Origin of the sequence: Laedolimicola intestinihominis, from assembly GCF_040096155.1 — a bacterium.
Classification (GTDB): Bacteria; Bacillota; Clostridia; order Lachnospirales; family Lachnospiraceae; genus Laedolimicola; species Laedolimicola intestinihominis.
Map to the genome: position 1 here is coordinate 1 of NZ_JBBMFE010000019.1, position 57,671 is coordinate 57,671.

Here is a 57,671-nt window from a genome sequence, read left to right on the forward strand (position 1 = left end):
CCCCCCGCCCCCCCCCCCCCCCCTCTTTTTCTGATATCGACAATTACTCCTCGCCGTCCCAGCAGTAGGTGCAGAGCTTACTCTTGTCCAGGCCGGTGGCTTCGATGAGGTCGTCCAGGCGGTTGAAGCGTAGGGTGGTGAAGTTAAGCTGACGACGGATTTCTTCCTGCATGGATTCGTAGCGGGCCGATTCGGGGTCGGCGTATTCCTTCAGGATCTCGTCGGTAACATGGCCGTTTTCCAGCTTTTCGATGACCCGGCGGGAGATCAGCTCCATTTCCGAGGTGGAGCGGGAGAAGTTCAGGTATTTGCAGCCGTACAGGATAGGCGGACATGCAGGTCGGATATGGACTTCTTTGGCTCCGCTGTGGTACAGGAATTCGGTGGTCTCACCCAGCTGGGTGCCGCGGACAATGGAGTCGTCGATGAGCAGCAGGCTCTTGCCTTCGATCAGGTCGTGGACCGGGATCAGCTTCATTTTCGCTATCAGGTTCCGTTTGCTCTGGATCGTGGGCATGAAGGAGCGGGGCCAGGTGGGTGTGTATTTGATAAAGGGACGGGAAAACGGGATTCCTGAGGCGTTAGAGTATCCGATGGCGGCTGCCAGACCGCTGTCGGGGACGCCTGCGACGGTGTCAGGCTTGACGTTGTCCCGTTTAGCCATCAGTTCACCGCTGCGGTAGCGCATTTTTTCGACGCTCAGGCCTTCGTAGGTGCTGGATGGGTAGCCGTAATAGACCCACAGGAAGGTGCAGATCTTCATGTCCTTTCCGGGGGTAATCAGGGTCTTGTAGCCCTCCGGGGTGATGATATCTACTTCGCCGGATCCCAGGACATGTTCGGTATCGTAGCCCAGATTCAGATAGGCAAAATCTTCGAAGGAGACACAGTAGGCCTCCTCTTTCTTTCCGATGACCAGGGGTGTCCGTCCCAGGCGGTCACGGGCCGCGTAGATGCCCTTCGGGGTCAGAATCAGAAAGCTTAAAGAGCCGTCGATCTGTTCTTGGGCATAGCGGATGCCGTCGATCAGATTCAGCTTCTGGTTGATGAGGGCTGCCACCAGTTCAGTGGGGTTGATGTCGCCGCCGCTCATTTCCAGAAAATGTGCATTTCCACGATCAAAGATCTGTTTGGTCAGCTCTTTTGCGTTATTGATGCGGCCTACGGTGGTGATAGCGAAGGTGCCGTGGTGGGAGCGTACCAGCAGCGGCTGGGGCTCGTAGTCGGAGATGCAGCCTACGCCTAAGTTTCCTTTCATTTCCTGCATATCCCGATCGAACTTGGTTCGAAACGGAGTGTTTTCGATGTTGTGGATGGCGCGGTCGAAGCCATTTTCACCATAGACGGCCATACCGCCCCGGCGTGTTCCCAGATGGGAATGGTAGTCGGTTCCGAAAAACAGGTCAAACAAACAGTCGCTTTTGGATGCGACGCCAAATAATCCTCCCATAATTTCTCCCTTTTTCTTCTTTATAATATAGTAAAAAATGATGTGCCAACATGTATAACGGTAGCACAGATTGGCGCATAAGTCCAGAAGTTAGATGAAAAATGGCATATTTATCATTATATGAACGAAAAGCTTGTTTTTACACATTTTTTTCAAATTTTGCATTGATGAAAATACAATTTTGTAGTATACTAAGCACGATCCTAAAAATATCATGTAAAGTGAGGAGATAATCATGGCATTAGTTACAACAACAGAGATGTTTAAGAAAGCCTATGAAGGCGGCTACGCTATCGGTGCTTTCAACGTAAACAACATGGAGATCGTTCAGGCTATCACAGAGGCAGCTGGAGAGCTGAAGTCCCCGGTTATTCTGCAGGTTTCCGCAGGCGCAAGAAAGTATGCAAACGCTACTTATCTGAGAAAGCTTGTTGAGGCAGCAGTTATCGAGAATCCGGATATTCCGATCGCTCTGCATCTGGATCACGGCGCAGATTTCGATATCTGCAAGTCCTGTGTAGACGGTGGATTTACTTCCGTTATGATCGATGCATCCAAGTATCCGTTCCAGGAGAACATCGAGATCACAAAGAAGGTTGTTGAGTATGCACATGCTCACGGCGTAGTAGTAGAGGCAGAGCTTGGTAAGCTTGCCGGTATCGAGGATGATGTAAAGGTTTCTGCTGAGGATTCTTCTTATACACAGCCGGAAGAGGTTGAGGAGTTCGTTGACAAGACTGGTGTTGACTCTCTGGCAATCGCTATCGGTACAAGCCACGGCGCATTCAAGTTCAAGCCGGGCACAAAGCCGCAGCTTCGTTTCGATATCCTGCATGAGATCGAGAAGAAGATCCCGGGATTCCCGATCGTTCTTCACGGCGCTTCCAGCGTACCGCAGGAGTATGTAAAGATCATCAACGAGAACGGCGGAGCTCTGAAGGATGCTATCGGTGTTCCGGAGGATCAGCTGCGTGAGGCTGCCAGATCTGCAGTCTGCAAGATTAACATCGACTCTGACCTTCGTCTGGGCCTGACAGCAGGTATCCGCGAGGTTATGAACGCTCATCCGGATTACTTCGATCCGAGACAGTACCTGACCGTAGCTCGTCAGAACGTAAAGGATGTTGTTGCTCACAAGATTCAGGACGTACTGGGAAGCGCAGGAAAGGCTTAGGTCTTACTGACGAAATCGAATATTTCAGAGGACCGCAGAGAGATCTGCGGTCTTCTTTGTTTATGCGGGCAACGAGTCAAATTCGCGAAACGTATTTTGTCTCATTTAGGAGGAAACATGTATCAGCGTATCAGGAAGGGCTTAAAGCTGATTGGAAAAGATATTCATGCCCTGCTTCCGGCGATTGCGGCACTGGCGGTATATTGGACGGTGACGCATCTTTTGTTTGACCGGTTTTGTCCCATGCAGATTCTGCTTGGGCTGCCGTGCCCGGGCTGCGGGATGACCCGGGCGCTGGGACTGGTTCTGACGGGACATTTGGCTGCGGCGTGGAAAATGCAGCCGCCGGTGTACGGATGGATGGTGGCGGGAGTCGTGTTTGGTGTACAGCGTTACCTGGTGAATCGTGAGAAATTCGAACCGGGGGAGGAAATCCGGGATTGCATAAAAAGTGGAAAATCGAAAGCAGATGTGGAAAATCGAAGAAATAAACAGGCAAAAATGTGGACATGGGTTCTGATTGTTCTGCTGCTCTGGGAGATTGGTCTGTATCTGTGGCGTATGATATATGGTTTCCCGGTGAGTGTGGAAGATCCGGGGTGGACCCTGTATGAGGTGGTGCATGCCATATTTGCTTAGGAAACAGTTGGAAAAAGGTTAAGGTTTTATGAAATCTGTTGCCGGAACTGCCGGAAAATGATACACTGAGGAAGAAACAGACAGGGCGGCGAGACTCGTTGAAGCCACAGAGAAGAGGGAGATACGTTATGGACGACATGTACAACAACGACACTGTAAATAAGAATGTAAATCAGACAACGGAGAATGCTTACCGACAGTCCGCTTCAGATCCATATCAGAAATCGGTGCAGGAGCAATTACAGTATCAGTACCGGGAGCCGGAAACCGATCTGGAAGAACCGATCAGCATGGGCGAATGGTTGGTTACGATGCTGTTGATGCTGATTCCCTGTGTGAATATTGTATTAATGTTTGTGTGGGCCTTCAGCAGCAAGGAAAAGAAGAGTAAGTCCAATTATTTTAAGGCGGCGCTGATCTTTGCGGCGATTGTCCTTGTGCTTTATATCATTTTGATTGCTATCTTTGGTGTAGCGATTACATCGATGATCAACTCCAATTATGCTTATTAAAAGGGGGAGGCAGCCAGCGCCCGGAGCGATACTCGTATCCGGAGATAAGGCTGTTTAAGAGCCAGCCCAGGGGAATGGCGTACCAGACAAAGGCAGCGCCAAAGCGTGGGGCAAGGAGAGCAGCGAATAGAACCCGGAAGGTCAGGTTTGCCAGATTTGCCAGTGTAAACATACCCATATCGGCGGCTCCGCGTAAGACTCCGTCGGTACACATTTTCAGACCGATGAGGGCGAAAAAGAAGTTGATGAAATGCAGGTATTGTACGCCGGTTTCCAGAGCAAGATTTGTTCCGCCGGGGCCGAGAAATGAGGCAATCAGCGGACGGGCGGACAACAGAAGAAAGATACAGAGGAGTACGGCAAAGCCACCGGCGAGCGCGAGAGCGGCACGGTAGCCCTGACGTACTCTTTTTATATAGTGGAGAGAAGTCTCAGCGTCTGCCTCAGGGAAGCTGAGATTTTTTTGGGCGGTATCATGAGCCTGGGAAAGCGGCTCTGTGCTGACAATAGCTTTTCCGGCGGCTCCCAGGTTCTGGGAAGTATAAGCGGACATGGCCTGCCCCAGAGCCGACATGGGAACGATGCAGAAGCTCTCCAACCGGGAAGCTGCCGCGTAGCCGGCAAGCACCTGGGATCCGAATGGATTGATGACAGCCTGGACCAGCATGGCGCCGATGGAGACAGTAGCCTGCTGGAAGATAGAAGGAAGGGTGATGCGGGTGATGGCGGCGAGTTCGGTAAGGCTGAACAGGGTGATGGAAAGGGCAGAGTGATGCTCTATGCCGTCGGACATCGGATGTACAGGAATTTCAGAGTCCGGGCTTTGGCGTAAGGGAGATTCCGCTATGGATTTATCGCAAGAATCCGTAAGGGGCTCTGGAGCGGTACATTTATTTAGCGTTCGACGAAACAGAAGGAAAGAAAGAACCGCTGATACCGTCTGGGCAGCCAGCGTCGCCCAGGCGGCTCCTTCGATGCCGAGCTCCAGCCCGCAGACCAGACACAGATCCAGCCCAATGTTTAGTGCGGAAGAAAAAATCAACAGATACAGCGGCACCCGGGAGCGTCCCAGGGCGTTGAACATAGCGGAAAGCATATTGTACAGGAAGAGAAAGGGCAAGCCCAGAAAATAGATCATCAGATAAGCAGAAGCCATCGGCAGCACATTTCCCGGCGTATGCAAAGCACGAAGAATGGCACTGCAGAACAAAAGACCGAAAGCGGAAAGCAGCAGGCTTAAGACCAGAAAGGTCATGAGCGCCGTGCGGATGCAGAGTCGAAGCCGCAGGTATTCCCGCGCGCCAAAATATCGCCCGGTTAATACACCTGCACCCACGCCACCCCCGATGGCGATACAGATAAACACATTGGTCAGGGCATAGGACGCGCCGATGGCGGCGAGCGCGTCTTCCCCCACGAAGCGCCCAACGATCATGGAGTCAGCCATGGTATAAAACTGTTGAAACAGATTGCCCACCATCATGGGAAGGGCGAAGAGCCATAGGGCTTTTAAGGGTTTTTCACGCAGCAAGTATTCTTTTTCCATAAACACAGCTCCTTTTTCTGGAATATGATAAAAGAAACCAAGTAAATCTGGTGGAAATATGGTTTCTGTTCTGACACAGATTTTTTTACTGGCGGCGGCCCTGTCAGCCGATATCTTTGCCGTCGGTTTCACATACGGAGCAGGTGGAATTCGGCTGTCTCCTGCAGCGGCGTTCCTGCTGACGGGTATTCCAGCTGTGATTCTGACTCTGTCCATGGGGCTTGGCGGCGCGGCAGGAAGTTATTTTCCGGGGATCGCAGGGCGGATGTTCGGGGCCGTGATACTGGCAGGCCTCGGCGTCTGGAGCCTGCTAGATCGCTCAGACCATGAAGAAGTGGCAAAAGCGGATAAAAATCAGGACCGTTTTGTGACCTGTCCGGAGGCTCTGACTTTAAGCGTGGCGCTGTCGCTGGACAGTCTGGCAGGCGGCGTGGGCGCAGGCAGGGAAGAAGTATTCTATCTGGCCGCAGCTTTTCTTTTCGGCATTGTTACGGGTTTGACAGCGTTGCTGCTGGGAGAACATGCCGGGAAATGTGTGAGTGGGCGCTTACCATTTCGTCCAAGCCAGGTGGGGGGAGGGCTGCTGCTGGTGTTGGCGGTATTAAAATTATTGTGTTAAAATCAGCAGCTCATGGGCCAGCAGCGGCGCGGCCGACAGTAAAATTAGCCTTGCCCATTCCCCGGGAGCCAGCCTACAGGTACCGAAGGCCGTCACAAAATACGGAAATTCCGTCACAAGAACCTGCAGTCCGATTCCGATAGCGAAAGCGGCCAGCATCAGTTTATTTTCCAGATGATTCATACGGAACAGGCTGGTCTCCACATCCCGCATGCCCACTGCATGGAAGAGCTGTGAGATACCAAGCACTGTAAATGCATAGGTCTGGCAGCGGGCCAAAAGCTGCGGCTCGACCAGAAGCAGACGCAGGTTCGTTAAAGTAAGCGGCAACCCTACGCCACGCAGCAGAGCCACGGGCAGGCAGAGAAAGGCCGCCGTACTGATAAACGCAATCAGAAAACCGTAGAGCAGTGTGCAGGAAAGTCCGCCTGAAGCGAACAGATTCTCATTCTTCGGGCGAGGTGGCTGGCGCATGAAATGCGCCGGATTCTCTGGATCCACACCGAGGGCCAGCGCAGGCAGACTGTCGGTAATCAGGTTAATCCAGAGAATGTGGCTGGGCTTCAGCGGCGAACTGAAATTCATCAGAATCGCCGCCAGCATGGTCATGATTTCCCCGAAATTCGAGGAGAGCAGGAACAGCACGGCCTTTTTAATATTGGCGTAGATGCCGCGACCTTCGGCGATGGCTTTGGCGATGGTAGCGAAATTGTCATCCGTCAGGATAAGATCGGCGGCATTTTTCGCCACATCGGTGCCGGTGATTCCCATGGCCACGCCCACATCAGCGGTCTTCAGGGAGGGCGCGTCATTAACGCCGTCGCCGGTCATGGCCACGATGTGGCCGGAAGATTTCAGCGCTCGGACAATGCGCACCTTATGTTCAGGAGATACCTGGGCAAAGACGGAACAGCGTTCCGCTTCCTGCGCAAAGTCCGGGTCGGACAGTCTGTCGATCTGCGCGCCACTCAGACAGTCTGAGGGCTTCGCCGCAATACCGAGCTCCCGTGCAATCACAAAGGCCGTATCAGGCCGGTCCCCGGTAATCATGACCGTCCGCACGCCTGCTTTCCGAAAATCCCGTACAGCCTGTACAGCTTCCGGGCGGATGGGGTCCATCATTCCGGCGAGACCCAGAAAGGTCAGACTCTTTTCCTGGGGCTGGCGGTCATTGGTTCGCATTGCGATGGCCAGCAGGCGGAGTGCCTGGTTGGAGAGCGTGTGCAGAGCTGTTTCAATGGTGCGGCGCATGGATGGCTCCAGGGGCATGACACGGTCGTCCGACAAAATTGTGTCACACCGCTTCAGAATCTCGTCAGGAGAGCCCTTCGTATAGGAAATGGAGCCGTTGCCATGTCGGTGTAGTGTGGTCATCATTTTCCGCTCGGAATCAAAGGCGATTTCCCCGATGCGGGGCTGCTCCCGTTCCAAATCAGGGCGGGACAGATCAAAGCGGGCGGCCAGATCCAGCAGTGCCAGCTCGGTGGGATCGCCCAGACGGGAATCTGATTCCAGGACAGCGTCGTTGCAGAGGGTCAGTCCGGTGAGAAAAAGCTTGTCGTGATCCGGACGTAGTCCGGCGGCTTCTCGGATTTGCCCGTCGGTCCAGCAGGTGGTGACGGTCATGCGATTCTGGGTCAGGGTACCGGTTTTGTCAGAGCAGACCACGCTGACGCAGCCAAGGGTTTCCACACTGGGAAGACGTTTCACGATAGTATTGACTCGAACCATGCGGGAGACGCTTAAGGCCAGCACCAGCGTGACAACGGCGGGCAGTCCTTCGGGAACCGCGGCTACAGCCAGAGAAATGGCCGTAATCAGCATTTCCGGGATATCCCGGCGCTGAAGGACAGCGACGACGAACAGCAGGGCGCAGAGGGTCACAGAGACAATGCTTAAGATCCGTCCCAGATCGGCCAGGCGGTGCTGGAGCGGCGTGGTTTCTGAGTGCTCATTTTCAATAAGGCGGGCGATACGCCCCATCTGTGTATCCATGCCGACGGCCGTGACGACGCCTTCGCCCCGTCCATAGGTGACATTGGTTGACATAAATGCCTGATTGTGCCGTCCCAGATCCTTCTCTACCGGAACAGATTCGCCGGTCAGGGCGGACTCCTCGATTTTCAGGCTGGAGACGGAGGTTAGCGTGAGGTCGGCGGGAACCTGTCGTCCGGCGTCCAGGCAGACGATATCACCGGGAATCAGATCACGGGCCGGAATTTCCACGAGCCTGCCATTTTCCCGAATGAGGGCGGTGGGGCTGGTCATCTGCTTCAGGGCGTCCAGAGCCTTCTGGGCTTTGCCCTCCTGCACAACGCCGACAAACGCATTTACCAGAATGACGGTCAGGATAATGGCGGCGTCGCTGGCCTCTCCCAGCAGGATGGAAATGGCCGCGGCTACAAACAGCACAAAAATCAGTGGGTCGTTCAACTGCTCTAAAAAGGTTTCGAGGGACGTTTTGCGATGAACATCCAGTAGAATATTTTGTCCGCGCGCAGGAGCAGCGGGGGTGTCAGCGTATTTCATAGGGCGTGGATCCTTTCCTGTTTGTCTTAGGATATGAAAAAAAGGACAAAGGTATACCAGATTTCGGGCTTGCCAAGGGTGGTGGGATCGCCTATAATGTAAATGAAATAGTTCAGGCATACTGCTGTGCAGCAGCGGAGAGCTCTGCATATGTGCGCGAAATTACACGAAAGCGTGATTTCTGTGCAGCGCGAAGCGTGTTACCGCGAACGAAGTGAGCAGTAACGATTTTGCGAATGGCGCGACTGAACGTACGCAATAAGAAAACAGGAGGATATACGGATTGAATAGAGAAATGGTTATAGTTCTCGACTTCGGCGGTCAGTACAATCAGCTGGTGGCACGCCGCGTCAGAGAATGTAATGTATACTGCGAAATCTACTCTTACAAGACCGATATCGAGAAGATCAAAGCCATGAATCCCAAGGGAATTATCCTGACGGGAGGACCGAACAGCTGTTACGAGCCGGATTCACCGACCTACACGGACGAGCTGTTCAAGCTTGGTATTCCGGTGCTGGGTCTGTGCTATGGCGCGCAGCTCATGAGCCATGTGCTCGGGGGCAAGGTGGAGCGCGCGGATGTGAGAGAGTATGGTAAGACTGAAGTGCTCATCGACAAGACTGCGTCCAAGGTGTTTGAGGGCGTAAGTCCGAAGACTATCTGCTGGATGAGCCACTTTGACTATATTTCTAAGGTGGCACCCGGCTTTGAAATCACAGCCCACACTGCAGACTGCCCGGTGGCAGCCGCTGAGAATGAAGCTGAGAAGCTTTATGCTATCCAGTTCCACCCAGAGGTACTGCATACTGCCGAGGGTACGAAGATGATTAATAACTTCGTAAAGAAGGTATGCCAGTGCGCAGGCGACTGGAAGATGGATGCTTTTGTTGAAAACACGATTAAAGATATTCGTGCGAAGGTAGGAGACGGTCGCGTACTATTGGCTCTGTCCGGCGGCGTGGATTCCTCTGTGGCAGCAGGACTTCTGTCCAGAGCCATCGGTAAGCAGCTGACCTGTGTCTTCGTAGATCACGGCCTTCTTCGTAAGGACGAGGGCGACGAGGTAGAAAATATCTTTGGACCCAACGGTCAGTTTGACCTGAATTTCATCCGTGTGAATGCTCAGCAGCGTTACTATGACAAGCTGGCAGGCGTGACCGAGCCGGAAGCAAAGCGTAAGATTATCGGTGAGGAATTCATCCGTATTTTTGAGGAAGAGGCGAAGAAAATCGGTGCTGTGGATTTCTTGGCACAGGGAACCATTTACCCGGATGTAGTTGAGAGCGGTCTCGGCGGAGAATCCGCAGTGATTAAGTCCCACCATAACGTGGGCGGCCTTCCGGATTTCGTTGATTTCAAGGAAATCATAGAGCCCTTACGAGACCTGTTCAAGGACGAGGTCCGCAAAGCCGGCCTGGAGCTTGGCCTTCCGGAGAGCCTGGTATTCCGTCAGCCCTTCCCGGGTCCGGGCCTCGGCATCCGTATCATTGGCGAGGTCAACGCCGAGAAGGTACGCATTGTCCAGGACGCTGACTTTATCTACCGGGATGAGGTAGATAAGGCGGCTGCGGCTTACAAGAAGGAACATGGAGAGAACCCGAAGTGGCTGCCGAATCAGTACTTCGCAGCCCTGACCAATATGCGTTCTGTAGGCGTCATGGGTGACGAGAGAACCTATGACTACGCAGTGGCCTTAAGAGCGGTGAACACCATCGACTTTATGACTGCTGAGGCAGCGGAGATTCCGTTTGCAGTGCTGCAGAGCGTTATGAGTAGAATTATCAATGAGGTGCGTGGAGTGAATCGAGTATTTTATGATTTGACTAGTAAGCCGCCTGGAACGATCGAATTTGAATAAGAGCCACAAGTCTTGGAATCCGCTAAACAAGCGGATTCCGAGACTTTTTCTTTTGCTCTGCTACTAATTTGCTACTAATAGCAACTACTCTTTTTTCTATCGTCTTCATATGGTTATTATTAACTTTAATAGCAAGAAACCCTGATGACTGCTGGATTTCTTCTATATGATCTTTCTTTGTGGCATCTGGATGATTTTCCCTGATGCGGTATTTGGTGGTACTAACGCAGGTCCAAACTGAGGTCGGATTGTTACATCTGAGCCGTTGTCCTGAGCATGAGATACTTCACAGGTGATACCTATTGCTTCAAGCAGAGGGTTATCAGATGGTGGTTCAGGTGTTGGCGAATCTGTTGCCTGCAATGATTCCAGACTATGCACAAGCTCCTGCTGTTTATGTGGAAACAGATGAGAGTATGTGTTAAGTGTTGTGGATACTTTCTCGTGTCCGAGCCTGTCTGCTAACATCAGCGCATCACAGCCCTGATTAATAAGTAAGCTGGCGTGCGAATGCCTGATATCGTGGATTCGTATCTTCTTTACATCTGTGTTTTTGCAACCTCTTATCATCTCGTGTGAGAGATATGATTTTGTTACCGGGAACAGCCTTTCATCTGCGTCAAGCATATACCTTGACTGGATATAGTCTGATAGCTCCTGGCAGAGAAAATCCGGAATCGGAATCTTTCGCTTACTTTTTCTTGTCTTAGGTGATGTAAATACATCTTTTCCTTCTATCCGCTGATATGTTCTGTTGATGGATATTGTCTTGTTATCAAGGTCAATATCAGCAGGTGATAGAGCAAGCAGTTCACCTTCTCGCATACCAGTCCAGTACAGGACTTCAAAGCATATATACGATAGCGACTTGTCTTTTACACCCTCACGGAAAGCAATATATTCATCGTAAGTCCAGTAATCCATTTCCTCAGCCTTTGCTTTTCCAATGGTGCCTGCCTTGCCGCAGGGATTGGTGTTAAGGTCATAGAAACGCTTGGCGTAATTGATGATGCTGTTAAGCTCCGTGTTAATCTTTTTCAGATAGGTCTGGGAGTAATTATTCGGCGAACTCATAAGCTTCGCCTGCCATCTTCGTACATCAGAGGCTTTGATTTCATTTATCGGCTTGCTACCGAAGAATGGAAGAATATGCGTCTGTAGTACCGCCTTTTTTGTCAGAAGAGTTGACTGCTTAAGTCTTGCAGCCATATCCTCCATATAAATTTCATAAAGGTTTTGAAATGTCATGTCAGGATTGGCAGACTGCTTTTCCAGAAAATCCCTTTCAAATCCTAAGGCTTCCTTTTTGGTGGCAAAGCCTCTTTTCCACTTCTGTTTTTTGATTCCCTGCCAGTTCGTATAATAGAACTTGGCGAACCATTTACCAGTTTTTTCATCTTTGTAAGCTGGCATGAATATCATCTCCTTTTTGTAAAATTGTTGTGCAATCATCAAAAGGCTATGATATAATCTACTTGTTCAGGGTGATTATAAAGCCTTCGGGTCAATCACTTACATAGCTTCGGTTATTCCTTTTGCGAGAAGGAGTGTGCCGGAGCTTTTTCTTTACTAAAGGTGTAAGCCTGCAATTATTCAGTTTTTGAATCGGCTTCATTATCCAGTCTGGAATCCTTATAATATGCCAACATATCTGATTTCCATGAATCAAACTTTTCTTTTGAAATTTTTCCTGTCTGAAGCATATTCTTCTTTTCTATCCAGTTTTCCATAAAGAGACAGAAGTCTGCATCATATTTTCCATTGCCTTTGCCATTAACCTTGATCCCGGCAGTCCATTCAGGACTTTCAGGAGGTTTGGTGTTGGTCAGCTCAAATGAAAAATCAGTAAGTTCAGTTATGGCAAAGAGAGCATTGATTACATCTGACATAGTGTGGAATTCATATGCCGGATATTCAGCGGTAGTATTATCTTTTGGAGTATTAGTATCTTTTGCAAATAAAAGCTCCTGCCATGGAACATTTAATTCATTAGCAATCTGTTTTAAAACATCTATCTTTAACAGTATTTCACCAGATTCATATTTCTGGATAGTACGTTCTGATTTTCCCAGACGCTGTGCAAACTCCTTTTGCGTGATCTTTTGTGCTCTGCGCTGCTTCTGTATTGCCTTTCCGATTTCTTCTGAAGAGGACATAGTAAGTTTAATGGAATCAGAGTAAGCCATTCTGTTCACCTTCCTTTATATGAAATAGTCCGTTGTAAAGATACGTATTAGGTTGATATTAAATGAAATACGTATCAGTAAGTGACTTGTTTATGATTGTACGATTACTTTATCATAAACAAAAACGAATTGCAAGTGCGTAATTATAAAAAGTTCTATTGACAAATTTTGAAAAGGATATTAAAATAAACACGAATTAAAAATACGGATTAAATGAAGAACAGGATAGCTGTTTTGTAAAACACGTATTTAAAACAACGATTTATGAAAGGAGGAGCTGCATGAAGGGTATAAAGGAAGCATTCATAGATGCAGGTGAGATAAGCCAGATGCTTGGTATCGGGATGACGAAGGCATATGCAATTATAAAGGAATATAATGCAGAGCTTGAGGCAAAAGGTTATTTCACCATGCGGGGTAAATGTCCAAGGAAGTACTTTGAACAGAAAATCTATGGTTACGAAGATTATTACAATCTGGATTATGAGCCACAGCGTAAACGAAGCAAGGTTGCAGAAGAAATGGATTATGAAGCGGCAGTTGGGGATTCTGTGATAAGTGAACAGGATGAAGTGGATATACCGCCTGAAACAAATGAATTGTCGGAAGATGGTGCTGAGATAGCAGAAAATGTGATGTTGGATGCAGATGTAATGGTGAAAGAGACAACTGAATAGGTGAATCCAGCGAGTGGGGGCAAAAAGCGCCCCCAAAACGTGCAAATGGGGGCAGAAAGCGCCCCCAAAACCACAAAGTGGGGGCAGAAAGCGCCCCCGCACAAATCAGAGCCGAAAAAGTGTGGAGGCAAAAAGTGCCGTCAAAATGCAAAAGTGGGGGCAAAAAGCGCCACCACTCAGATAAGCGAGAAAAAAGTCATGGTGGCGGAAAGTGCCATCAAAATGGAAAAGCGGTGGCGGAAAATGCCACCAAATAAGCAAAGTGATGGCAAAAAGTGCCACCACTTTTAAATCAGGTGGAACTTCAACCACCATATCAGTAATTGTGGTGGTACATTAACCACCACATATCATATACAGGGTGCAGGTGCTCCTGCCAAGACGAAAAATTATGTAAACGCTGATGCGTTTATATTTTTTCGGGAAAAGGTCCGACCTTTTCCGCATCTTGCAAAACCTATAAGCAGAACTTTTAGAAAGGATGAAAAAAGCAATGGTACAGATAAAAAGAGATTGGTTTGATACAGAATTTGGAAATTACGAAAGGGGAAAAACGTATGGCAGATGGAAAGAGAAGATACAAGTCTGACAGGAAAGATTATAAGATATCGGTGAAGCTGTCAGAGAAAGATATGGATATTCTGAAAGCGGCACTTAAGCGAACAGGAATGACAGCAAGTGCCTATATAAGAGAATTAATTCGGACAGGAGGCAACATTGATACAAGTTATCCTGAGGACAGGGCAAGAGCAATCCGTATCATAGCAGGTATTGCAAATAATATTAATCAGGCGGTAAAGCTTGGCAATTCACAGGGAAGATTGTATTACAGCGATATTGATAAATTGCAGAACAGTCTGGATGATATAAAGAAAACATTCGGGGAGGTGCTGGAAGTATGGCGATTACAAAGATCTTAAATATACAGGAGTCAGAGGGCAGAAATCCAGCATCGCACCTGAAGAATGCTTTGGAATATATCCAGAATCCGGATAAGACAGAAGAATGTATACTGGTGGGCGGTATTAACTGCCTGCCAGATACAGCATTTGAGCAGATGGAAGAGACAAAGAATATATTTCATAAGACAGGTAAAAGACAAGGCTATCATGTGATTATATCGTTTTCGCCGGAAGAAAAAGTAACTGCAGAACAGGCAATGTACGTCCTGGAACACTTTGCGAAGGATGTGCTTGGCGATGATTATGAAGCTGTGTATGCAGTCCATACTGACAGGGAACACATGCATGGGCATCTGATCTGGAACAGTGTCAGCATGACAACTGGCAAGAAATACAATTCACCGAAAGGCAACTGGAAGAATCATCTTCAGCCTATTACAAATAAATATTGTGATGAACTTGGGCTTTCCATTATGCCGGCAGAGTACAGCAGGAATCCAAAAAATATCAGCAGGGACAAGTGGGAAAAGGAAATGTCCATGAAAGAGATAATTCTAAGGGATGCCAAGATGTGTGCATATGCAGCCGGGAATGTGGAGCATTTTAAATATCTGATGAAAAGACTTGGATATGTATTTAAGAAAGACGCATGGATGGAGGTGCAGGCACCGGGATTTCGGTATTATCATAAACTGGCAAAGCTGGACGAAATGTTTGCAGAGGATAGGCTTAGACATCATGTAGATATGCCTTGGATGGCAAAGCCTTACTTTTATTCGTCGGATATAAGAGGATTGCATAGGGCGAAACTATCACCATACCAGAAACGATTTTATGCAAAGCTATATAGGCTGAGAATTGTAGAGCAGAAACGATTTGTGGTTGGTGGAGCAAAGTATACGGAAGAATTGAAAAGGTTTCATCAGTTACAGGACGAATATCTGTTACTTGTGAATAATGACATCAAAGATATTGTGGAGCTTGTGAATTTCAGAAATAAGCAGGAAGAAAAGATCCAGCAGATTGAGGACAGACAGCATGAGATATACAGAGAAAGCTCTAGTCGGAAACGCAGTATAAAGAATGAAGAGCAGTACCGGGAATATCAGATATGGCATGTGGAAGTGCAGGAAGAACTGGACGAACTGAAGCAGGAGAAAAGAGAAATTAAGAGGCAGATACAGCTTGCTGATGACATTATAAAAGAAGATTTGTATACGGCTTATTATGCGGTGTCGGGGAAAGAGGAGATTGTTGCTGACAGGGATGTTGAGATACCGGGGATGGAAGAGGATATGTTAGTTGAGAGAACAGCGGGAGCAGTTGTTGAGTCGGAGAGAAATGTTGTTGTAATGAATCAGCCTGCTAATAGCCATAATGATGGAAATGGACAAGAGGAGCAAATTAATGTTGCCGGTAAACAACAGATAGATTTAGAAGGAACAGAAATGTCAAAGGTTCACAATCTGTCTGATGAGAATGTGACAAGAATGGACGAAGGTATAACTGATGTAACAGGTAAAAGCAAATTGGTGGAACATGAAGAAAAAGAGTCTGTGGACGAAGTTGGATGGATTGTCAGGAGAATATCAGATTTTGGTGGTTTTGAGAATGTCAGTGATTCTGTTAAGGCATATGTATTCGGATTTGATATTGCTGATATTAGTGGAAGCATAAGGTTGTTTTCGGATGTAATGAAAAGGCTGGAGATAAAGCTGGCTGGAGACGAGCTTTATGAGGAGTTCCAGAGGATTTATGATGAGAGTGTCGGTAGAGATGCTGGCAAAGATAAGGCGGAAGATAAGATGTGGAATAGGGGCAGAGGAAGATGATTCCTCTGCATATCCCCGATTCACTTTACGTACCTAAATTATATATTGCAAATCAGGAAACAATCGCAAGAAGTTGCGATTATTATTGATGATGTAGTGATTCTGTGATATCATATAAAATGTGGTATATGAAAGCGGAGGTCAAAATGAAAGTATGAGGGTTTATCGTTTGGCTATAGAGATTGCAGAGCAAGAAAACGCAGAGATGTTGATTGTGCAGTTGGCTGCTTTATTACACGATGTAGATGATGTTAAGCTTTCACCGGAAACACACGAGCCAAAGAAAAATGCAGTTGGATTTATGAACAATAATGTCGTGGATGATAAAGTTATAGCTTCTGTGTGCAAGATTATAGATGAGGTTTCTTTTGCAGGAACGGATTCAGTTGTACCAAGCACATTAGAAGGAAAATGTGTACAGGATGCGGACAGACTTAATGCTATAGGAGCTATTGGAATTGCAAGGGCATTTGCATATGGCGGTAGTAAAGGAAGAAGAATACATGATCCGGATATAAAACCTATGACTAATATGAATAAGGCGGATTATAATCAGAACCATAATTCTACAAGTATTAATCACTTTTATGAAAAACTCCTGCTGCTTAAAAATATGATGAATACTGAAACTGCAAAGAAAATGGCTATGCATAGACAAGCTGTTATGGAGGACTTTCTTGAAGAGTTTATGGCAGAATGGGAAGGAGAAAAGTGATATGTTGGAAGTAAAATTTTATGATACAGTAGATGATTCACTATTGAAATTTGCAGTAATTATTTCACAGAGCAATGGCAAATGGGTATTTTGCAAACATAAAGAACGAGATACCTATGAGGCTCCGGGAGGTCATCGTGAAGTTGGAGAAGATATTTTGGAAACTGCTAAGAGAGAACTGCAGGAAGAAACAGGTGCCATACAGTTTGATATTAAGCCAATATGCGTTTATTCCGTCAAGGGTAAGAATAGTGTAGATGAGACCGGTGAGGAAACATTTGGATTATTATGTTTTGCAAAAATAACGGAATTTTCAGGCCAGCTGGAAAGTGAGATAGAGAAGGTTGAGCTTATGGATGAGTTGCCCCAAAACTGGACGTATCCGTTGATTCAGCCTAAATTGATTGAAAAGTATCTGCAGATAGAAAAGCAGTCTTACAGTCGGATACAGCTGGTAGCGAAACAGACTATAGAATACATTAAAAAAATTATCAAGCCGGGAATGAATTTACTTGAGATCCGAAAGTTTTGTGAGGAAAAACTGTTAAAGTTGGGTGCAGATTCGTTCTGGTATTGGGATGTTGGTGCATTTGTATTTGCAGGAGATGAAACAACTGTTTCTGTATCTGGTAAGCAGTATGTAACTTCGAATAGAGTTATAGGAAACAACGATATAATAACCATTGATTTAAGTCCGCAGATGGGGAATATCTGGGGAGATTATGCGAGAACTATTATTGTGGGAAATGGTAAGGTTGTAGAGGATATAGGGCTGATTGAAAATCCGGAATGGAAAAGCGGTCTGCAGATGGAAGAAAAATTACATATAGAATTATTGCGTTTTGCCACGAAGGAAACAACCTTTGAGGAATTGTACTATCATATGAATAGGTACATCGTAGAAAATGGATTTGTGAATCTTGATTTTATGGGCAATCTGGGGCATTCCATTGTAAAAACCAAAGGTGATAGAGTTTACATTGAAAAAGGTAATATGACCAAACTTGCTGATGTAAAATATTTTACATTTGAACCGCACATAGCATTTCCGGATTCAAAGTATGGATATAAGAAAGAGAATATTTATTACTTTGACGAAAACGGGTTGATGGAACTTTAAGATATAGATTGGATGAAAAAATGATTAGAGAAGCAAACAAAAATGATTTAGATGAAATATTACAGCTTTATCTGTATCTTCATGAAAAAAGTATACCGGAAGATTCACAACATTTAAGAAGCACATGGGACAATATTATAAATGATGCCAATCATCATCTTATTGTTTGTGAGATTGATGGCAAGATCGTGGCATCCTGCGTATGTGTGATTATTCCCAATCTCACAAGAAATGTTCGCCCATATGCATTTGTTGAAAATGTGGTAACACATGGGGAGTATCGAAAGAAAGGTTATGCTACAGATTGTCTAAATTTTGCTAAGAAAATTGCAGAAGAGAATAATTGCTACAAGATGATGTTGCTTACAGGTTCAAAGGAAGAAAGTACATTGAATTTCTATCGAAATGCCGGTTATAACAGTTCTGACAAGACTGCATTTATACAGTGGATTGATATGTAAAATAAGGAGCAAGATTATGATATATGAATTAGCAAAACCAGAAGATTTACAGGCTGTGTACAATGTGGTGCAGCATACAATAAAAACAATATATCCGAAGTATTATCCAATGGAAGTAGTAGATTTTTTCAGCGAACATCACCGTGAGGATGCTATAGAAAAGGATATTAAAAATGGTTATGTAAGTGTGCTAAAAATAGATGGAACAATCGTAGCAACAGGTTGTTTTGTGGATGATCACATTACAAGAGTTTATGTCCTTCCGGAACACCAGAAAAAGGGATATGGCACTTTTATTATGAAAAATATTGAAGAACAGATTGGCGAAAAATTTGATAAGGCATATCTGGATGCGTCACTTCCGGCGGCAGCCCTTTATGAAAAGCTCGGATTTGTGACTGTAATGCATGAGCGTTATCCTGTAGAAAATGGAGTGATACTTGCGTATGAGGTTATGGAAAAGGAACTTCATAAAATCTCGACAGATATAAATTATGATGGAAGAAAATTTATTCCCAAAATGAATTCTGAAAACGGTGAGGTTGGTGAACAGACCAACTTTACATATCATCAGAATGGAAATCTATTGTGGGCTGAATATAGCGGTGGAGATATATTAAAAGGTTCGTTGATTGGATCGGTTTTATGTAATGGGGAACTTGATTTTGTGTATCACCACATGAATCAGAATATGCAAATAAAGACAGGTAAGTGCCATAGTGTGCCAACTGTACAAGAAAACGAGAAAATAGAACTTTCTGAACAATGGCAATGGACAAGTGGAGATTATTCAAAAGGAGAGTCTTTGCTGGTAGAGGTGTAGGATGGTAGAAAGATTTGAATGTAAAAGAGCAACAATGGAAGATATAGATGAATTGGTAAGAACAAGAATAATTGTCCTTCGTGCAGCAAATAAGTTGTCAGATGATGAGGATATGTCTGTTGTTGAGGAAGAATCATATGCCTATTATAGGCGTGCGTTGGAAAGCGGTGAGCATATTGCATATTTGGTGTATGATAACGGAAAGTTTATCGGAGCTGGTGGATTGAGTTTTTATCAGGTTATGCAGACCTACCATAATCCAACAGGTAAAAAGGCTTATATTATGAATATGTATACAGCATCGGAATATCGGAGACAGGGGATTGCATTTCATACATTGGATTTACTGGTAAATGATGCGAGGGAACAGGGCGTGTCGCAGATAGCCTTAGAGGCAACAGATATGGGGCGGCCATTGTATGAAAAATATGGATTTGTAAAAATGGAAGATGAAATGGAGCTGGTATGATGCATAAAGTAACAGACTTACAACCTTGGGAATGTCTCATGAAGAGAATTGTATGGAAACGATTAGGAGAAATTCGAGATAAGAAGATACTTGATTTTGGAAGTGGTATAGGTGTAACCGCAAACTATCTGGCAGAGCATAACGATGTAACAGCCATTGAACCGGATGGAGATAGCATAAAAGAGCGATGGATAGACAACCAATATACACAAATTGTTGGTAGTACCGATGAATTGCATAAATTTGATAATGAGACCTTTGATATGATTATCTGTCACAATGTCTTGGAGTACGCCGAAGATAGAGAGGATATTGTTAAAGAGTTTGCAAGGATTTTAAAACCTAATGGCAAGATTTCTATTGTGAAACATAATCGTGCAGGTCGGGTTATGCAGATGGTTGTACTTTTGAATGATTTTGAACATGCCCATAGTCTGTTAGATGGTAATGACGGAATGGCTTCAAAGTACGGAGCAATTCGTTACTATGAGGATGCAGATATTGAAAAATGGTGTCCGGAACTTGCAATTACGAAGACACTGGGAATGAGAACTTTCTGGGATATGCAACAAAATCAGGAAATACATAAGGATGTTGACTGGCAGGATAAAATGGTGGAAATCGAGATGCGAGTATCGGATATGGATGGATATAAAGACATCGCATTTTTTCATCATTTGATTATTGAGAAGAGATAGGAGACACGGTATGACAAGAGTGTATTTCGTGCGTCACGCACAGCCGGAACATGATTGGAAAGAAGACAGAACAAGACCTTTGACGGAAGAAGGCAAGAAAGATTCTGCAATTGTACTAGAATTTTTGAAGGACAAGAAAATAGATGCGTTTTATTGTAGTCCATACAAACGCAGCATGGATACCATTGCAGATGCGGCAGCTTTTTTCGGAAAAGAAATTATAACAGATGAGAGATTAAGGGAGCGTGAAAAAGGTCCTGATGGCAACAACCACGGAATGTTCCAGAAACGTTGGGCTGACCATGATTATCATGAAGAGGGTGGAGAATCCATTGCTATGGTTCAAAATCGTAACATAGAGGCGCTAAACGAGATTTTATCAGATAATACGGATAAAGATATTGTTTTAGGAACCCATGGTACTGCCCTTAGTACTATATTGAATTTTTATGATAACAGCTTTGGATGTGAAGATTTTCTAAGAATTATCGACTGGATGCCATATATTATTGAACTGGATTTTGAAGGTGATAAGTTGGTTGGTAAGCATGAACATTGCTATGTGGAGAAGGAATTCAAGGACAATCAGCGTGCGGATAAGAAGTAGTGAGGAATAGATGAATACACGATATTATATGGTCATTATCAAGGGTGAAATAAAGACATCCGAAATAATGTCATGTGGTTACAATAGAAATACTCAAAAATGGGATGTAAAATTCAATACTGGAAAAATATACTCTTATGCATATTTGAATGTGGAAAAATTGACTGAGCCAGATGTTTTAAATCCTGATATGTATCGTATTAGCAGAGAAGGACGCGAGTTTTTTGATGTTAAAGCAATATATGTGTTTAGAAGCAGATATGAGTCTTATTGGCATATTTGTTTTGGCAATGGGAGTGAAAGAGATTATCATCGCAGTGAGTTAAATATTGTGGAATCATGTCTTACTCAGAGTCAGTCATCAAATGTATTTGAATATATAAAGCAAATTGCCGGTCTGAGTAATATTAGGAATGAAGAAACTGGTGAAAAATTATTGTCTACGAGGTTTGACAAGATTTCTTTTGTGGGTAGTGATGTAGCTTTAGCAAAGTATTTGAATCCATCATCATTGCAAGGAAAAAGAATAGGACGGGAATACATTCCGATTTTCCCATTTGGATGCAATAACAGTCAGTATAAGGCTGTAAAAAATGCCATGGAGAATCAGATTAGTGTTATACAGGGACCTCCAGGAACGGGAAAGACACAAACGATATTGAATATTATTGCCAATATATTAATGCAAGGGAAAACGGTACAGATAGTATCCAATAATAATTCGGCAACAGAAAATGTGTATGAAAAATTATCATCACCCAAGTACAATTTGGGTTTTGTTGCTGCGACATTAGGAAGTTCTAAAAATAAGAAATCATTTGTTGAGCATCAGGACGCCGCTTATCCAGATTTTTCGTCATGGAAAACGCAAGAAGATCCAAGTGTTTTGCAAAAGGGAATAGCTGACCAATCCAGTCAGTTAAAAAGCGTTTTTGATAAGCAGGAAAAACTGGCGTGTTTAAGGCAGGAACTTTCACAGTTGGTTACTGAACAGGAATATTTCAATCAATATGTTAAAGAATCAGATGTTCATACAGATAGTATTAAGTTCAAGAAAAAGCTATCTTCAAAGCAATGGATGGTATTGTGGCAGGATTGCCAGTTGATTTCAGAAGAAAAAACGGCAATAGGATTTTGGTTTAAGATAAAAGCCTTATTTAAATATGGAGTAACCGATTGGGGCATTTATAAGCAGGATATTTCAAAGATAATTACAACCTTTCAGGCAATGTATTATCGTGCAAAGCAAGCGGAGTTGTCTGCAGAAATTGCAGATATTGAAAAGTATTTAAATAGTGTTAATAAAAATTTGCTTGAGGATTTATGCAATCAGTCAATGGTTGTCCTAAAAGATAAACTGGCAAGGAAATATGAAGGTAACAGTAGTAGGAAAACTTTTAGTGAAGATAATCTGTGGAAGGAACCATATGATGTACTGGTTGAGTATCCGGTTATATTAAGTACAACATTTTCATCAAGAAACAGCCTGAATTCAGATGTGGTGTATGATTACCTTATCATGGATGAAGCGTCACAGGTAGATATTGCAACTGGTGCGTTGGCATTGTCATGTGCAAGGAATGTTGTTATTGTGGGTGATACCAAGCAACTTCCTAATGTTGTTAAAGATGATACAAAGGCTAAAGCAAAAGCTATATTTGACAGTTTTCATATTAGTGAGGGATATCAGTATACAAATAGTTTTCTGCAATCCATTTTGGATGTTATGCCAAATGTAACACAAACATTGTTACGGGAGCATTATAGGTGTCACCCTAAAATAATAAATTTCTATAATCAGAAATTTTATCGTGGGGAATTGATTATTATGACAACGGATAAGGGTGAAGAAGATGTTTTGTCGGTAGTAAAGACGGTAGCGGGAAATCATGAGCGTAACCATTATAGCCAGCGCCAGATAGATGTTATTAAAAATGAGATTATACCCAAATATGTTTCAAATCCGGAAGAAACGGGAATTATTGCACCATACAAAAATCAGGTAGAAGCATTAAGCAAGGAGATTACAGATATTGATGCGGCTACGGTGCATAAGTTCCAGGGTAAGGAAAAAGAGAATATTATTATATCTACTGTGGATGATGAGATATCTGATTTTGCAGATGATCCGTATTTAATCAATGTTGCTGTATCAAGAGCGAAAAAGAAATTGATGCTGGTTGTAACTGGAAATGAGCAATCAAAAGAGCGCAATATAACAGATTTGATTGATTATATTCAGTATAATAATTTTGAGGTTACTGAAAGCAAGATTTATTCGATTTTTGATTACCTTTACAAGCAGTATACTGAGGAAAGAAGGGTATATTTGCAGAAGCACAAAAAAGTATCAGAATATGATTCGGAAAACCTGATGTATTCATTGATAGAGGACATTATCTCCGCTAACAAGTATTCAAGCTTGGATGTTGTTTGTCATTTTCCGTTGAATATGTTGATTAAGAATCCAGAACTATTAAATGAGCAGGAATGTCAGTATGCAATGAATCCAGCAACACATTTAGATTTTCTGATTTATAATAGAATTGGTAAAAAGCCTGTGTTGGCGATTGAGGTTGACGGATATGAATACCATAAAGAGGATACTGTTCAGGCTTCAAGAGATTTGTTGAAAAATCATATTATGGAGTTGTATGAAATTCCATTACTGAGATTTATGACTAATGGTAGTGGCGAGAAAGAAAAGATTATCGAGATGTTGGATAAGTTGGTTGGGTAACGAAAGGAAAGATCCGTATGGAGATTATAAGAAGGGACGAGTTACAGGAACTTTTAGATGTTGTCAGGATGAAACCATATGGCAAATTCTTGATAACAGGTGCGGCAGGAAGTGGTAAAACTTTTTTGTTAAATATAATTGGAAAGATATTAGAGGAAAAAGGAAGGGAAATCTGGTATGAAACGATGGATTTTTCACGGATGGGAAATAAAAGATGGAAACATCCATCTGATTTTACAGATGTTGTTTGTTTAGTGGATGGTTTGGACGAAACATATAGATATAAACAACAAATGGTAGAGCACATTAAAAATGCTAGAGGGTGTTATATATGCACTGCTAGAGAAAATAAATTTGATATAAATTTTGATTATGAAATAAGGTTAAAGCCATTAACAGATAAACAGATATTATTGTTTATTAGTGATTATCTTGGTGCCCGTATCTCGAGTGACAGTATTGTAGAAAGTATTTTTAAAGAACTTGATAAGCAAAATTTAACGCCTAGAACGATAGCTGAAAAGCTTCATACAAAACTAAAGGGCGAGGGGCTTAACGAATATTTTCTTGATTTTGAAAAGGATATACATCAAATATATACATATAAAGGTGGTGTATCTCTACAACATCCAGAGATAGTTGTTCCAGAACGAAAAATTATTAGAGTACCAGACGAATTAAAAAATGATATAAAGGTAGTAACGCATTCACTTGTGGATAAAGTTGCATTAAGACCAGAAATACTTCAAGAAATTACTCCTAGACAGTTTGAGGAACTGGTTTGTGAATTATTTGAAAGAAAAGGATATAATGTGCAACTTACGAAACAGACAAGAGATGGTGGTAAGGATTTGATTGTTCTTAATAATTCAATGTTAGGCGATTTGGTGATTTATGCTGAATGTAAAAAGAAAGCGCCTAAGCATCCTGTGAATGTTGGACTTGTTAGACAACTATATGGAACTGTTGAAGCGGACAGGGTTACAGCAGGAATAATGGTAACGAACTCATATTTCTCAAAGGATGCTCGTAGATTTCAACAGACGATAAAAAGTAGAATGAATTTAATAGACTATTCAGAGTTAATGAAACAGATAATGGATTGCAGGTAGGAAAATGATAACTATTGAAGTTGAATGGAGACAGTGTTATGGCAGTATCATACAATAAATTATGGAAACTATTAGTTGATAAAAAAATGAGTAAATCAGATTTGCGTAAGAAGGCAGAAATCGCTCCTAACACAATGACAAAGCTCCGCCGTGATGAAGAGGTAAGCCTTACAATTCTTAGCAAAATCTGCAAAACCTTACATGTAGATTTTGGGGATATTGTGGAGTATGTGCCGGATGCAGAAATATGGGATTTGTATAATGAGAACAGAGAGCTTCTGGGAAAAGATCATGTCAGGGGCGAACAGTTACCGATAGATGGCTACCATTTGGTGGTGCATGTATGGATTCGAAATTCTAAGGGAGAGTACCTTATCTCGCAGCGTTCCGCAAACAGGCCGACATACCCTTTGATGTGGGAATGTGTAGGCGGTTCGGTTGTAAAAGGTGAGGATAGTTTATTAGGAGCGATCCGGGAGGCAAAGGAAGAGGTTGGCGTTGATTTAATGCCGGAAAATGGACAGGTTCTTTTTACAAAGACACGAAAAATCATTGAGGGAAAAATCTTTAATGATATTATGGACGTTTGGCTGTTTGAATATGATGGAGAAGTTGATTTGGGCAATGCCACAACGGATGAAGTTGCACAGGTTGCTTGGATGAATCGGGAGCAAATTAAGGAACTGTTTGAACATAATATATTTGTGGAGACACTGGAATACTTCTTTATGGAAGTGGACAAGTAGTAATGAATTGTTTGTCAAAAGTGTTGGTTCATGTAAGAGACTGTTGGAAAAGCTTGTAGTAAAGCGGAGAGGAGAAATTTTAGCAAGTAGTTTGTTAAGAGAAGAATGGAAATGTTATTGATTGAGCCTATAAGCGCAATTACATCTTGGGAAGATTATGAATATCAAGGACATGTAGCTTTGTATATTGCGTTAAAAAGTATATTGGATTTATTGCAAAACGGTAAAAGTATTTCAGGTTATGATTTACAAATTGAAGGTGAAGAAGATTTTTCTATAAGAAAAGATTCTAAATACATTTCATTGCATCAAGTCAAGGCAGGTGCAATAAGACTGGAACAAAATGATAAATTTTCATTCGTAATTGAAATTCTTCAAAATGAAGCGGAATATGGGTATTTTCATATAGCAAATGGAAAAAGAATCCCGGTAGATTTTGTTTCATCAACATTGACATATACTAGTATGCTGAAGAATCAATTAAAGAAAAAAGTAATAGAAAAAAAGGATATTGCGGATACAGATAAAGAAGATGATTATATTGTTCTGGACAAAGTGTCAGGAAATCATAAAAAGGCGGATGTGTATAGTTTAATAAAGTATGTATCTAAAAATTCAAAGGATATAGCTAAGATACAGTCAGTAATTATAGAGATTGATAATGCATTAGATACATACAAAACTATCATAGAGAAGAAAATAGAAGAGTTAAAAAAGGATAATCCGTTATTATGTGATGATGAAGCGTTCTTGTGTGCATATGATGAAAAATACGATAATGTAAAAGAGATTCGCTTAAAAGCATATGGGGTGATAGTTGAAATATTAACGATAAAATGTCCGGAGTATACGTTTGTTGATGTTGATTATGCAGCATTGGTCTATGATCAGCTGTTACTGTACATGAAAAATAGAATTACGGACTTTTATATTGAAAACAGCAAGATTGGAAAATGTATATTGACATTTAGTGAGATGGTAGAGCAGATAATAGTAGATTATCACGAAAGAATAGATACTGTTGCATATCAATATTTTCAGGTGTTAAGAAGCATTCGAGATGCGTATGCAGAGTATCCAAATGAGCCATGGAATCATTGTACTGAAAGCAATTGTAAAGATTGTAATGGTTCTGATGCTTGCAATTTGTTTAAGCAAATTAGCATCTTGAATGAAAAAACGGAAATTGATAAAAATCAGATTATTCATAATTTAATATTAAAAACACCTGTAGTAGGCAAAAACAATAATTTGCCACAAGATAGTTTGGTTTCGCATTTATTTCTTAATCTTTTGGATGAAATCAAAACGTTAGGGCTTGAAAAAAATAATGCATATCAGACAGTAAAAGATGGTAATAAGACATATAGGTTAACATTGGATAGCAGTTATGACATAAATGAATTCCAAAAGAATTTGAGAAAAGAATTGGGAAAAGAATCAGATAGGTCATTACTATACGAATGTGATGTTTTAATTACAGATCGATTATCTGAAGAATCTCTATTTTTTAATGGCGGGGACATAAGTGTGTTAACAGAAAAAGAATTAAAAGAGATAAGTGGAATGACTTCTTCTACAATTGACAAGATGAAGAAAGATTGTAACAGACCTAAAGTTATTAGACTTATAGATAGAAATAAGGCATTAGGAGAATTGAAGTAATGAATGAGATAATGAATAAATTGTTTGAACAATATAATTTTGCTAAAACATGGGAAGAAGATAACAGAATGTTTTATGTTAATACTGATAAAAATGTTGTCAGCTATTTTATCTTGAATTTTATTGACTGTACTAACATTTCAGATAAAGAGGAACTCATAAGAGCAGAATTGGACAAATTAGAGGAAGAATATATTGATGCAGAAAGTGATAAAAAAGGAATAAAGTACTCAATAATTAATTCTTTTAAAACTGTGCAAGAAATATCACAGATTGATAAGAATACATCAGCCATATACCTTGTTAATTTTTCGGAAAAAAATATGTTGACCAAGTACAGAAATTTGATTTATTCAATTGAAGAGTCACCGAATTATTTTAAAAGATATATTTTACCATATACAGAAAAGCAGGTAGTTGGATTAAAAAATGTCTTATCTGATTATAGTGACAAAAATATTGTTGAGATACTTTCAGAGTTGGCGGATGTTGAGGAAAATTACTATTCGCTTATGAATGGTACAAATTATAATAGCGTCTATGAGCTTGTAATTAGACTGTTTTCAAAGATTCCATTTTTACAGTACAAATTCAAGGCAACTTCGGATGATATTTCTTTGGAAAAGATGGTTAAGGATGCATTAGCTAATGATTTGGTAAAATATGATGAAGCAATTAAAGCAAATAAGATTGAAATAGAAGATTTGATAGAACTAGAGGAGATTGCTATCACAGAAAAGGAAATTGATGTGATCTTAAACAAACTAATGGAGGAGGCGTAGTAATGCAGTATAAAATTGTAAATTTACGTGTGAAAAATTTCAAGTGCTTTGATAATGCGCAATTTTATGAATTTCGTATTGAATATGAAAAAAATCCAATTATTTTGTCTGGACCCAATGGTTTTGGAAAAACTACATTTTTTGATGCGATAGAGTTGATATTTTCAAAGAATATTACACGTCTTGATAAAGGAATAGAGAAGAAAACCACAAATTTGGGCAAGAATATTTTGCTTAATAAAGCAAATGAGGATGGATATGTTGTTTTGACTTTGAGAAATGAACAAAGTGACTTCCTTACTATATTTGCAAAAATATTAAACAATAATCATAAATTAGAGGTTGAAGATTCAATTTATTATGGCGAAATTAGGGGTTTATTTCCACTGAGGAACTAGATAGTTTTCTTTGTAGTTATGATGATTGGAAAGATTCTGTAGATAATGAGAACTTAATAAAATATAGAGCTAAAAATTTTAATGTATATTATTATGTTTCGCAGGCCGAGTCTGTACACTTTTTGAAAAGAACAATTTCTGATAGAAAAAATGCTATGAATGTTTTGTTAAATACAGGTTTTATAGATGACAGAAAAAGAGTAGTAGTAGATCTTATTGGGAGTAGAAATGGGACCAGTGGTCATCTTATTAATGATGAGATTATGACACTGGATAATGAATTGAAAAAGAAGGCGGCAATTCTAAAAGCATTATCGAAGAGTAACATGCAGGATGAGGTTGAAAAGATAGAGTATGTAGATTTAGGTTTGTATAATAAAGATTCGAATTTATATTTTTGGGATAGCTTAAGTATTGCGGAGTTAGATAATTCTGAAATTAAGAGGGGAATAAATATATTAGAGAGTATAATTTCATTTTGGGAGAATAAAAAGGATTATGGAAATTATCGTTGGAATGAAGATATATCAAAAGTGCTGAAAGGAAATTCGATACAAGATTATATAGATTATAGAGAATATGTAATTAATAATTTGGTGTCAATGCAAAATGTAGAACAGCAGTTGGAAAAGTGGGATTCCACAATACAAATTTATAATTGTACTTTGTTATTTAGACAGGAAACTCCTGAGGAGACTAGCTATAAAGAAGAGGATATTATTGCGTTAAAAAAATTAATTCCGAAATTGGAGAAATATGATTTTTCATTAATTAAAAGTATTACAGGTGAAATTCTTAGTTTGAGAAGTACTTTTTCTGCAAATCAAAAAGTAATAGACAAATTAACAAACGCTCGAAATGCTTTGAAAAATGCAAAAAATGAATATGACGAACAAGGAGCGGCATGTCCATATTGTAATACAAAATTTGCTAATACAACTTTATTAAATGATGGCTTTGAGGAAGTAGAGAAATTGTTGCAAATTGAAAGTGGGAGTATAGGGGAACGGATAGCACTGAAAAGAAAAGAATTGGAAAGTGCGGTTGAAAAAGTAAAGGAGATAGTACATCCATATGTGGATGGACTAGATGAAAGTGTTATTGACTTGCTAATACAGAGAAAAACGTCTTTAAAAGGGTTTATCAGTGATTCGGGAAGGGTAGCTAATGTTGAGAAAGTGGTAAAATATCTTGCTACTGCAGACTATGTGTCTGAAACAGAAGGCGACAATTTGATAATAGATATACAAAGAGTGTTATCTGGGTTAATCAGGAATATAGAGAATCAAGAATTTGATAATCTCTATATTAAGCACAAATATGAAAAGGTAGAGGAACTTTATGGCGAAGATATAAAGAATATGATGGAGCAGATGACAGTAGAAACTCTAAAGAAGAAATTTAAATATTTAGAAAAGGTTGTCTGGGAAAAGGAAAATACTGAAATTTATGTAATTAAGGGGGAAATGAAAGACTTAATTGTTAGAAAAGAAAAGATAACAAGGATTCGTCAACAGTTGAATGAATTGAGCAAGGTGTATGACAAATCAGTAGAAGAGTATAAGAATATTACTTTGAAACAATTGAGAGTACCATTGTTGATATATACAGGGAAAATTCTACAAGACTATCAAAATGGTTTGGGGGTATTTGTAAGTAAAGATGAAATGAGGTTTGTCTCGAATGGAGATGCCAAGCACGACATATTAAATACATTTAGTTCGGGACAACTTTCAGGATTTGTTTTGTCGTTCCTTTTTGCGATGAATAAACAGTACATAAAAGCGTCTTCTGATGATATTGGATTTATTCTTATTGATGATCCGGTACAAACTATGGATGATATAAATATTTCTTCATTAATTGAAGTGCTTCGAAATGATTTTTCTGATAAGCAAATAATATTGTCAACGCATGAAATGGATAAAGAAAACTATATTTTGTACAAATTTTATAAATATAATAGGATTGGACAATCTTTTAATGTAAAAGAAGAAATTTATGGGTAAATACAATACTATGCACAAGCGTAATATTATGTGAAAAATGGAGGCGATAGAATGACAAGTGATTTTATGAAAGAATTGCTTTCAAAAGATGAAAAAATAACAGTAGAGTACAAAACCTGTCAGTATGGCATTCAGGAAGATGTGTATGAAACGGTGTGTTCTTTTTCTAACAGATATGGTGGGTATATCATCATGGGTGTGGAAGATGACGGGACGCCAATAGGCATTAATCCGAATATGGTTAAGGATATGAAAAAGAATTTTGTGAATCAGCTAAATAACCCGGATAAGATGTCACCAACATTATATCTTTCAATAGAGGATATTGTATATGAAGGGATGACGCTGTTATGGGTGTATGTTCCGCCAACATCTACTGTAGAAAAGTGTGCAAACAGGATCTATGACAGAAATGAAGATGGGGATATGGATATTACGGACTCTCCGATTCAGCTACAGAATATGTATAACAGAAAAAGCAACACATATGCGGAGCACAAGATATTCCCATATGTTACAATGGAAGATCTACGCATGGATTTGATGGATAAAGTAAGAAATCTTGCAAAGAGCAAAAATCCGGATCATCCTTGGTTGAAAATGTCGGATGAGGAAATATTGAAGAGTGCTGGCTTATGTGAAAAAGATTTTTCATCAGGTATTCAAGGATATAATCTTGCAGGTGTGTTATTGTTTGGCAAAGATGATGTGATAAGGTCTTGTTGTCCTGGATATATTACCGATGCATTATATAGGGTTGAGAATCTAGATAGATATGATGATAGATTGCAGGTAACAACTAATTTAATAGAGGCATATGATCTTTTAATGGAATTTGTTGCAAAGCATACATCAGATAAATTTTGCTTAATCAACAATATTAGCACGAGTATTAGAGGTATTATTTCAAGAGAGGTTATTGGTAATATACTTGTGCATAGGGATTATTCAAGTGCATATCCAGCAAAGGTGATTATCGAAAAAGATTGGATGAGAACAGAAAATTGGTGCATTCCTAGACGCCATGGAAATATTATGAGTGATGAGTTTACTCCATATCCAAAGAATCCTTTAATTCAGCAATTTTTTGCTAATATTGGTAGAACAGATACTATTGGTTCGGGAGTAAGAAATCTTTATAAGTATACACCAATGTATTCAGATGGCGGTAAACCAGAGCTGATTGAAGATGATGTATTTAGAATTAATATACCATTAGACAGAATTGCGGCAGATGAAGCAACAGAACAGAAAACATTATCTGAAAGAGAACAGAAAATTTATAATATGATTTGCGAGAATCTACATTTGTCAGTTGAACAGGTAATGGCAGAATTGGATATATCAAGATCAACAGTGTTTAGAGATTATGCGAAAATTAAGAAAGTAACAGGTGCTGCTTACGATAAAAAGAGTTCAACATGGACATTGTAATGAGACAGTCTCAAGTTAGTCTCAACAAAGTCTCATAAATTTTGACACTTTATGAGACTGAAGAAAAATCTAAAAATGTGATAAAATCGGGACTTTTAACGTGTTGGAAAAACTTAGTCTCAAGTCAGTCTCAACTTAGTCTCATTTTTAAGGTAAGGTTATGAGACTGAGTTGAGACTAAAAATGATTAATGAATTTATATGATTTATCGATTGGAGAAGATAAAATGAATCAATTTCTATCTATAGCATTAAAAACACATTTTGAAAGTCTGAAGGTTAGTGGTAAGGGAGAAAATTATTGGCAATGTTATCAAGCTTTTTTAAATTACTGTGATATATATGGAGATTGTGATCTTAAGGATTTGTTTAATAACAAATTATTAAGGCAGGATATAGTGCGCGCATGTGTGTTATATTATAATTCTAGTGCAAAGGCACATAGAAAAGAGGCAGTTAATAGATTTTTGTCTGCAATCGATTTGTTCTATAAAAACTATATAAAAAAGATGGGTGGGATAGAATGTAGTGCACTTGAAGGTGGATGTAGGAACAATGAAATGATTGAAGATATTGAAAAATGTCGCAATACAAAATTAAAGCAAGAAATATATTGTCCGATAGATGATAAGATTGAAATTGAGATAATAAAAATTTGCAATAATCTAAAAAAAAGTGATTTTTATAAATTTGGGCAAAAGATATTATGCAACCTTCTCTTAAAATATGGATTTAAACTAAACTTATTAGTAAACTTAAAAAAGGCTGATGTAAATGACATTGGTGGAATTATTACAATTAGAAATAAAGATAGTGTAATCAATCTAAGTGTGGATAAGTCAATGGTATCTGATATTAGACAATATAATATGGTACATAGATATCCTAATAGAGAATATTTCTTTTTGAATACAAAGGGAAAGAAGATTACCTCCAGTTCGGCACTGGCTACGATACAAGAAAAATTAGAAGAAGTTAATAACATAAATACAACAACACTTGCATTAAAGGGTGTTTCAAAACTTATTCAGAAAGGACTAACTTTAAGTGAGATAAAGTATCTTACGGGGTTTGAAACTAAGAAGATAGAGGATGTTTCTAGGTGGTTGATGAATCAGGAGGATGTAGAAAGTGTTATAAATAATAAGCTTAATTTAATTGATATATAATGGAATGCGAAATTATAGACAAAGGAAATAATAAGTAATGAGAATTAGAAATTCTTTTGAGAGATTATCGGATTGGCAGGAAAATTATATAGAATGTCTCAGTAGAGCATGTGTAATTTTGGAAGTAGGATTAAAGTCTGCATCAGAGAATTCAGGGAGTTTATTATAGTAATGCCGAATCTGAACTATGATATTCCTCAAGATTTTGAAGAAAATGAGATAAGGTCCGAATTTGCAAGAACAAGAATGCAGATTATTTCGATACAAATAAAGAAATAAATAGTTCTATTGCAGCAAAATTATTGAAAGTGGAAATAAAAAAGTCGGAAAAGGATAAAAGATGAAAGTAAAATTAGAAGACATAATCGAGGCAATGGAATTTGCCAATATGGAAACAGAATATTATTATGATACCCACAATGAAAAAGTTCTGATGTTGTTTGATGGAATGGTAGATGGTGAAGACAATCCGGAACTCTTCGAAGATATTAAAGAGGGATTTGTCGAGGATTATATACCGTTACCGGGACAATACGATATCAATGAGTATCGAATAATGGAAGAGTTTATATACGAGCTTCCGGCGGGAAAGAATCAGGATGTATTGGCAAGGACAATTCAGGGAAGAGGTGCTTTTAGAAGATTTAAGGATAAATTGTATGACTTGAATCTGGAAAAACAGTGGTACCAATATCGTGAAGAAGCCTATGAAAAAATAGCAAGGCAATGGTCTGAAAGACATAAGATTGATATTGTTGAATGAAAGAAAGAGGTGCTGCTATGATACCCACAGAAGATATTATGCCAATAGTGAAAAATACAATCGCTGCATCAATTAAATGTAACACCCATCGCGGATACATTGGTTGGAGCAGCTGCGATAATATTTGTATGGATATGCATGACTGTCTTGATATGTGTGCTGAGACTTTAGAAATGCGTGCTTATTTGGTTGCACTTGAGGCGACTACATACATTTTGATAGCCGGTGTTAAGTTAGCATCTCATGCAGATAGTAGTTCGGGAATGCTTACGGATGTTATCATGTGTACATACGAACTGATAGATCAATGCACAAAAGAAATCAAAAAACAGGACAAACAAATGAGGGATCAAGCACTTGCATTGATTATAAAAGAGGCAAAAAAGAGTGTTTTTGATGGTTGGACTGATTGGCGTTATGATTTGCTGAAATGTGGGATTTGCCTATGCGACGAAAAGAGTGCAAAGAAGCTTGAAAAGGTTTTGGATACCCTTTTGGAAATTTCACGGGAGGATTATTACCCGGAATATACGAAAAAAGAAGATTTGATTGTAAGATACCTTTTACATAGACATTTATATGGCAAAAAGAATACACAGAAGGAACTATATCAGAATATTGCAATAAATGAACTCCGTATTATTGCTATCAAGGATGCTATGGAAGACAAGAACTATGATGAAGCAGAGAAACTTTGTTTAGAGAAAGCAAACGAAGAAGAGACATGGCATTATCGTAGCAGTAATCCGGAAGATTGGAATAATATGCTATATGACATATATAAGACAGCAAACAGTACGGAAAAGCAAATCACACAGGCAAAAAAACTGCTATTAATGGGAAATGAGAAGTTCTGGGATGTTTTGAAACAGATTTATAAAAAGTGTGGTGCGTGGAATGAAAATTACGAGAGCCTATTGGATGAATTAAAGGATAGCAAGCGAACTGTTTGCTATCGTAGTGTTCTTATTTCTGAAAATGAAAAGAAGAGATTGCTTGATGATGTAATGGAGAATCCGTATGATTTGTTTTATTATGGGGAATATTTGGTGAAGGAATATCCGGAACAGGTATATAAGTTGTGTTATAAGAAAATAAGTGAGAGTTGTGCTCAGGCAAAGGATAGACGTGAATATAAGAAGATAACGAAGAATATTGCACAGCTTATAAAATGGAAGGGTAATGATACTGCCAAGTTGTTAATTGAGGAATTGAAGCAGAGATATCCAAGAAAAACAGCATTGTTGGATGAATTGGAGAAGGTGGAGAAGAAATTGTAATTCAAATAAAATACTGGAATTTTAACATAGTCTCACCAGTCTCAAAATATTCTTGAGACTGGTGAGACGTAGATGAGACTAACCCCAATAAAATGCTCTTTTAATTTTGGGAAAATCAATTAAATTCATTCATAGCATTCACATATTCCTGTAATCCATTAGGTTTGCAAGCCAATTCAGCATAAAGCAGAGGGCTTTCCTGTGCCAGCCGATATAGATATGCAATATCATCCGGTGTATCAAGCAAGACAGATGAATTACATTTTTTGCAACTGATAGTAAGAGGCGTGCCCGTATATGTATTATTGAGGGCATTAACAATAACGGAATTTGTATCAGGTTCATACATACCAAACAGGTAACAAGGCTTATTTTGTTTCATGGTGTTCTCCTTCCCACAGATACTTAGCACCATCAAGCAGATCAATGATGGCTGTAAGCATATTGTTATAATCGGTCTGTAGTTCCTTGATTTCATTGCTTGTAGGGAGATTGTTTAAAGTTTGGTGCTCACGGCATTCAGTAAATGTTTTCTGCATTTCGAGCAGTTGCAGATACAGAGCATTAACAGTCTGCACAAGAGGATATATAGTTTCTTTCTTGCCGACAACGCAGATGCGGTTATAGATGCAGGAACGGACAAAGTAATCTTTTTTCATCATGCCACTGGCAAGGATGCGGGTTTCGATTTGTTTGCGTTCAGCATCGCTGATTCTAAAACTTATAGTTGGATGTTTATGTTGATTGCTCATAGAAAAGCTCCTTTCATAGTGGGTGTGGCAGCAGGCACAGTTAATCACCAGCAAGCCACATTTGATTATTCGTTTTTAGTAGTAAAAGTAGATTATATCTGCCATGGATTTCGTAGATGCAATATTGAATAATTGCAACTAATTTGCTACTAAAGTTTTTGAAAACGATATGAAAAGAGTAACATTAGATGAAACAGATGAGGTGAAATGCCGCATAAAATCAGCATTTTTGATTTGATGATACTTCCTTGGGGAAGAGTTTGAATAACGGACATTTGAGCCATAAATCCTTATTTTATAGGGATTGTGGCTCTTTTATTTTGCTTCGTGATGCTAGTGTGATGTTGAAAAATGACACCATTATTTTCTCTACGCATATTATACTGGATTGAAAATTGTCGTGATGTGTGATAAAATGACAGCCATGGAACCCACGACAGGGGGTGGTAGCCTCCCGAGCCAATGGACCGGTTTTCCGGAATACATAGGAAGGGAGGTGGCGCCGATGACAGCTTATGAGATCATTTCGATTTTCATTGGGATATTAGCTCTGCTGATGTCCTTTGGCAGCTTAGTTATTGCGTTGTTTGCCTTTCTCGACAAGAAAAACAAGCGAAAATAAAAATGCCTACTCTGTCGCAACCAGAGTAGGCGTCTCTATTTAGAGAAACAAGCTAGCTCGGGAAACTCCACCTTTTGGAGTGGGGCTCCTGAGAGGCATCTGTTCCAGCAGGTGCCTTTCTTTATGCTTAATATATCACAATCAGCGGGTAATTTCAACTTCATTTTACTGGTTCCGGAACTGATTCAGCCGGTCTGCAATTTTCAGAGCGGAGAACCCAAGCTCTATGAGCATACTTGCGTGGGAATGCCTAAGTCATGAAAGTTAAATTAGTTATTTTATTTCATTTTTTTAGCGCATTATTGAAATTAATACTGTGATGTCACTTTTATTGTTTTTAGTTATCTGCTATAATTGAAATAAATAAAATAGATACTGAGGGATAAAAATGCATCCATATACAGGAGATTACACCGAACAAAGAAAAAATGGAAAGTTGAATTTTATATACTATACTTTCACACCGCGTCCATTGAAAGGTAATACATTTTTCAAAATAGATGATGAACTGATGGCGCTTTTGATTGAGACATATCACACTCTTGGATTATTAGAAGGGTTGCTTCAGTATGCACCAAATAAAAACTCATTTTGTGAATTGATGCTCTTAAAGGAATGCACTTATTCCAAAATGATAGATTATTATGGTGCATTAGATTTTAGAAATATATTAGTTAAAAGAGAGGCTGGAAAGGGTAATATAGAGTCTATAAAAAATTTAATGTCAGCTTATAAATCAGCCGCAGATATGCAGTTTGCAGCTCAGGAATATAGCAAAATATGTAGCATCGCTTTATATGGTGATAAAGCAGAACAACAAATAAGTATACGCAACACCCAAACATTTTTACAACGCGCAATATCAAACTTAAAAACCTATAACCCAACAGCTCCAGAAGATGTTTTGCCATCATTGGCCGATATTTCTGCTTACCTCTATGACAGTGAGGATGATCCTTTGATTCAAGCTGCGTTAGTACACTATCAATTTGAAATGATACATCCATTTGAGAAATATAATGGAATTGTTGGACGTATTCTAATATTCATGGTACTGAAAAAAATTGCAGGCAAAGCGTTATCTGGGCTGTGTCTATCTGAGCACCTATTCTTTAATAAAAACGAGTATTTTGATATACTCAGTTCAACGCAATACAGCGGCGGTTACGTGCGTTGGATCAAGTATTTCATACGGATTATCAATGAAGCAACTCAAACTAGTGTAGATCTGCTCAAAAAATACGAAGAAACAATTAAACTAGATGAGGAAAAGTTAAGAGCCAAAGTACCGAAAACAAAAAGTGTTTGGAGTGTGTATGAATACCTTAAAGTATCTCCTGTTACCAGTATTCCTATTACAGCAGAGCATTTAAACTTATCATATAATTCAGTTTCTAAGGCATTTGCTACATTGAAAAAATATAATATAATTATGCAAAGAAACAATAGCACGAGAAATCGAATATGGGAATATACTTGTCTTGATTTTATATTTACTTTACCAAGTATCAATCAAGTAACATGTAACTAGTTGGAAAAATAATGTGGAGGCAGAAATATGAGTGAATTACTAAATGGCATATTCGAATGCCTTGATATAAATAGCGGTACTGGTTTGGCTACAGAAGACAATTTGCAGAGCATGACTTCCTTTCAAAGACTATTTTATACACAAGTTCATGAAAAGATAGGAATTGACGCTGTATATTTTCTTCGCGATGTAAACGGAATTGCTAAAGTTCCGCTTATCTATTTTTCCGTTATTCAAAAATATGATGCGAAACAAGTCGCAGAGTTACATCGTCTTTCTTGGAATCTCGGAGAGGCTCCGTTGTTATTCGTGGTGACTCCAGATGAAATTTTGATTTATAACAACTATGAAACACCGCAAGTCATTGAGAATGGAAATCTTGATCCTACTGCAGGGATAATTGAAACGTTAAGTTTAACAGATGGATTGGTTTCACAGCAACTTGCCTTAAAGAAGTATCATCGTTCCTTGCTTGAAAGTGGCGAATACTGGCGTCAAAGCATGACGAGGTTTAATGCTCAAAATCGAGTTGATGCCACACTAATATCAAATTTGAGAATAATGCGCAGAACATTGATCAATCAAATCAGTAAAAGATGCGATAAGAGCAAAGAAATAATTACGGGTGTAGTTCACGCTTTGCTCAGCCGGTCGATTTTTATTAAATATCTGGAAGAACGAAAAGATTCAAACGGAGAAACCGTATTTCCACAAGATTTTTATTGCAATTTTATGGAGTTAGCGAAATGGTATACTGATGTGCTGAACAGTAAAGAAGCAACTTATAACTTATTTTTAACACTTAAAGACAAATTTGATGGTGATACGCTGCAAGTCTCAGAAATTGAAACAGAGATCATTACTCAAGATGATTTGGATGAGCTTCGCACATTTATTTTAGGTAACAGCGAATTGGAGAGCAGACAACTTACCTTATGGCCGCTTTATAGTTTTGACATTATCCCCATTCAGTTAATCAGTAGTATCTACGAGTTATTTTTTCATTTGTCAGACGAAGAGGATGAGAAAGGAACATATTATACACCTCTCCATCTTGTCAACTTGGTCATGGATGAAGTGTATCCTTGGGAAGGCGAATATAAAGATATATCATTTTTTGATCCATCATGCGGTTCGGGCATTTTTTTAGTTGAAGCATATAGAAGACTGGTTTGTAGATGGATGTCACAAAACGCTGTTCAAGCAATCACCTGTGATCGACTAAATCTTCTCTTGAAAAATAGTATTTTTGGTGTAGATATTAATGAAGAGGCAATTCGAGTCGCCTCGTTTAGCCTTAGTTTAGCAATGTGTGACTTCCTAGACCCACGAAGCATCTGGGATAAGCTTTCATTTCCTTCTCTATTAGGTAAGAACTTGATTTCAAGTGATTTTTTCGATGAGGATAAGTCTTTTAATAAAGAAAGATATGATGTCATTGTTGGTAATCCACCTTGGCAGAGTAACATTACCGAAAAAACGAAAGAGTACTTGAAGAAAGTAAATCGTGTTATAGGTGATAAGCAAATTGCACAGGCATTTTCTATCAAGTGTTCAGAGTTGTGCAAACAAAACGGAATTATCTGTCTCCTTATGCCTAGTAAGGGATTGCTTTTTAATAGGTCTGATAAAAGTAGGATGTATAGAGCAAATCTTTTTTCGGATAACAATGTTCTAGCGATTATAAATTTATCAGTATATAGAAAATTTTTATTTGATCACGCTAGTGGACCCGCTGCTGCCATTATCTATACTCCCAAAAGGGAAGAGCTCAAGCAACCAATAATTTATTGTACACCAAAGCCAATTTATACAATTGAAGATACCAGGAAGTTTTCTATTGATCCTACCGATATATGTAGAATTCCGCATGACATTATTGATGACGATAGAATCTGGAAAATTGCAATGTGGGGAGCACCTAGAGATCTTGAATTAATAGGAAAAATGCAAAGTACTTTTGCACCTATGGCATCATTTATTGAAGAAAATCACATGACAACTGCTGAAGGGTTCAAAAGAGGAAATCGGAAACATCAATGTTATGACTTCACAGGTCTTCCATTGATAGAAGCAAAATCCTTTAAACCATATTATGTTTCATCCGACGAACTTCCGATAGTTGATTTCCATGACTTTGAGTGCGTTGTCAAAAATGCTAGAGAGATTTTTGCTGCTCCACATTTGATAATTAAACAGAGCCATAAAAATGGAACATTTCTTTCAGAAGTGTTGGATTATGATGCTGTGTTTAACCATAGCCTTTTGGGAATTCACGGTGAAATTGAACAGCTTAAGTACTTGAGCGTGATAATAGGTTCAAGAGTATTTTCGTATTATCATATACTTACAAATAGAAAGTGGCTAGTAGAACGGGACGAGTTAGAGGCCGGGGACATTTGGCAGACGCCAATCCCCAAACCCAACGATGCTGAACTCACAGAAGCTTGTAACATCTTTGATAAATTAGTAAACTCACCAAAAGAGAATTACCTGTTGGAACAGTTTGCACGAAATATGTATCGTTTAAAGGAATATGAGTGCTACCAAATAGATGATGTTATTGACTATGTTTACGACTATTTTAAAAATAAAAATCGTTCAGTATCTTTTTTCAGACCGAGCATTGATAACTACAAACTATATTACGCTTCTCTAAAAGGGATACTGACTAGGACATTTGGAACTGGCATGGGCTTTTCTGGCGACCTATATTTTGGCAATGCTCCACTATCTGTTCTTGTGTTAAATGTTGAGCATTCCACCACAAAGGATCTAAATGTTATAACCAACAATGATCAGCTTAATGAAATACTCCTAAACTTGGACCGTTCATTGGTCGATAATCAACAAATGGTTTTCGTGAGAAGAAACCTCCGTATTTATCAGAGAGAAAAGATTTTCATTGTTAAACCAGCGCAACGCAAATATTGGACATATTCTGCTGCCTGCAGAGATGCAGATGAAATATTCGAAGATATTTCCAAAGCATGGAGGTGATTTTATGAGCAGTATAAGAAATATAACAGCATCTTCAGCTGTGCCGGACGATTTGGCAAAGCGACTTGGTCCTGCTGGTATCAACGAAATATTATTGACTCTATGGCAGGGGTATCATGACATGATTGCCGATACAAGCATTACCATCACTGAAAACACTGAAGAAGATGATATTACACAGGAATGGTATGGGAAAATATCGCTACGATGGACCAGTGAAAATAGAGCTACTATTCTACGAATAAACAGCATTGGCCCAGTACATCAATATCAAGATCCTACATTAAAGAAGAAGCGTGGATATAAGCCCACCATTGATTTTTGTTTTCGTGATTGGGATACTTCAAACAGTTATTTTGGCGCAGAATGCAAGAATCTATATAATCATAAGAAAGATAAAATCAAAAGATATGTTGAGACAGGAGTTAAAAATTATATCTCAGGACGGTATGGTTCACAGTCATCAGAATCTTCAATTATTGGGTATGTGTTAAGTGGCAAGATTCCAGAAATTGTAAACGAACTTGTTTCTGAAATTGCAAAAGTTACGCCAGTAAGCAATTTGTCCCGCGAGTTACGCTATATGGAACCGCAGTACTCTTCACAGCATATGCGGAATCTTGATAATCAGGAAATAACCATACATCATTTGTTTTTTGATTTTTCTCATTAAAATATATGTGTTTTGTTTGAAGAATAATGTTTCTGCCTATTATGTTCTACTCGTATAGATAGTGAGTAAAAAGTAGCGATTTCAAGCTATCAAATCTATGTTGGTAGCTTGGATTTCTGCTTTTCAGAATTATATTTTTTGTCTTGGGCTTGACATACGGGTGCCGCAGATCATGCACTCTTGTCAGATCCGAATAACAGACAGAAAACCTCGGATGCCCATTTTATAAGGGTTTTCGAGGTTTCTTTATGTCTGTTGGATCTATTTCTTTTGACGGAGTATTTTTTATGCGTTAATACCGAAAAACTTCTCCATATCCTCTTCCACAGTGCCAATTCCTGCAATGCCGAAGTTCTCGATCAAGACCTTTGCAACATTCGGGCTGAGAAATGCCGGAAGTGTAGGGCCAAGGTGGATATTCTTCACACCAAGATATAAAAGAGCCAGAAGAACGATAACTGCTTTTTGCTCGTACCATGCGATATTATAGATAATTGGCAGATCGTTAATATCGTCAAGCCCAAAGACCTCTTTGAGTTTCAAGGCGATTACAGCAAGGGAATAGGAATCATTGCATTGACCTGCATCCAGAACACGTGGGATGCCATTGATATCGCCTAAAGGCAACTTGTTATATTTATATTTTGCACAACCGGCAGTAAGAATGACAGTGTCCTTCGGCAGAGCCTTAGCAAATTCTGTATAGTAGTCGCGGCTCTTTGCTCGACCATCACAGCCCGCCATAACCACAAACTTTTTGATAGCACCGCTTTTTACAGCTTCTACAACTTTATCTGCCAAAGCCAGAACCTGTGCATGGGCAAATCCGCCGATGATTTCACCGGTTTCGATTTCACTCGGAGCGACACATTTTTTTGCATGCTCAATAATCGCAGAAAAATTTTTTTGTTCGCCAATTTCTCCCGGAATATGTGTACATCCCGGATATCCCACAGCGCCGGTAGTGTAAAGCCTGTTTTTGTAACTATCCTTAGGAGGAACAATGCAGTTGGTTGTCATTAGAATAGGACCGTTAAAGGATTCAAATTCTTCTTTTTGTTTCCACCAAGCATTCCCATAATTACCAACAAAGTTAGGATATTTTTTGAAAGCGGGATAATAATGAGCTGGCAACATCTCGGAATGCGTATACACATCCACTCCAGTTCCCTGTGTCTGTTCTAACAGCATTTCCAAATCGCGCAGGTCGTGGCCGGATACCAGAATGCCGGGGTTCTTTCTGACACCGATATTTACCTTTGTAATTTCGGGGGTTCCATAGCTGTCTGTGTTAGCCTTATCCAGCATTGCCATACCGGATACTCCGTATTTTCCTGTTTCCATTGTTAGAGCAATCAGATCTTCTACACTAAGGCTATCATTCAGCGTGGCAGCCAGTGCTTTCTGAAGAAATGCGTCAACTTCATCGTTGTCCTTCAACAACACATTTGCGTGCTTCGAGTAAGCGGAAAGTCCCTTCAAACCGTAGGTGATTAACTCGCGCAGAGAGCGAATATCCTCGTTTTCGGTAGAAAGAACACCGACAGTTCTGGCTTTTTCTTCCCAGTTTTCAGCTCCGTTCCATTTTGCGGCTTCAGGCAGAACAGTCAGATTGGTAACTTGCTTTAGCAGAACTTCCTTTTCGGTCAGTGTAGCACGGATTCTTGATTCAATGCTCTCTTTATCAAAATTTGCGTTGGTAATGGTAGTGAACAGATTCAGAGTAATCAAGTGATTGATTTTTGCAGAGACCTGTTTACCTTCCTGACGCAATGCAGTCGTAATAGCCGAAATTCCTTTTGTAACATAGACCAACAGATCCTGCATGGCCGCTACATCAGGTTTCTTTCCGCATACGCCGGACATGGTGCAGCCCTTGCACCCGGCGGTTTCCTGACACTGATAGCAAAACATTTTTTGTTCCATAATATGCCTCCTAAAAACTATTAAAATTTGAAATAATGTGGTTTCTTCTCAATCAAAAAAGCATATAGACGCGTTTGAATTAATCTTCCCAGGCGATTGCAGACACAGGACACGAGTTGATGGCCTCCTGTACAGCACCTTGATTTTTCAGCGTTTTCTGGTTGATACGCTTCAGCCTTTCCCTGCTCGTTCATACGGAAAACCTCGGCGCAGATCCACAGCAAAGCCCACAGCCAATGCAGAGATCCTTATCTATTTTTGTTGCTTTCATAAAATCACCTTCCTTTGTCAATTTTGCGTTTGATTAAAATACAACTACTAAAAGCATCTTGAACGCTTCCTGCCCATATACCGCATGGGGATGACCTGCTGGCATGACAATAGATTCTCCTTCGTGCAGCAGATATTCAACGCCATCAATCGTGATTTTTCCGATACCATCCAAGCAGGTGACGAAGGCGTCCCCACCCGATTCATGGGTGCTGATCTCTTCGCCCTTTGCGAATGAGAACAGGGTAATACTTACTGCCTGGTTTTGTGTCAAAGTTTTGCTGACAATCTGCCCCTCCTGATAAGAAATTTGTTCTCTCAGCGCCAGTACTTCTGATTGAGCAATGTTTTTCATTTTTTTACTCATAGTATCTCTCCTTTTATTCCAAAATTTTACCACCCAACGAAATCGTAACAATCTGCCAAGAAATGAATTTTCCGCTTGCCTGCAACGCTTTTTTGGTAGCTAATTCCAGTCCGCCGCAGCAGGGAACTTCCATGCGTACAACCGTCACACTTTGAATGTTGTTGTTTTGAATGATCTGCATCAGCTTTTCGCTGTAGTCTATGCTGTCAAGCTTTGGACAGCCGATAATCGTAATTTTCCCACGCATGAAATCCTCGTGCATTCTGGCATAGGCGTATGCACTGCAATCCGCTGCAATTAACAATTTTGCACCGTCAAAATATGGTGCATTAGTCGGTACCAGTTTGATTTGGCATGGCCATTGTCCCAACTGTGATTCTGTTTGTACCCGGGCAGAAGGAGTTGTTTCTTGTGAATGTTGAATACGCTGCATTCGACTGCCGGGGCAGCCTGTATGGGGAACAACGGCATGATTGCTTTTCGCTTTTTTCCTCATATTTTCCTGCACAGCTTTTTCATCATAGGCGGCAGCTTCTCTCTCCACAAAGGAAATTGCACCTGTCGGGCAGGTTGGCAGACAATCTCCCAAACCATCACAATAATCATCTCGCAGAAGTGTTGCTTTGCCGTTTACCATGCCGATTGCACCCTCGTGACAAGCTTCGGCACACGCACCACATCCGTTACATTTTTCTTCATCTATTTGGATAATTCTTCGAATCATTTTATACCATCCTTTCTCTTGTCTTTCTGGGCATAATATATTATAATTAAAAATAAAAATCTGTTGTTATAACAACGAAAGGGTAAAAAATATGAAATTATCCGATATGCAGTTATTCCGTGGGTTAGAAGAAGATGACATCTTCTCGCTTTTAAGCTGTTTGAATAGTGTAAAACGCAATTATAAAAAAGGAGAAGTAATTCTTTCAGAAGGGAGTATTATAGAGAATATCGGCATTGTACTGTCAGGCATGGCAATGATATCTTGTAACGATATTTGGGGGAATACCAGCATTTTAGGAAGTGTTGCACCTGGTTCTGTATTTGCTGAGGTATATGCCTGTATTCCGGGACAGCCGATGCTGGTTACAGTGTCTGCCGTGGAAGATACCTCTGTGTTGTTTATGAATGTGGGACGTGTTCTGACTACCTGCACAAACGCTTGCCCTTTTCATACAAACCTTGCACGAAATCTACTGACTGTCTGTGCTCATAAAAGTCTGCAACTTTCACAAAGGATTTTGCACACCAGTTCCAAATCCATACGAGGCCGATTGATGTCTTATTTTTCAGAATGCGCAAAACATGCCGGAAGCAATTCTTTTCTGATTCCATATAACCGCCAGCAATTAGCAGATTACTTGAATGTTGACCGCAGTACTATGTGCAACGAGCTTTCTAAAATGCAGAAAGATGGCATGATTGAATACAAAAAAAATCGTATTTTGCTCAAAGATTGAGATTTAAGGAATGGTATGAATTTGAATAGGGATTGATTTTTTAAGCAAAATCGCTTATGATTTGAAATAGAATATAGTGCTATTATCCACAGTTACAGAGCAAGTGTTATCAACACCGATAACAAAATGATAACATTAGCCTGTATAGGCAGGATAATATGGATAAATCAAATAATCAAAAGAACTGTAAACACGACAGAGAATAATCTCTAAACAAAATTGATTAGTAATTGCCGAGTTTGAGTAAAAAGGTAAATCCCTACAAAGCTTGTATTTATGGGCTTTGTAGGGATTTTTTAGATGGTAATGGGTACGATTTGGGTACAAAATATTTATTTACGTTTAGATACAGTAGTTTTATTGCCTAATTTTGAAATCGCATTTGCACATATTTCTGTTAAAGGCTCTCCGATTGCTGCTTTATAGTTAAAACCTAATAATTGCATTGTTTTTAGTGTGTCAACACTAATTAATTCTTTGATTTGTTCATAGCTTTCAACTTGAGATTTGACCTTCGCAATTTCATCTTCTCCCTTTGGAAGGGCATTTGCGATTTGTATAGATTTAATAATTTCAAGTATATTTGAAACGGTATTATGTAAGTGTTGAATATCTTCGTCACTAATAACAACTTTTTCAAGTTCTGACTTGTAAGACTGTGCAATACGTATTGCTTCGTCACGTTCCAAAAGTAGTTCGCTCACAATTTCGTCATAAGTATTACGAACTTTATCAGTATTCTTTTCATCTCTGATAGCTTTGATTTTTGTTGAGACTGCGGTGGCAGTTCCCTTTACTGCTAATTCTGCAAGAGATGCTCCTAAAGCGACTAATTCAGTAGTGTATATAGTATCCATATGTGTATCCTCCTTTTAATCATGTTTGTGCGCATTATATAAAAACATAAATTCATCTGCAAATTTTTTAACAAAATCTTTATCCAGTGCAGTAGCTAATGTTTCATTGTTACTCATTGCATTTCTACTCCAATTGTATGAGTCATGGGAACCAATAAGAGCACAGGTGAAAAAGTTGTCAGAGGGAAAAATGCTCCAGCCGAAAGGAACGTGGATGGTTGACGATGATAAAGGCATTTTCACCTGTGTGGATGGATTGCGTCCGGTCATTATGCTGATTGAATCAATCAAACCGGAAACGGATATTCAAAGATAAGGAGAAGGCCAGATGGAACAGTATAAGCAGATTGCAGAAAAAATAAAAGAGGCAGACGGTATCTTGATTGGAGCCAGCAATGGACTGTCTATTGCCGAAGGTTATAATATTTTTGCCAATGATGAGAAGTTTCGTAGCCATTTCGCAGACTTTCAGAGAAAGTATGGAATCCGTAGCCTGATTCAAGGGAGCTTTGGCAGATTTGAAACGGAAAACGAGATGTGGAGCTATTACAGCCGCATGGCGTATTACTATATGTATCATACACAATCCAGCCTTCTAATGCAGACCTTATATATGCTGGTAAAGGAGAAACCGCATTTTGTGGTGACTTCTAACACGGACGACCATTTTGCGGTGGCAGGATTTGATCGGAAATCTATTTTTGAGATTGAGGGCAACATGAAGGATATGCAGTGCGCCAGAGGATGCCACGCTCAGGTGTATTCTAACCGTGAGGTTGTATTTACAATGAGGGAGCATGAGCAGGGAATGGAAATTCCGGCTGAATATCTGCCGAGATGCCCAATCTGCGGCGGAACCATGCAGATTCATGTGCCGGTGAACCAAGCGTTTGTACGAGGCAAAGATTGGCAGGCACAGAGTGAATGTTACATGGATTTTATCGACAGTTTCCACAACAAATTCAGGAGAAATCAATTGGGGTTGACGGCGATTTATCATTGATTTTACCAGAGATTTTAGCAAAAATAAATAAGGATTCAAAGTTATGAATCAGAGAGGCTGTGGATGAGCATACACAAGGAATGGATTTGTAGATATGTTCAAGTATTACCTAGGGAGAGTGGAATTCACAATTTCATTTTTTATTACCGACGCAGTGCTGGCGGCAACCTTGAAAGATTTGTTTGAAGATGGTATTATTGATCGGAAATCTTACGATGAAATTCCGCCCCCGGTGAAATTATTCCTGACGGAGAAAGGAAAATCCGTCGTGCCCATCCTGCGGGGCATCTGTGAGTGGTCAGATATTTTTTATAAAGAAGACAGCGAAAACACCATGACACAGTACCAGAAGTGCGATCATCGCAGATGAGATTTCATAGAAATTGATATTTGTAAAGGAGACAAAAATATGCCGGAATTAAGCCAACGGGTTGGAAACTTTACGGATTCTGTTATCCGCAGAATGACACGTATCAGCAATCAATATGGAGCCATCAATCTGTCACAGGGCTTTCCTGATTTTGATCCGCCAAAGGAAATCATGGACGCATTGGCGAAGGCCGCCTATGAGGGGCCGCATCAGTATTCTATAACCTACGGAGCCCAGAATTTCCGGGAAGCGCTGGCTGCAAAGCAGGGAAAGGCTATCCACAGAATCATCGATCCAAACACAGAGATCGTGGTGACCTGCGGCGGAACCGAGGCGATGATGTGTGCCATGATGACCATCTGTAATCCCGGGGATAAGGTGATGGTATTTTCCCCGTTTTACGAGAATTACGGTGCCGATGCCATTCTGTCCGGGGCGGAGCCCATCTACATTCCGCTGGTTCCGCCGGAATATGAGTTTGATATCCGGCTGGTGGAGCAGGGCTTCCGGGACGGAGCGAAGGCTATCATTGTCTGCAATCCATCCAACCCCTGCGGAAAGGTGTTCCGCGAGGAGGAGCTTGTGGCCATCGGGAAGCTGGCTGTCCAATATGACGCCTTTGTGGTGACCGACGAGGTGTACGAGCATATGGTGTACGCGCCAAACCGGCATATTTGTATGGCTTCCCTGCCGGGCATGTACGGGCATACGATCACCTGCAATTCTCTGTCAAAGACCTACTCCATTACAGGCTGGAGACTGGGCTATCTGATTGGACCGGCTTATGTGATTGAGGCGGCCAAGAAGGTGCATGATTTCCTGACCGTGGGAGCGGCCGCGCCCTTACAGGAGGCGGCGACAGTGGGCCTTAAGTATTCGGAGGATTATTACGAAAAGCTGCTGGAGACTTACACGGAAAAACGGAATTATTTTCTGGCGGGACTGGATCGGATCGGGCTGAAACATAACGTGCCCCAGGGGACCTATTTTGTACTGATTGATATCTCCGAGTTTCTGGAGCTGCCGCAGTTCCGGGGCTTTACGGATCTGGAATTCTGCGAGTGGATGATCAAAGAGATTGGCGTGGCCGCCGTTCCTGGATCCAGCTTTTTCAGGGAAGAGGTCAACAACCTGATCCGCCTGCATTTTGCCCGGGAAAAGGAGACTCTGGACGAAGCGCTTGGACGGCTGGAAAAGCTGAAAGAACTGAAATAAAAATCCTGACATGGGACCGCACAGAGAGTCAGGAAGCCTTTCACTTTAAAACGTGTCTATATAATATTACATAGATAAGTTGGCACAATATGTTTCAGATTATAAGAACTTATCCAGCTCAGCTTCAACCTGTTTCCTCTTTTTAATCACAGGATGTTCGATTACATTGCCCCGTGCGACTACCAGCTCCAGATTCCGCAATGCCCGCAGATCTTCCAGCGGATTCTCCGCAGTAACGATAAGATCCGCTGCCTTGCCTTTCTCAATGGAGCCGGTCAGATGCCCGATACCGTCCAGCTCGGCGCTGCGCTTGGCGGCGGTGTAGAGGGCGAAGGCGTTGGAGACACCCACATATTTGTGGAAATAATAGAGCTCTCGCCAGAAGTCATACTGGGTAATCCAGGGACAGCCCACGTCGTTGCCGAGAACCACCGGAATATCGTTGGCCAGGGCCGCCTTAGCGCAGTCGATGATACCCTCGAAGACCAGACCACATTTCCATTGTACTGCTCCACCTCGGTGGCGTTGGTGATGGAGCGGTCAAACAGGGCGTAGGGCAGAGCCGGGCACGCCCTTTTCTTTGGCGTCCAGAACGCCGCCGGTGATCATGAGCTTGATGAGATCGACCTTTTCCGACCGGGCCTTTTCCAGCTGCGCCAGGGCTTCGGGAATGTTCGCCGCTGCCACAGCCACCGAACCGGCCATGTGTCCTCCGGGGACAGAGATTCCCTGATTGGAGGCGAGAATGCGGGGGCCAACCCTGGAACCGGCCGTGATCTCATCTCGCAGGCGGGTGTCGAAATCGCCCAGACCGCCGACCGTCCGGATGGTGGTGACGCCGCCTAAGAGTTCGTCATTTGCGAAGCCACAGACCATTTTGTAAGCAATCGTTCGAGTGAGCCTGGTGCTCATGATCCGTTTTACCAGTTTTTCATTGTCCCGCTGCTTCTTCTGCGGCTTGCCATTTCCGGCCAGATGTACGTGCATGTTAATAAGGCCCGGCAGAATGTAATGCCCATGCAGATCCACCCTCCGATATCCCGTCACATCCGCCGTATCCGGCACGATATCCGAGATCAACCCATCCTTCACCAAAATACAGAGCCCAGTCTGCACCTGCATGTCCCGGTTTCCGTCCAGAAGCTTTCCGTTTGTAAATACGTAGTTCATAGTAATCCCCCAATTTCACGAATTGATTACCTTCACTATACACCGGTGGTAATGGGCTTGGCAAGCGGAAAAACCTATGCGCAGGGCTGCCGGTGATTTCTCCGGTTTTGAACCGGTAGAACAGAAAAATGATTCATTTTCAGGGGATAAGATCGTGCCTGGCTTATCCTTGGGAATTTAATTAAGCAACTGGTCAAAATTTCCTATTTATGCTAAACTGCCTTTAGAACAAAAATCCAATTCCGGAAAGGCGGAGCGCATATGCTTAAGGCAATTTTATTTGATATCGATGATACGTTATATGATTTATCCATCCCATTTAAGGAGGCTTTCCGGGAGTTCTTTCCCGGGGAAAAGATGGATCTGGAGGGAGCTTTTCTGGCCAGCCGAAAGTATAGCGATCTGATCTACGATCGGTCTTTAAGCGGGGAGATTTCCATGGCGGAGATGTACATCTACCGCCTGGGAAATGCGTTCCGGGATTATGGGAAAATCATCGACGGGCCCACGGCGCTGCAGTTTCAGAGTGTATATGAGAAGCGTCAGCATGAGATCCGGATGACAGAAGAGATGGAACGGATGCTGGAGGAGCTGTCAAGAAAAATGACACTGGGAATTATTACCAACGGCCCGTCGGAGCATCAGCGCGATAAGGTGCGCGCATTGGGTGTGGAGCGGTGGATTCCCATGGAGCGGATCTGGATTTCCGGGGATCTGGGCGTGGGAAAGCCCCATAAAGAGATTTTTGAGGCAGCCCGGGAAAAGCTGGGACTGAAGCCTGAGGAACTTTGCTTTGTGGGAGACGCTTACGGACATGATATTCTGGGAGCCAAGGGCGCGGGCTGGAAAGCCGTCTGGTTTAATCACAGAGGGCATCAGGCCACGGGAAAGGTGATGCCGGATTATGAGGTACGTTCAGAACAGGAGCTGATTGCATTACTGGAAAAACAGTGTGCAGATTGATAAATTTTCAATGAAACACTTGATTATAAAAGGATGCCCATAGAGCTGGAGAAGCTGAAAGAGCTGTTAGAACAGGTATTGCAGAAAATGATATACGAAGGAGAATGACATAAAATGAGTGGTTTGGGAACACTAATCAACGCTCTGGCGATCATCGCTGGCGGTATCGTCGGCATCTGCTGTAAAAAGCTGATCAAAGAGAGATATCAGGAAACGATTATGAAAGCGACCGGGTTTTCTGTGATGTTTCTCGGCGCAGGCGGTACATTTTCAAAAATGCTGGTGACGACTAAGAGCGGGCTGCCGCTGGATACGACAGGCTCCATGACCATTGTGCTTTCCATGGTGATCGGAGCGTTTGCAGGAGAAATCATCGATTTGGATCATCAGTTTGAACGATTCGGAAGCTGGCTGAAACACAAGACAGGAAGCGACGGGGATAATCAGTTTATCAACGGCTTTGTGACGGCGTCCCTGACGGTCAGCATTGGCGCCATGGGTATCATGGGAGCCATTCAGGACGGTATCTACGGCGACCATACTACGCTGGTGGCGAAGGCCATACTGGACTTTGTCATTGTGTTGATTATGGCTTCTTCCATGGGGAAGGGCTGTATCTTTTCCTTTATTCCGGTGGCAGCCTGGCAGGGACTGATTACCGCCCTGGCCGTGGTGCTGTCCGGGTATATGACCGCTCCGGTGCTGAACAGCCTGTCCATGGTGGGAAATATCCTGATTTTCTGCGTGGGCGTGAATCTGGTCTGGCCGAAGACCATTAAGGTGGCGAATCTTTTGCCGGCGCTGATTGTGGCAGTGCTGATGGCATAAAGCTTTACTGATTAGCCAGTACGATCTTGATAAACTCCGACATGCTTCGTGTCAGATATTTATGATTCCGATAATACAGCGTCACATTTCGTACCGCGTTCGGATCGTCTAACTTATAGTAGATAATATTCTGGTTTGGCGATAATTTCTTCACCACGGTATCGCTGACAAAGGAAGCGCCCATGCCATTTTCCGTCAGGTGATAGGTGGTCAGCAGCTGATCCAGCTTCAGGATGGTATTCAGCTTTACGCCTGCGTTCTGGCAGATATTTTCCATGCGCTTGCGGGTATCGTTGGGCAGCCGCAGGGTCACGAAGGGTTCTTCGGCGAACTTCTCCAGCGGGACCCCCGGGAAAGAAGGATTCAGGTGCGTATCCAGGTTTACGTCCTCCCAGGTCAGCTGATAACGGGTGGCCCGCCGGTTGGACGGGAAGGAAGCCGGGACTGCCAGCAGCAGGTATTCCTTCATCAGAACCCGGTGACAGTAGATGTCGTCGTTGGTGTGAAAATTGTCGATGACCATGTCCACCTCATTGACGGAGGCCTTCTGTGCCAGGGTCTGGGAATCGGCCTCGTAAAGATTTACCTTCACATGGGGATAAGCCGCCGAAAACTGCGAGATATATTTCGGCAGAATATAGGAGGCGAAGAAGGATGTAGTCCCGATGGACAGATGCCCCGTCTTCAATTCATTCAGATTATCCGTATAATAGGCAAATTCATCTTCCAAATCCATAATCTTTTCCGCAATCCGGATATACTGTTCTCCGTACTCGGTCAGCTGGATGGGATTGGTGCTGCGGTCGAAAAGCGGCGCACCCACCTTCGCTTCTATTTTCTTAATCATGGCGCTCAGAGACGGCTGAGAAATGTAGAGATTCTTCGCCGCTTTGGAAAAACTCTGCGTCCTATATACCTCATAGACATAATTGATACCACTAAACATAAAATCCCCCTGTTAATTATATAACGATGATGAAAATGACAGATAAAATGCGCTTTTTAAGCAGAAAATACGGTATAGTCATAGATGAATAATTATATATAACATATAAATATAGATATTTGCTAATATCATACCGCGATTTTATAATAAATACAAGGAGAAAAGACTACCAAAAAAGAAAAAAGGAGGCACTTATGAGAAAGGTAGACGAGCGGTCAAAGGAGCTGGTGCAGGATCCCCTGGTAAAGGGTATGTGGTGCGTACCGCTTCATTCCAATCCCAGCGGCGTATGCTACAGCGACGCGGTGGTAGACGCTCTGGCGTCCATGGAGACGGCGGCAGACGATTTCCGTATCTTCTGGGACAATGCCTACGGCGTACACCATATGATATCTTCCAGCAGCCGCAATATTGCGGAGCTTTGGAAGCATATGTCGGCGCAGACCATCAGCCATGACAAGCTGAATCAACTGCGTCACGTACAGTATTTCCAGATGCCGGAGAACATAAGACTTCATATGAAGAGGCTGGCGGATCTGTTAAGACAGAAATTCGATATCGTGCTGAATAAGCTTACGGAGGGGTTGGGGGACACCTCTTACGCTACCTGGAGCAGTCCGAATCGCGCCGTCCTATCCGACGGAGGACGAGCTTTCCAAGGCCATGGATATTTTTGTTTTATGTGTAAAAATAGCTGCAATTGAGAAAATTTTGGGGTAAAATAGAGAAGGAGAAATCATTATGGCATACAATCCTTATGAAAACGTATTGAAGGTTATGGATGAGGCGGCACAGATCCTGGGCTACAGTGAGAGTGATATCGAGCCGCTGAAGTATCCGGAGCGCGAGCTGAAGGTATCGGTTCCGGTGGTGATGGACGACGGAAGCACCCGCGTATTTGAGGGCTACCGCATCCAGCATTCCACATCCCGCGGACCGGCCAAGGGCGGTATCCGTTTCCATCCGGCGGTAAATAACGACGAAGTCAAGGCGCTGGCAGCATGGATGACCTTCAAGTGCGCAGTTGTAAATATTCCTTACGGCGGCGGCAAGGGCGGCGTGGTCTGCGATCCGCATGAGCTTTCCGAGCGTGAGCTTCGGGCCATCACCAGAAGATTTACCGCAGCCATCATGCCTCTGATCGGACCGGATCAGGACATCCCGGCTCCGGACGTAGGAAGCAATGCAGCTGTTATGGGTTGGATGATGGATACCTACAGTATGCTGAAGGGACACTGCGTACACGGCGTCGTTACAGGAAAGCCCATCGAGCTGGGCGGAGCGCTGGGACGAAATGAGGCCACCGGACGCGGCGTTATGTTCACCACAAGAAATATCATGAAGAAAATGGGCATGGAGATGAAGGGCACCGACGTAGCCGTACAGGGTATGGGTAACGTGGGAAGCATTACAGCCAAGCTACTCCATCAGGAAGGCATGAAGGTAGTCGCTGTCAGCGATGTATCCGGCGGCATCTATAAGAAAGAGGGTCTGGATATTCCGGCTATCCTGGCATATCTGGGCAAGGATCGTAAGAACCTGCTGTCCGGCTATGAGGAAGATGGTATGACCCGCATCACCAACGAGGAGCTGCTGGAGCTGCCTGTCACTGTTCTGGTACCGGCTGCGCTGGAGAATCAGATCAACGGAACCAACGCGGATAAGATTCAGGCGAAGCTTATCGTAGAGGCAGCCAATGGTCCGACCGCCGCAGAGGCAGACCCGATTCTGAACGAAAAGGGCGTCGTCATCGTACCGGACATCCTGTCCAACGCGGGCGGCGTGGTCGTATCTTATTTTGAGTGGGTACAGAATATCCAGTCTGTCAGCTGGACCGAGGAAGAGGTCAACGCGAAGCTGGAGCGTATTATGAACAACTCCTTCGAAGCTGTATACAATATTGCACAGGAAAAGAAGGTTCCCCTGCGTACAGGCGCGTATCTGATCGCGGTGGACCGTGTAGTAAAGGCTAAGAAAGCGAGAGCGATCTGGCCGTAGAAAAAATATAGCAGCCACTGCGCATCGCGGAGCGGCTGCGAACGGAGTGAGTAGCTTGGAGAGCAGAGTGAGTGAATTGAAAAAAGTAAGGGAAAAGCTGGAAAGCGGGCAGACGCTGGAATTTCAGGAAAAGAGACTGCTTTGCAATGAGCTGATGACCCGTGAGCCGCGGATGGAGAAGCTGATTGTGAAATGGTTTGACGAGGAAGACTACCGGACGGTCCTGCGCCACAAGGTCGGCGACGGAGTCATCGGAGGAAAGGCCTGCGGCGTACTGCTTGCCAGAAAGCTGATAAAAGAGAAGCTTCCCGAATATGAGTCACTGCTGCTCCCGCACCATTCCTGGTTTATCGGATCCGACGTATTTGCGGAATATCTCTGGGAGGAGACCTTCTCCGAGCGGACGAAACGGGAATTCGGGGAACTGCTGGCCCATCTGGGCGGCGATCCTTATGTGGTTCGTTCCAGCAGCACCCTGGAGGATGGCTTTGACCACGCATTTACCGGAAAATACGAATCTGTCTTCTGTACCAATCAGGGAAAGAAAGACGAGCGAATTGAAGAATTAAAGGCGGCGGTGTTCCGTGTATACAAAAGTGTCTGGAATGAATCTGCGGTAGAGTACCGCAGAACCCGCGGCCTGACTCATACAGATGAACGAATGGCTTTATTGGTTCAGCGGGTGGAAGGAATGCGCATGGGAAGCTATTACCTTCCGCTGGCGGCCGGTATGGGCTGCTCCTATAATCCTTACAAATGGATGGAGCAGATGAATCCCGAGGCCGGCATGCTGCGTATCGTACTGGGTTTGGGAACCAGAGCGGTGGAACGTACCCCCGGCGACTATCCGAGACTGATTGATCTGGATCGCGCGCGGGGCAGTTTGTATGCTTCCGCGGGCGAGCGCCACAAGTACTCCCAGCGTCAGGTGGATGTGCTTGATCTGGAAAATGCCGCGCATAAGACAATCTGGCTGGAGGAGCTGACACCCCTTTTGCCGGAGCGTGGGAAGAAGCTGGTATTAAGCCATGACACCGATGCGGAACAGCGGCTCCAGGAGATGGGCCGGTACCGCCCGGTGCTGTTCGCGGATTGTCAGGGTATCGCCCATGACAGTGATTTTATGAACATGATGCAGCGGATTCTGAAAATGCTGGAGAGTGAATATGGCCGCCCTGTGGATATTGAGTTTGCCATGGAGGAGGGCGGAGACGGAAAGATTCACCTGAATCTGTTCCAGTGCAGGCCGCTCCGCCAGGTGACCAAGCAGAAATTCGTGATGCCGGAGGGCAACGAGGAGGAGGTTTTATTTGACGTCAGAAGAACCTCCATGTGGCGCTCCAAGGAGGAGAAGCTGGATATCATCGTCTGGGTGGATCCCCAGAAATATTACGAGTATCCATATGCGAAAAAGCCGGACGCGGCCCATATGATCGGCGTCATCAACCAGTATTTCAGCCAGCAGGGCAGGCATATGATGCTGCTGGTGCCGGGACGCTGCGGTACGTCGTCCCCGGAGCTTGGCGTGCCGGTGAAGTATTCCGATGTGAGCTGCTTTTCTGCCATCTGCGAGGTGGCCTACAGCAAGGCCGGTTACAATCCGTCCCTGTCCTACGGCAGCCACATGTTTCAGGAGCTGGTGGAGGCGGACATCTACTACGGCGCCATCAATGAAAATAGCAAGACGAAGATTTACCGTCCGGATTATCTGAACACCTTCCACGATGTGTTCGGGGAAATCTGGCCGGATAAGGCGGAATTCGGAAACATGATACGGGTGTTTGACGTATCGGAGAACCATGCAAGGCTTTTACTGGACGCCAAAGAAGGGCGCGCGGTATGCAGGATAAAGAAAACTGTTGACAGAAAGACCGAGAAGTAGTAAACCATTAGAGTATCTGAATTGTGTTTTTTAGTTAAGAGGTAAAAGTATGTCATCAGCAGCATCCATGATCAAAGACAATCCCTTAAAATCCATGCTGCAGTTCGCCCTGCCCCTTCTGGTGGGTAATCTTCTGCAGCAGACCTATAACATCATCGACGCAGCCATCGTAGGCCAGACCCTGGGCGCGGAGGCGTTGGCGGCAGTGGGATCCAGCAGCAGTGTACAGTTTCTGGTACTGGGCTTTTGTATGGGAAGCTGCGCGGGCTTCGGCATTCCGATTGCGAAGTATTTCGGCGCGGAAAAGTATGATACCATGCGGCGCTATATCTTCAATGGCGGCGTTCTGACGGCGATGATTGCGGCGATCGTGACAGTGCTCTGTATGTCTCTGTGTAACTGGATTTTACAGATTCTGTCCGTGCCGGGGGACATTTTCGCAAATGCGTATGCATATCTGCTGGTGATCTTTATCGGCCTGCCATTTACACTTCTGTATAATTATCTTTCCAGTATTCTGCGTGCGGTAGGAGACAGCCGGACGCCGTTTCTGTTCCTGGCATTTTCGGCTATCTTAAATATCTTTCTGGATCTGTTTTGTATCATAGTTCTGAAATGGGGCTGCGCCGGAGCGGCCATTGCGACGATTACTGCACAGGCTGTCAGCGGACTTTTATGTCTGGGATTTATCATCCGCCGGGTGAAACTGATGCGGATGAGCCGGGAAAACCAAAAGATGGATGGAGAAGCTGTGAAGGAATTGCTGATGATGGGGCTGCCTACCGGTCTGCAGTTTTCTATTACCGCCATTGGCAGTATGGTCATGCAGTCTGCCAATAACAGTCTGGGAAGCATCTATGTGTCGGGCTTTACAGCGGCCGTAAAGATCAAACAGTTTGCGTTGTGTCCCTTTGACGC

Annotated in this window: 54 protein-coding genes and 1 pseudogene (1 of these 55 running past the window's edge); 41 read left to right on the forward strand and 14 right to left on the reverse strand. The window is 42.1% G+C overall.

Annotated features, from left to right (window positions below):
* Positions 1–43 precede the first annotated feature (43 nt).
* A complete protein-coding gene (locus tag WMO29_RS15230; RefSeq protein WP_178039200.1) occupies positions 44–1,450 on the reverse strand; it encodes an amidophosphoribosyltransferase in 1,407 nt (468 codons plus the stop codon).
* Between the two features lie 235 nt (positions 1,451–1,685).
* On the opposite strand from WMO29_RS15230, the gene fba reads away from it, so the two are divergent.
* From fba to WMO29_RS15245, 3 genes are all read left to right on the forward strand, one after another.
* Positions 1,686–2,624 (forward strand): class II fructose-1,6-bisphosphate aldolase, encoded by a 939-nt coding sequence (gene fba / locus WMO29_RS15235; RefSeq protein ID WP_178039199.1) that lies wholly within the window; start codon positions 1,686–1,688, stop codon positions 2,622–2,624.
* A 117-nt stretch (positions 2,625–2,741) separates the two neighbouring features.
* Positions 2,742–3,263, forward strand: coding sequence for a DUF2752 domain-containing protein (locus WMO29_RS15240; protein WP_349165362.1), 522 nt, complete (start codon positions 2,742–2,744; stop codon positions 3,261–3,263).
* 128 nt (positions 3,264–3,391) lie between these two features.
* Complete coding sequence (locus WMO29_RS15245; RefSeq protein WP_349165363.1) at positions 3,392–3,775, forward strand: hypothetical protein; 384 nt, start codon at positions 3,392–3,394, stop codon at positions 3,773–3,775.
* Here the strand turns inward: WMO29_RS15245 and WMO29_RS15250 are convergent.
* Complete coding sequence (locus WMO29_RS15250) at positions 3,753–5,321, reverse strand: MATE family efflux transporter (RefSeq protein ID WP_349165364.1); 1,569 nt, start codon at positions 5,319–5,321, stop codon at positions 3,753–3,755. The two genes, WMO29_RS15245 and WMO29_RS15250, sit on opposite strands and share 23 nt — an antisense overlap.
* A 58-nt stretch (positions 5,322–5,379) precedes the next feature.
* Here WMO29_RS15250 and WMO29_RS15255 point away from each other — a divergent pair, with 58 nt between their 5' ends.
* Positions 5,380–5,940, forward strand: coding sequence for a manganese efflux pump MntP (locus tag WMO29_RS15255; RefSeq protein WP_349165366.1), 561 nt, complete (start codon positions 5,380–5,382; stop codon positions 5,938–5,940).
* Here the strand turns inward: WMO29_RS15255 and WMO29_RS15260 are convergent.
* Entirely contained in the window at positions 5,929–8,469 is a 2,541-nt protein-coding gene (locus WMO29_RS15260) for a cation-translocating P-type ATPase (RefSeq protein WP_349165367.1), read from the reverse strand. The two genes, WMO29_RS15255 and WMO29_RS15260, sit on opposite strands and share 12 nt — an antisense overlap.
* Positions 8,470–8,752: 283 nt before the next feature.
* Between WMO29_RS15260 and guaA the strand changes: the two genes are divergently transcribed.
* On the forward strand, positions 8,753–10,330 hold the full coding sequence (gene guaA, locus WMO29_RS15265) for a glutamine-hydrolyzing GMP synthase (RefSeq protein ID WP_178039194.1): 1,578 nt from the start codon (positions 8,753–8,755) through the stop codon (positions 10,328–10,330).
* A gap of 162 nt (positions 10,331–10,492) precedes the next feature.
* Here the strand turns inward: guaA and WMO29_RS15270 are convergent, their stop codons facing one another.
* Together WMO29_RS15270 and WMO29_RS15275 are read right to left on the reverse strand one after the other, a co-directional pair.
* Positions 10,493–11,743, reverse strand: coding sequence for a site-specific integrase (locus WMO29_RS15270; RefSeq protein ID WP_181991200.1), 1,251 nt, complete (start codon positions 11,741–11,743; stop codon positions 10,493–10,495).
* A gap of 176 nt (positions 11,744–11,919) precedes the next feature.
* The gene (locus WMO29_RS15275) at positions 11,920–12,516 is read right to left on the reverse strand and encodes a helix-turn-helix domain-containing protein (RefSeq protein ID WP_004611820.1); all 597 of its coding nucleotides are present in this window, start codon (positions 12,514–12,516) and stop codon (positions 11,920–11,922) included.
* Between the two features lie 281 nt (positions 12,517–12,797).
* On the opposite strand from WMO29_RS15275, the gene WMO29_RS15280 reads away from it, so the two are divergent.
* The 23 genes and pseudogenes from WMO29_RS15280 (at position 12,798) to WMO29_RS15385 (ending at position 34,917) form a co-directional block, all read left to right on the forward strand.
* On the forward strand, positions 12,798–13,193 hold the full coding sequence (locus WMO29_RS15280; protein WP_022250166.1) for a hypothetical protein: 396 nt from the start codon (positions 12,798–12,800) through the stop codon (positions 13,191–13,193).
* Positions 13,194–13,484, forward strand: a complete 291-nt coding sequence (locus WMO29_RS15285) for a hypothetical protein (RefSeq protein WP_349165368.1) — start codon at positions 13,194–13,196, stop codon at positions 13,482–13,484. It begins immediately after the preceding gene.
* A gap of 266 nt (positions 13,485–13,750) precedes the next feature.
* Positions 13,751–14,113, forward strand: coding sequence for a plasmid mobilization protein (locus WMO29_RS15290; protein WP_349165369.1), 363 nt, complete (start codon positions 13,751–13,753; stop codon positions 14,111–14,113).
* Positions 14,092–15,927 (forward strand): relaxase/mobilization nuclease domain-containing protein, encoded by a 1,836-nt coding sequence (locus WMO29_RS15295; RefSeq protein ID WP_349165371.1) that lies wholly within the window; start codon positions 14,092–14,094, stop codon positions 15,925–15,927. Before WMO29_RS15290 ends, WMO29_RS15295 begins: the two co-directional genes overlap by 22 nt.
* Positions 15,928–16,081: 154 nt before the next feature.
* Positions 16,082–16,642: an HD domain-containing protein gene (locus WMO29_RS15300; protein WP_349165372.1), complete on the forward strand. Its 561-nt coding sequence runs from the start codon at positions 16,082–16,084 to the stop codon at positions 16,640–16,642.
* A 1-nt stretch (position 16,643) separates the two neighbouring features.
* Positions 16,644–17,762, forward strand: coding sequence for a M24 family metallopeptidase (locus tag WMO29_RS15305; protein ID WP_349165374.1), 1,119 nt, complete (start codon positions 16,644–16,646; stop codon positions 17,760–17,762).
* A gap of 20 nt (positions 17,763–17,782) precedes the next feature.
* Positions 17,783–18,223, forward strand: coding sequence for a GNAT family N-acetyltransferase (locus WMO29_RS15310; protein WP_349165376.1), 441 nt, complete (start codon positions 17,783–17,785; stop codon positions 18,221–18,223).
* Positions 18,224–18,239: 16 nt separating this feature from the next.
* Entirely contained in the window at positions 18,240–19,046 is an 807-nt protein-coding gene (locus WMO29_RS15315) for a GNAT family N-acetyltransferase (RefSeq protein WP_349165377.1), read from the forward strand.
* Position 19,047: 1 nt separating this feature from the next.
* The gene (locus tag WMO29_RS15320) at positions 19,048–19,515 is read left to right on the forward strand and encodes a GNAT family N-acetyltransferase (RefSeq protein ID WP_349165378.1); all 468 of its coding nucleotides are present in this window, start codon (positions 19,048–19,050) and stop codon (positions 19,513–19,515) included.
* Positions 19,512–20,213: a class I SAM-dependent methyltransferase gene (locus WMO29_RS15325; RefSeq protein WP_055193884.1), complete on the forward strand. Its 702-nt coding sequence runs from the start codon at positions 19,512–19,514 to the stop codon at positions 20,211–20,213. Before WMO29_RS15320 ends, WMO29_RS15325 begins: the two co-directional genes overlap by 4 nt.
* A gap of 10 nt (positions 20,214–20,223) precedes the next feature.
* Positions 20,224–20,820: a histidine phosphatase family protein gene (locus tag WMO29_RS15330; RefSeq protein ID WP_055193886.1), complete on the forward strand. Its 597-nt coding sequence runs from the start codon at positions 20,224–20,226 to the stop codon at positions 20,818–20,820.
* 10 nt (positions 20,821–20,830) lie between these two features.
* A complete protein-coding gene (locus tag WMO29_RS15335; protein ID WP_349165379.1) occupies positions 20,831–23,560 on the forward strand; it encodes an AAA domain-containing protein in 2,730 nt (909 codons plus the stop codon).
* Between the two features lie 17 nt (positions 23,561–23,577).
* Complete coding sequence (locus tag WMO29_RS15340) at positions 23,578–24,672, forward strand: restriction endonuclease (RefSeq protein ID WP_349165380.1); 1,095 nt, start codon at positions 23,578–23,580, stop codon at positions 24,670–24,672.
* 38 nt (positions 24,673–24,710) lie between these two features.
* Positions 24,711–24,911, forward strand: a pseudogene (locus WMO29_RS16785) (helix-turn-helix domain-containing protein); the annotation flags it as partial.
* Entirely contained in the window at positions 24,903–25,418 is a 516-nt protein-coding gene (locus WMO29_RS15345) for an NUDIX hydrolase (protein ID WP_435391203.1), read from the forward strand. The pseudogene WMO29_RS16785 and the gene WMO29_RS15345, both read left to right, overlap by 9 nt.
* 111 nt (positions 25,419–25,529) lie before the next feature.
* Entirely contained in the window at positions 25,530–27,083 is a 1,554-nt protein-coding gene (locus tag WMO29_RS15350) for a hypothetical protein (protein ID WP_349165382.1), read from the forward strand.
* Positions 27,083–27,865, forward strand: coding sequence for an ABC-three component system middle component 1 (locus WMO29_RS15355; protein WP_349165383.1), 783 nt, complete (start codon positions 27,083–27,085; stop codon positions 27,863–27,865). Before WMO29_RS15350 ends, WMO29_RS15355 begins: the two co-directional genes overlap by 1 nt.
* 2 nt (positions 27,866–27,867) lie before the next feature.
* Positions 27,868–28,263 carry an AAA family ATPase gene (locus tag WMO29_RS15360; RefSeq protein ID WP_349165384.1) on the forward strand — a complete coding sequence of 132 codons (396 nt, stop codon included), beginning with the start codon at positions 27,868–27,870 and terminating at the stop codon, positions 28,261–28,263.
* 122 nt (positions 28,264–28,385) lie between these two features.
* The gene (locus tag WMO29_RS15365) at positions 28,386–30,272 is read left to right on the forward strand and encodes a hypothetical protein (RefSeq protein WP_349165385.1); all 1,887 of its coding nucleotides are present in this window, start codon (positions 28,386–28,388) and stop codon (positions 30,270–30,272) included.
* Positions 30,273–30,323: 51 nt separating this feature from the next.
* A complete protein-coding gene (locus WMO29_RS15370; RefSeq protein WP_349165386.1) occupies positions 30,324–31,706 on the forward strand; it encodes a DUF8451 domain-containing protein in 1,383 nt (460 codons plus the stop codon).
* A 226-nt stretch (positions 31,707–31,932) separates the two neighbouring features.
* The gene (locus WMO29_RS15375; RefSeq protein WP_349165387.1) at positions 31,933–32,874 is read left to right on the forward strand and encodes a site-specific integrase; all 942 of its coding nucleotides are present in this window, start codon (positions 31,933–31,935) and stop codon (positions 32,872–32,874) included.
* Between the two features lie 340 nt (positions 32,875–33,214).
* On the forward strand, positions 33,215–33,637 hold the full coding sequence (locus WMO29_RS15380; protein ID WP_004611841.1) for a UPF0158 family protein: 423 nt from the start codon (positions 33,215–33,217) through the stop codon (positions 33,635–33,637).
* Between the two features lie 17 nt (positions 33,638–33,654).
* Complete coding sequence (locus tag WMO29_RS15385) at positions 33,655–34,917, forward strand: hypothetical protein (RefSeq protein ID WP_349165388.1); 1,263 nt, start codon at positions 33,655–33,657, stop codon at positions 34,915–34,917.
* 115 nt (positions 34,918–35,032) lie between these two features.
* Here the strand turns inward: WMO29_RS15385 and WMO29_RS15390 are convergent, their stop codons facing one another.
* The gene (locus WMO29_RS15390) at positions 35,033–35,299 is read right to left on the reverse strand and encodes a hypothetical protein (RefSeq protein WP_118505091.1); all 267 of its coding nucleotides are present in this window, start codon (positions 35,297–35,299) and stop codon (positions 35,033–35,035) included.
* Entirely contained in the window at positions 35,286–35,669 is a 384-nt protein-coding gene (locus WMO29_RS15395; RefSeq protein WP_004611844.1) for a plasmid mobilization protein, read from the reverse strand. The genes WMO29_RS15390 and WMO29_RS15395 overlap by 14 nt, the downstream gene beginning before the upstream one ends.
* A 1,010-nt stretch (positions 35,670–36,679) precedes the next feature.
* Here WMO29_RS15395 and WMO29_RS15400 point away from each other — a divergent pair.
* From WMO29_RS15400 to WMO29_RS15410, 3 genes are read left to right on the forward strand one after another with little or no spacing between them, the layout of a single operon-like run.
* Positions 36,680–37,822, forward strand: coding sequence for a Fic family protein (locus WMO29_RS15400; protein WP_349165389.1), 1,143 nt, complete (start codon positions 36,680–36,682; stop codon positions 37,820–37,822).
* A 27-nt stretch (positions 37,823–37,849) separates the two neighbouring features.
* Positions 37,850–40,822, forward strand: coding sequence for an HsdM family class I SAM-dependent methyltransferase (locus WMO29_RS15405; protein ID WP_349165390.1), 2,973 nt, complete (start codon positions 37,850–37,852; stop codon positions 40,820–40,822).
* Between the two features lie 4 nt (positions 40,823–40,826).
* Positions 40,827–41,495: a hypothetical protein gene (locus tag WMO29_RS15410; RefSeq protein ID WP_118700149.1), complete on the forward strand. Its 669-nt coding sequence runs from the start codon at positions 40,827–40,829 to the stop codon at positions 41,493–41,495.
* A 285-nt stretch (positions 41,496–41,780) separates the two neighbouring features.
* Here WMO29_RS15410 and hcp read toward each other — a convergent pair whose 3' ends face one another.
* The 3 genes from hcp to WMO29_RS15425 all read right to left on the reverse strand — a co-directional run bounded on the left by hcp (position 41,781) and on the right by WMO29_RS15425 (position 44,782).
* Positions 41,781–43,421 carry a hydroxylamine reductase gene (hcp, locus tag WMO29_RS15415; protein WP_349165392.1) on the reverse strand — a complete coding sequence of 547 codons (1,641 nt, stop codon included), beginning with the start codon at positions 43,419–43,421 and terminating at the stop codon, positions 41,781–41,783.
* A 304-nt stretch (positions 43,422–43,725) separates the two neighbouring features.
* Positions 43,726–44,058 (reverse strand): cupin domain-containing protein, encoded by a 333-nt coding sequence (locus tag WMO29_RS15420; protein WP_349165393.1) that lies wholly within the window; start codon positions 44,056–44,058, stop codon positions 43,726–43,728.
* A 13-nt stretch (positions 44,059–44,071) separates the two neighbouring features.
* A complete protein-coding gene (locus WMO29_RS15425; RefSeq protein WP_349165394.1) occupies positions 44,072–44,782 on the reverse strand; it encodes an ATP-binding protein in 711 nt (236 codons plus the stop codon).
* A gap of 91 nt (positions 44,783–44,873) precedes the next feature.
* On the opposite strand from WMO29_RS15425, the gene WMO29_RS15430 reads away from it, so the two are divergent.
* On the forward strand, positions 44,874–45,521 hold the full coding sequence (locus WMO29_RS15430; protein WP_121708407.1) for a Crp/Fnr family transcriptional regulator: 648 nt from the start codon (positions 44,874–44,876) through the stop codon (positions 45,519–45,521).
* 332 nt (positions 45,522–45,853) lie between these two features.
* Here WMO29_RS15430 and WMO29_RS15435 read toward each other — a convergent pair whose 3' ends face one another.
* The gene (locus WMO29_RS15435; RefSeq protein WP_118625206.1) at positions 45,854–46,378 is read right to left on the reverse strand and encodes a hypothetical protein; all 525 of its coding nucleotides are present in this window, start codon (positions 46,376–46,378) and stop codon (positions 45,854–45,856) included.
* 328 nt (positions 46,379–46,706) lie between these two features.
* On the opposite strand from WMO29_RS15435, the gene WMO29_RS15440 reads away from it, so the two are divergent.
* From WMO29_RS15440 to WMO29_RS15450, 3 genes are all read left to right on the forward strand, one after another.
* Positions 46,707–47,381 carry a Sir2 family NAD-dependent protein deacetylase gene (locus WMO29_RS15440; protein ID WP_349165395.1) on the forward strand — a complete coding sequence of 225 codons (675 nt, stop codon included), beginning with the start codon at positions 46,707–46,709 and terminating at the stop codon, positions 47,379–47,381.
* Between the two features lie 118 nt (positions 47,382–47,499).
* On the forward strand, positions 47,500–47,751 hold the full coding sequence (locus tag WMO29_RS15445) for a winged helix-turn-helix transcriptional regulator (RefSeq protein ID WP_349165396.1): 252 nt from the start codon (positions 47,500–47,502) through the stop codon (positions 47,749–47,751).
* A 39-nt stretch (positions 47,752–47,790) separates the two neighbouring features.
* Positions 47,791–48,966 carry a pyridoxal phosphate-dependent aminotransferase gene (locus WMO29_RS15450; protein ID WP_349165397.1) on the forward strand — a complete coding sequence of 392 codons (1,176 nt, stop codon included), beginning with the start codon at positions 47,791–47,793 and terminating at the stop codon, positions 48,964–48,966.
* Between the two features lie 99 nt (positions 48,967–49,065).
* Here WMO29_RS15450 and WMO29_RS15455 read toward each other — a convergent pair whose 3' ends face one another.
* Together WMO29_RS15455 and WMO29_RS15460 are read right to left on the reverse strand one after the other, a co-directional pair.
* Positions 49,066–49,455, reverse strand: coding sequence for an amidohydrolase family protein (locus WMO29_RS15455; protein ID WP_349165409.1), 390 nt, complete (start codon positions 49,453–49,455; stop codon positions 49,066–49,068).
* A 51-nt stretch (positions 49,456–49,506) separates the two neighbouring features.
* The gene (locus WMO29_RS15460; protein ID WP_349165398.1) at positions 49,507–50,136 is read right to left on the reverse strand and encodes an amidohydrolase family protein; all 630 of its coding nucleotides are present in this window, start codon (positions 50,134–50,136) and stop codon (positions 49,507–49,509) included.
* A 261-nt stretch (positions 50,137–50,397) separates the two neighbouring features.
* Here WMO29_RS15460 and WMO29_RS15465 point away from each other — a divergent pair, with 261 nt between their 5' ends.
* Both WMO29_RS15465 and WMO29_RS15470 read left to right on the forward strand, forming a co-directional pair.
* Entirely contained in the window at positions 50,398–51,099 is a 702-nt protein-coding gene (locus WMO29_RS15465; RefSeq protein WP_349165399.1) for an HAD family hydrolase, read from the forward strand.
* 114 nt (positions 51,100–51,213) lie between these two features.
* On the forward strand, positions 51,214–51,927 hold the full coding sequence (locus tag WMO29_RS15470; protein WP_349165400.1) for a DUF554 domain-containing protein: 714 nt from the start codon (positions 51,214–51,216) through the stop codon (positions 51,925–51,927).
* A gap of 4 nt (positions 51,928–51,931) precedes the next feature.
* On the opposite strand, the gene WMO29_RS15475 is transcribed toward WMO29_RS15470, so the two are convergent.
* Positions 51,932–52,873 (reverse strand): LysR family transcriptional regulator, encoded by a 942-nt coding sequence (locus WMO29_RS15475; RefSeq protein ID WP_349165402.1) that lies wholly within the window; start codon positions 52,871–52,873, stop codon positions 51,932–51,934.
* A 194-nt stretch (positions 52,874–53,067) separates the two neighbouring features.
* Here WMO29_RS15475 and WMO29_RS15480 point away from each other — a divergent pair, with 194 nt between their 5' ends.
* The 4 genes from WMO29_RS15480 to WMO29_RS15495 all read left to right on the forward strand — a co-directional run.
* Positions 53,068–53,577, forward strand: a complete 510-nt coding sequence (locus WMO29_RS15480; RefSeq protein ID WP_435391201.1) for a PLP-dependent aminotransferase family protein — start codon at positions 53,068–53,070, stop codon at positions 53,575–53,577.
* Positions 53,578–53,608: 31 nt separating this feature from the next.
* Positions 53,609–54,871 (forward strand): Glu/Leu/Phe/Val family dehydrogenase, encoded by a 1,263-nt coding sequence (locus tag WMO29_RS15485; protein WP_349165411.1) that lies wholly within the window; start codon positions 53,609–53,611, stop codon positions 54,869–54,871.
* A 67-nt stretch (positions 54,872–54,938) separates the two neighbouring features.
* Entirely contained in the window at positions 54,939–56,753 is a 1,815-nt protein-coding gene (locus tag WMO29_RS15490; RefSeq protein ID WP_349165403.1) for a PEP/pyruvate-binding domain-containing protein, read from the forward strand.
* 49 nt (positions 56,754–56,802) lie between these two features.
* A protein-coding gene (locus tag WMO29_RS15495; RefSeq protein ID WP_349165404.1) for an MATE family efflux transporter crosses the window boundary here: on the forward strand, positions 56,803–57,671 show its 5' portion. The gene runs 511 nt beyond the window's last position; 869 of the gene's 1,380 nt are visible here — the first part of the coding sequence; the start codon lies at positions 56,803–56,805; its stop codon lies off the right edge, out of view.

Excerpts from the sequence above, each read along its gene's own strand:
- WMO29_RS15230 (WP_178039200.1), bottom strand. The coding sequence starts at position 1,450 with ATGGGAGGATTATTTGGCGTCGCATCCAAAAGCGACTGTTTGTTTGAC.
- fba (WP_178039199.1), top strand. The coding sequence starts at position 1,686 with ATGGCATTAGTTACAACAACAGAGATGTTTAAGAAAGCCTATGAAGGC.
- WMO29_RS15240 (WP_349165362.1), top strand. The coding sequence starts at position 2,742 with ATGTATCAGCGTATCAGGAAGGGCTTAAAGCTGATTGGAAAAGATATT.
- WMO29_RS15245 (WP_349165363.1), top strand. The coding sequence starts at position 3,392 with ATGGACGACATGTACAACAACGACACTGTAAATAAGAATGTAAATCAG.
- WMO29_RS15250 (WP_349165364.1), bottom strand. The coding sequence starts at position 5,321 with ATGGAAAAAGAATACTTGCTGCGTGAAAAACCCTTAAAAGCCCTATGG.
- WMO29_RS15255 (WP_349165366.1), top strand. The coding sequence starts at position 5,380 with ATGGTTTCTGTTCTGACACAGATTTTTTTACTGGCGGCGGCCCTGTCA.
- WMO29_RS15260 (WP_349165367.1), bottom strand. The coding sequence starts at position 8,469 with ATGAAATACGCTGACACCCCCGCTGCTCCTGCGCGCGGACAAAATATT.
- WMO29_RS15270 (WP_181991200.1), bottom strand. The coding sequence starts at position 11,743 with ATGCCAGCTTACAAAGATGAAAAAACTGGTAAATGGTTCGCCAAGTTC.
- WMO29_RS15275 (WP_004611820.1), bottom strand. The coding sequence starts at position 12,516 with ATGGCTTACTCTGATTCCATTAAACTTACTATGTCCTCTTCAGAAGAA.
- WMO29_RS15280 (WP_022250166.1), top strand. The coding sequence starts at position 12,798 with ATGAAGGGTATAAAGGAAGCATTCATAGATGCAGGTGAGATAAGCCAG.
- WMO29_RS15290 (WP_349165369.1), top strand. The coding sequence starts at position 13,751 with ATGGCAGATGGAAAGAGAAGATACAAGTCTGACAGGAAAGATTATAAG.
- WMO29_RS15295 (WP_349165371.1), top strand. The coding sequence starts at position 14,092 with ATGGCGATTACAAAGATCTTAAATATACAGGAGTCAGAGGGCAGAAAT.
- WMO29_RS15300 (WP_349165372.1), top strand. The coding sequence starts at position 16,082 with ATGAGGGTTTATCGTTTGGCTATAGAGATTGCAGAGCAAGAAAACGCA.
- WMO29_RS15305 (WP_349165374.1), top strand. The coding sequence starts at position 16,644 with ATGTTGGAAGTAAAATTTTATGATACAGTAGATGATTCACTATTGAAA.
- WMO29_RS15310 (WP_349165376.1), top strand. The coding sequence starts at position 17,783 with ATGATTAGAGAAGCAAACAAAAATGATTTAGATGAAATATTACAGCTT.
- WMO29_RS15315 (WP_349165377.1), top strand. The coding sequence starts at position 18,240 with ATGATATATGAATTAGCAAAACCAGAAGATTTACAGGCTGTGTACAAT.
- WMO29_RS15320 (WP_349165378.1), top strand. The coding sequence starts at position 19,048 with ATGGTAGAAAGATTTGAATGTAAAAGAGCAACAATGGAAGATATAGAT.
- WMO29_RS15325 (WP_055193884.1), top strand. The coding sequence starts at position 19,512 with ATGATGCATAAAGTAACAGACTTACAACCTTGGGAATGTCTCATGAAG.
- WMO29_RS15330 (WP_055193886.1), top strand. The coding sequence starts at position 20,224 with ATGACAAGAGTGTATTTCGTGCGTCACGCACAGCCGGAACATGATTGG.
- WMO29_RS15335 (WP_349165379.1), top strand. The coding sequence starts at position 20,831 with ATGAATACACGATATTATATGGTCATTATCAAGGGTGAAATAAAGACA.
- WMO29_RS15340 (WP_349165380.1), top strand. The coding sequence starts at position 23,578 with ATGGAGATTATAAGAAGGGACGAGTTACAGGAACTTTTAGATGTTGTC.
- WMO29_RS15350 (WP_349165382.1), top strand. The coding sequence starts at position 25,530 with ATGTTATTGATTGAGCCTATAAGCGCAATTACATCTTGGGAAGATTAT.
- WMO29_RS15355 (WP_349165383.1), top strand. The coding sequence starts at position 27,083 with ATGAATGAGATAATGAATAAATTGTTTGAACAATATAATTTTGCTAAA.
- WMO29_RS15360 (WP_349165384.1), top strand. The coding sequence starts at position 27,868 with ATGCAGTATAAAATTGTAAATTTACGTGTGAAAAATTTCAAGTGCTTT.
- WMO29_RS15370 (WP_349165386.1), top strand. The coding sequence starts at position 30,324 with ATGACAAGTGATTTTATGAAAGAATTGCTTTCAAAAGATGAAAAAATA.
- WMO29_RS15375 (WP_349165387.1), top strand. The coding sequence starts at position 31,933 with ATGAATCAATTTCTATCTATAGCATTAAAAACACATTTTGAAAGTCTG.
- WMO29_RS15380 (WP_004611841.1), top strand. The coding sequence starts at position 33,215 with ATGAAAGTAAAATTAGAAGACATAATCGAGGCAATGGAATTTGCCAAT.
- WMO29_RS15385 (WP_349165388.1), top strand. The coding sequence starts at position 33,655 with ATGATACCCACAGAAGATATTATGCCAATAGTGAAAAATACAATCGCT.
- WMO29_RS15390 (WP_118505091.1), bottom strand. The coding sequence starts at position 35,299 with ATGAAACAAAATAAGCCTTGTTACCTGTTTGGTATGTATGAACCTGAT.
- WMO29_RS15395 (WP_004611844.1), bottom strand. The coding sequence starts at position 35,669 with ATGAGCAATCAACATAAACATCCAACTATAAGTTTTAGAATCAGCGAT.
- WMO29_RS15400 (WP_349165389.1), top strand. The coding sequence starts at position 36,680 with ATGCATCCATATACAGGAGATTACACCGAACAAAGAAAAAATGGAAAG.
- WMO29_RS15405 (WP_349165390.1), top strand. The coding sequence starts at position 37,850 with ATGAGTGAATTACTAAATGGCATATTCGAATGCCTTGATATAAATAGC.
- WMO29_RS15410 (WP_118700149.1), top strand. The coding sequence starts at position 40,827 with ATGAGCAGTATAAGAAATATAACAGCATCTTCAGCTGTGCCGGACGAT.
- hcp (WP_349165392.1), bottom strand. The coding sequence starts at position 43,421 with ATGGAACAAAAAATGTTTTGCTATCAGTGTCAGGAAACCGCCGGGTGC.
- WMO29_RS15420 (WP_349165393.1), bottom strand. The coding sequence starts at position 44,058 with ATGAGTAAAAAAATGAAAAACATTGCTCAATCAGAAGTACTGGCGCTG.
- WMO29_RS15425 (WP_349165394.1), bottom strand. The coding sequence starts at position 44,782 with ATGATTCGAAGAATTATCCAAATAGATGAAGAAAAATGTAACGGATGT.
- WMO29_RS15430 (WP_121708407.1), top strand. The coding sequence starts at position 44,874 with ATGAAATTATCCGATATGCAGTTATTCCGTGGGTTAGAAGAAGATGAC.
- WMO29_RS15435 (WP_118625206.1), bottom strand. The coding sequence starts at position 46,378 with ATGGATACTATATACACTACTGAATTAGTCGCTTTAGGAGCATCTCTT.
- WMO29_RS15440 (WP_349165395.1), top strand. The coding sequence starts at position 46,707 with ATGGAACAGTATAAGCAGATTGCAGAAAAAATAAAAGAGGCAGACGGT.
- WMO29_RS15450 (WP_349165397.1), top strand. The coding sequence starts at position 47,791 with ATGCCGGAATTAAGCCAACGGGTTGGAAACTTTACGGATTCTGTTATC.
- WMO29_RS15460 (WP_349165398.1), bottom strand. The coding sequence starts at position 50,136 with ATGAACTACGTATTTACAAACGGAAAGCTTCTGGACGGAAACCGGGAC.
- WMO29_RS15465 (WP_349165399.1), top strand. The coding sequence starts at position 50,398 with ATGCTTAAGGCAATTTTATTTGATATCGATGATACGTTATATGATTTA.
- WMO29_RS15470 (WP_349165400.1), top strand. The coding sequence starts at position 51,214 with ATGAGTGGTTTGGGAACACTAATCAACGCTCTGGCGATCATCGCTGGC.
- WMO29_RS15475 (WP_349165402.1), bottom strand. The coding sequence starts at position 52,873 with ATGTTTAGTGGTATCAATTATGTCTATGAGGTATATAGGACGCAGAGT.
- WMO29_RS15480 (WP_435391201.1), top strand. The coding sequence starts at position 53,068 with ATGAGAAAGGTAGACGAGCGGTCAAAGGAGCTGGTGCAGGATCCCCTG.